Origin of the sequence: Variovorax sp. S12S4 (assembly GCF_023195515.1) — a bacterium.
In the GTDB taxonomy this organism is placed as follows: Bacteria; Pseudomonadota; Gammaproteobacteria; order Burkholderiales; family Burkholderiaceae_C; genus Variovorax.
On the sequence record NZ_JALPKR020000002.1, the window covers coordinates 3238110 to 3293814 of the forward strand.

Below are 55705 nucleotides of genomic sequence, written 5' to 3' on the forward strand. Positions count from 1 at the left end.
GTGGTCGACGAAATCCGTGCCGCCGGCGGCCAGGCCGTACCCAACACCGACAGCGTGGCCGAAGCGGCCAGCGCGGCGCGCATCGTCGAATGCGCGGTCGAGAGCTTCGGCCGCGTCGACGCCGTGGTCAACAACGCCGGCATCCTGCGCGACCGCTTCTTCCACAAGATGTCGGTCGACGAATGGGACGCCGTGATCAAGGTGCACCTCTACGGCGCCTACTACGTGAGCCGCGCGGCGGCCACGCACTTCAAGGAGCAGAACTCCGGCGCCATGGTGCACATGACCTCGACCTCGGGCCTCATCGGCAACTACGGCCAGGCCAACTACGCGGCGGCCAAGCTCGGGATCGCGGCGCTGTCGAAGTCGATTGCACTCGACATGCTCAAGTTCAACGTGCGTTCCAACTGCATCGCGCCGTTCGCATGGAGCCGAATGATCGGCGCCATTCCCACCGACACCGACGAGCAGCGCGCCCGCGTCGACAAGATCAAGCAGATGACGCCCGCCAAGGTGGCGCCGCTCGCGGTGTACCTTGCGAGCGATGCGGCCGGCGCGGTCAACGGCCAGATATTTGCGGTGCGCAACAACGAGATCTCGCTCATCAGCCAGCCACGGCCGGTGCGCTCCATTCACCGCTCCGAAGGCTGGACGCCCGAGAGCATTGCCGAGCACGCCATGCCCGCCATGCGCGCGAGCTTCTATCCGCTGGATCGGTCGGCGGACGTGTTCAGCTGGGACCCGGTCTGAGGTCAAACCCCGAGAAGGGCGCATACAGCGCCATTCGCCCGACAATGCACGCTTCTTTCCTTCTTGGCGCGCTTGTCCGGTGAACCTGCATTTCGACCTGTTCGACCTGAAACTGTTCGTCTACGTGGCGGACGCGCGCAGCCTCACCCGCGGCGCCGAGAAAGCCTGCATCTCGCTCGCGGCGGCCTCCACGCGCATCAAGCAGATGGAAGAGGCCGTGGGCGGCAAGCTGCTGCACCGCAGCGCCCAGGGCGTGAGCCTGACGGCCGCGGGGCAGGCGGTGCTCTATCACGCCAAGCGCGTGATGCAGCAGATGGAGCACCTGCGCTGCGACATGCAGGACTTCGGCAAGGGCATCAAGGGCCACGTGCGCGTGTTTGCCAACACCACGTCGATCACCGAATACCTGCCGCAGAAGCTCGCGGGTTTTCTCACGCAGCATCCGGCGGTGCAGGTCGATCTGCGTGAATACCTGAGCGAAGAGATCGTGCGCGCGGTGGCCGACGGCGAGGCAGACATCGGCATTCTGGCGGGCGATGTGCACACCGGCGAATTCGATGCGCGCCCCTTCGGCAGCAACCAGCTCGTGCTGGTGGTCCCCAAGACGCATCACCTTGCAGGGGCGCCTTCGGTGGCTTTTGCCGACACGCTCGACGAGCAGCACGTGGGCCTGCACCACGGCAGTGCCATCCACCGCTTTCTGCAGCGCCGCGCCGAACTGGCCGGCCGCGGCTTCAACCCGCGCATCCAGGTCAGCAGCTTCGAAGCCATCTGCCTGATGATCGAAGCGGGCGTGGGCGTCGGCGTGCTGCCGGCTTCATCGGCGCAGCGGCTGTCGATGGCGATGCAGATCTCTACCGTCGCGCTCAGCGATGCATGGGCGGAGCGTGAACTCAAGCTGATTGCACGCGACCGCGAGCAGTTGCCCGCTTCGGCGCGCGAGCTGTTCGATCACCTCGTCATGTCCTGAAAAAAAGGCGTGCAGTCATGTCCGCCGACCTGAAGTCGCTGCGCCTGTTCGTGGCCGTGGCCGATCATGGCAGCATCAGCGAAGGGGCCAAGCGCTGCCATATTGCGCTGGCAGCCGCGAGCAAGCGCATCTCCGATCTCGAGGCCCGCGCGCGGCTGCCCCTGCTGGTGCGCCATGCGCGCGGCGTCACGCTCACCTCAGCCGGCCACGGTCTGCTGCTGCACGCGCGTGCCGTGCTGTCGGCCATGGACCGGCTGGGCGCGGAGCTCGACGACTTTCAGAATGGCGTGGCGGGCGTGGTGAGCATCACGGCCAACGCGTCCACCATTGCGCAGTTCCTGCCTGCGCAGATCGGCTCGTTCCTGCGGCTTCATCCCGTGCTCAAGATCGACCTGCAGGAGCGCGCCAGCACCGAGGTTGTGAAGGCGGTGCAGGCCGGCCTGGCCGACATCGGGGTCATCGAAGGCCACACGCCCGCCGAAACGCTCGAATGCCTGCCCTACCGCAGCGATGAACTCGCCGTGGTGGTGGCGCGCGACCATCCGCTGGCCAGGCGCAAGCGTATCGGCGTCGATGAGGTGCTGAGGCACGACCATATCGTGGTGCGCGAAGGCACGGCGCTGCACCGCGTGCTGCTGAACGCGGCGCTGGAGGCGCAGATGCCGCTCAAGGTGCGCATGCAGGTGGGCAGCTTCGACATGGTCTGCCGCATGGTGGAGCAGGGCGTGGGCATCGGCGTGCTGCCCTATGCGGCCATCCTCCCGCAGCTGCAGATATTGAAGCTGCGCTGCCTGAAGCTCGATGCCCCGTGGGCGGTGCGGCGCCATCTTCTGTGCGTGCGGCGGCAGCAAGACCTGACCGCGGCAGCACGCTCGGTGCTGGAGCATCTGGGCCGGCCCGACTGAGCCCGGGCCTTCGCGCGGCGCGAAGGCTCGTGTCCGCCAAAAACGAATTGTTCCCCGCAGCCTGCGCGCCAAGAATGGTGGTGCAACCGCAAGCCAAAGGAGACATTCTTGAAGATCACCCGCGTCAGCGCCACGCCGCTGAACATTCCTGTCACTATCGACGTGCTGGGGCTGAACAAGCAGACCTCGCTCTCCCTGTGCCTGACCGAGATCGAGACCGACACCGGCCTTGTCGGCCACGGCATGACCGCCATCACCGAAGAAGAGATCATTGCCGCCGCCGTGCGCGAGGTGGCCGGCCCGGCGCTCGTCGGCGAAGACCCGATGGCCACCGAGCGGCTGTGGGAGAAGCTCTACTGGCTGCTCTCCCCCGCGGCCAGACCGGCTATGCAAGCCACACCATCGCCGCGCTCGACATCGCGCTGTGGGACCTGAAGGGCAAGGCGCTCGGCCAGCCGCTATGGCGCCTGCTGGGCGGTGCCCGTTCGAAAGTGCCGGTCTATGCGACCTTCGGCTTCGGCTTCTTCGAGCGCGACCAGCTCGCCGCCGCCGCCAAGCTCTGGGTTTCGCAAGGCTTCCAGCGGCTGAAGATGACTGTCGGCGGCCATGCGCTCGCGCGGCGCGACGAGCCGCGGCCCATCGACGAGGTCATTGCGGAAGACGTGCGCCGCGTGGCCGCCGTGCGCGAGGCGGTCGGCCCCGAGGTCAAGCTGTATGTCGATGCCAACTGCGGCCTCGACCTGTTCCACGCGACCGAGTTCGCGCGCCGTATCGAGCCCTACGGCATCAGCTTCTTCGAGGAGCCGCTCACGCAGAACGACGTGCGCCAGATGGCCCAGCTGCGCTCGCGCACCAGCATTCCGCTGGCCTGCGGGCAGAACGAGGGCCTGGCCTTCCGCTTTCGCGACCTGCTGGTGAACCAGGCGGCCGACGTGCTGCAGCCCAACGTGACCATCTCGGGCGGCTATTCGCAGTGCCTGAAAATCGCGGGCATGGCGCAGGCCTTCAACGTGCCGATCGACAACGGCGGCGCCTGGCCCTTTCACAACATGCACCTGCATGCGGGTGTTTCGAACGGCGGCATGGCCGAATACCACTACGTGGCGGTGCAGATGCTCAAGCAGATCTTCGACGGCCTGCCGGTACCGCAAGACGGCTGGCTGCATCTGCCAGAGACCCCGGGCCTGGGCTTCGCGCCCAATGCGGAGCGGGTGCGCGAACTCGCGAAGCTGCCCACTTCTCACGGCAAGGGCAAAGCCTAGAAACGAACGCCCCTCGGGGTGCGCTTGAATGAGCCGCGCAGACGGCCACCGACCAATGACTATTGGAGACACGATGAAAGCCAGAGATATTGTTCGCCCTGCACGCCGCGAGGCGCTGCGTGCTGCCATGGCACTGGGCCTGGCGGGCCTGTTTGCCGCGCCCGCCGCGTGGGCCCAAAGCTACCCTGACAAGCCGATTCGCCTCGTGGTCGGCTACTCGGCCGGCGGCGGCGTCGATGCGGTCGCGCGCCTGCTTGGAACGCGGCTTTCAGCGGTCCTGGGTCAGCAAGTGATGATCGACAACCGCACCGGCGCCACCGGGCTGATTGCAGCCGAGTTCGTCGCCAAGGCGCCGCCCGACGGCTACACACTCATGATGGGCGACAGCGCCTTGCTCATCGCCAAGCTGCTGCAGCCGAAGATCGGGCTCGATCCGCTCACCAGCTTCAAGCCGGTGGCGGGCGCTTTCGTCTCGCCGCTGATGATCGTCACGGGCAACGACTTTCCGGCCAAGACGCCGGTCGAGCTGGTGAAGGAGCTCAAGGCCAACCCCGGGCGCTATTCGTTCGCCACCTCGGGCGTCGGCACGGTGCAGCACCTGGGCTTCGAGATGCTGAAGCAATCGAGCGGGAGCAACGTGGTGCACGTGCCTTACCGCGGCGCCGCGCAGATCGTGCCCGACGTGGTCGGCGGGCAGGTGCCCATTGGCGTGGTCAGCGCCACGGCCGGCATGGCGCAAGCCAGGGCCGGCAAGCTGCGCGCCATTGCGCTCATGAACACCGCGCGGCTCGAAGGAGCCGAGAGCGTGCCGCCGCTGGCCGATGCGCTACCGGGCTTCGACGTGGCACCGCGGATCTTTGTGCTTGCGCCCTCCGGCACGCCCGACGAGATCGTCGACAAGCTCTCGGCCGCCGTAAAGACGGTACTCGGCACGCCCGAGGCGGGCGCCGCCGCCGCTGCGCAAGGCACGCTGCGCGCCTACGCCACACCGGCGCAGCTCGGCAAGGACATGGCCGAAGAAACCAGGCGCTGGCAGCGCATCATTGCCGAGCAGAACATCGTGGCGGAGGGCAAGTAGATGGCACCGCTGCCGCACCTTGGCCTGATCGTGCCGCCAGCGGCCGGCGCCGTGCCGGTCGATGGCCCGCTGCTGTACGGCGAGCGCATCCGCTTCAGCGCGCTCGGCCTGGGCCTGGGCGAAATCTCGACGCGCGGATACACCGAGGTGATCGATTCGGTGGTGGAGAAGGCGGTGGCGCTCAAGGCAGAGGGCGTTTCCGCGGTCTCGCTCATGGGTACCTCGTTGAGTTTTTTTCGTGGGGCAGATTTCAATGCACAACTGCAGGCCGAGATGGCACGGGCGACCGGGTTGCCCTGCACCACCATGAGCAACGCCATCGTCGGCGCGCTGCGCCAGCTGGGCGTGCGGCGCGTGGCGGTAGCCACCGCCTACATCGACGAGGTCAACGCACATCTGCGGCGCTACCTCGAGCAGAGCGGCTTCGAGCTGCTGGCGCTCCAGGGCCTGGCCATTTCGGACGTGCAGGCGGTGGGCCAGGTGCCCACGCAGGTGCTGGTCGACCTGTGCCTGCGGGTGTTCGATGCACAGCCCGGGGCGGACGGCATTCTCATCTCATGCGGCGGGCTGGTCACGCTCGATGCGGTGCGCGAAGTGGAAGCGCGGTTGCAGGTGCCGGTGGTGTCGAGTTCGCCCGCCGGCTTCTGGGACCTGGTGCGCACCGCGGGCCTCGATGCGCGCTCGGCCGGGCAGGGCCGGCTCTTCGCCGAGGCCTGAGGGCCAAACAAAGATACGGAGGGGGCCCTCAGCCGAGCCAGCGACCGATGCGCGACGCGGTTTCGAGCTGCCAGATGCGCTCGCACAGCGCCTTGGCTTCTTCCGCCGTGGCACCCTCGCCGTAGTGCACCAGGCGCTGCATCTTGTCTTCGATCTCGGCGCGGCTCAGCGTGTTGCCGGGGTCGCCCTTGGGCTCGTCCACTCGGCCCTGCAGCGTGCGGCCGTCGCGGGTCTGCACGCTCACCTTGCCGATCCAGCGCGCGGGGTAGGCGGTATCGACTTCGGCATCGAGCTCCATTGCCACCTTCTCGCGGAACGCGGCCACCTCGGGCGCGAGAAAGTCGCGGTCGAATTCGCTCAACCCGGCGCGGCCATGCACCGCAATAAGGCCAAGCACCGTGCCCATCGAGAACTTGCCCTGGTGCACCGTGGCCGGCACCGTGACGCGGCCCAGCACGTCGATGGCGCCCTGGTGTACATGCGTGGTCACACGAATCACGTCGTCGGGCTTGAGAGCGTGTTGCGTCATCACCTGCAGCAGCGCATCGGCCGCGGGATGGGTGTGGCGGCACGAGGCGTGGTACTTGAACGAGGTTTCGGCCAGCGCCCAGCGCGTGCCGAGGCGATCCGTAAGGCGGGCCGGATCGGCATCGCTCGACATGCCCACGCCAAGGCCCTGCGCCCCTTCGAGCACCTTGGCGGCGCCCGTGAAGTCGTCCTGCGCAAGGTAGGCCGACATGAGCCCGCTGGCTGCCGCATGCGCGCAGTGCAACTGCTTGGAGTCGGCCGCATCGCGCAGAAACTCCCACACTCCCGCCGATTGCGTGCCGGCCGAGCCGAAGGCATGCAGCATCTGCTGCGGCGTGAGCTTCAGCAGGCTGCCCACCGCGGCGGCCGCCGCCAGCGTGCCCGCCGTTGCCGTGGTGTGAAAGGTCTTGTAGTGCGAGCGGCCCAGGAATTCGCCCACGCGGATGCCGACCTCGTAGCCCGCGACCACGGCCGCCAGCAACTGCGCGCCGGTCGCGCCGATGCTCTGCGCCACGGCCAGCGCCGGTGCAATGACGACCGCGGCCGGGTGGAACACCGAGCCGTTGTGCACGTCGTCCTGTTCCACGTAGTGCGAGGCCGCGGCGTTGACCAGCGCCGCAAACACCGGCGAGCTGGTGCGGCGCGAGGTGAGTATTTCGCTCGGCCCTTCGGCGGGGCCCATCATCTGCGCGAAGCGTTCGATGGAGCGCACCGGCCGCGCGGTGCGGGCCGCGAGCACTGAACCGAGCCAGTCGAGCATCAGGTCTTCGGTGCGGCGCAGCACGGGCGCGGGAATGTCCGCGAACTTCAGCTCGGCGGCGAAGGTGGCGAGCACCTTGCTCGGGTGGTTCGAATCGGTCATGGATCAGTCCCTTCAGAACGAGCGCGGCAGGCCGAGCATGTGCTCCGCCACGTAACTCAGGATGAGATTGGTCGAGATCGGCGCGACCTGGTAGAGCCGCGTCTCGCGGAACTTGCGCTCGATGTCGTATTCGCAGGCAAAGCCGAAGCCGCCATGGAACTGCAGGCAGGCGTTGGCGGCCTCCCAGCTTGCCTTGGCCGCCAGGTACTTCGCCATGTTGGCCTGCGCGCCGCAGGGCTCGCGCGCATCGAACAGGCGGCAGGCTTCATAGCGCATGAGGTTGGCGGCTTCGATTTCGATGAAGGCCTCGGCAATTGGGAACTGCACGCCCTGGTTCTGGCCGATGGGTCGCCCGAACACCACGCGCTCTTTCGTGTATGCCGTGACCTTGTCGATGAACCAATAGCCGTCGCCGATGCATTCCGCCGCAATCAGCGTGCGCTCGGCATTGAGGCCGTCGAGGATGTACTTGAAGCCTTGGCCCTCTTCGCCGATCAGGTTCTCGGTCGGAATCTCGAGGTTCTCGAAGAAGAGTTCGTTGGTCTCGTGGTTCACCATGTTCAGGATGGGCCGCACCGTCATGCCGTTGCCGATGGCCTCGCGCAGGTCGACGATGAAGATCGACATGCCTTCGGACTTTTTCTTCACGTCCGCCAGCGGCGTGGTGCGCGCCAGCAGGATCATCAGGTCCGAGTGCTGGATGCGCGAGATCCACACCTTCTGGCCGTTGATCACGTACCGGTCGCCCTTCTTCACGGCCGTGGTCTTGATCTTGGTGGTGTCGGTGCCCGTGCTGGGCTCGGTCACGCCCATCGACTGCAGCCGCAGCTCGCCGGTGGCAATGCGCGGCAGGTAGTTGCGCTTTTGCGCCTCGCTGCCGTGCCGCAGCAGCGTGCCCATGTTGTACATCTGGCCGTGGCAGGCGCCCGAATTGCCGCCGCAGCGGTTGATTTCTTCCATGATCACCGAGGCTTCGGTGAGCCCCAGGCCCGAGCCGCCGTACTCCTGCGGAATGAGCGCGGCCATCCAGCCGGCCTTGGTGAGCGCATCGACGAATTCGGCGGGATAGCCGCGCGCCTCGTCGACCTTGCGGAAATACTCGTTGGGAAACTGCGCGCACAGGTCGCGCACGGCGTCGCGGATGTCGGAAAAACGGGTGTCGTTGCTGCTGTTCATCCACCGAATCTATGCCTCTCCCGCGCGAGGCGGTTCTGTGATTGCGAAACCCTCCCTTCGGCAAATGCAAATGCCGCGCGAGGGGGTGTTCTGTCACGCTGCGGCGATGGACACCGAATCACTCTCCGCAATACGCGAAGCCGCGCTCGACTACTTCGTTCGCAGCCGTTCCATCCAGCGCCGGCGCGAGCGCATGGAACACCTCGATGCCGACGAGGCGCAAGGCTGGAGCGCGCTCGCCGAGCTGGGTTGGACCGGCATGCTCGCGCCTGAATCGGCCGGCGGCCTGGCCCTGGGCCTCACCGGTGCCGCGCAAATATTGCGGGCGGCCGGCGAGCACGTCGCGCCCGAACCGCTGCTGGCGGTGGCGGGTCTCAGCGCGCTGCTGCTGGCGCGGCTCGAATCGCAGAACGCGCAAACGCTGCTTGCCGAGCTGGCGGCCGGCCGCACCCTGCCTGCGCTGGCTTGGCAGGAGAGCGCGGGCGACCTGAGCGCCGTGCCGCTCGCCTGCGGCTGCGAACCGCGTGCGGGCCATGCGGGCGGCGTGCTGCTGCAGGGCGAGAAACTCATGGTGCTGCCCGGCGCGGCGGCCAGCGGCTGGCTGGTGTCGGCGCGGGGCAGCGACGACGCGGTGCTGCTGTGGGTGCCGCGCGGCACGGCCGGCGTGAGCGAAACCCTGATGCCGCTGGTGGACGGAAGCCAGGCCGCGAGCCTGCGCTTCGAGCAGGTGGAGCTGCCGCCCGAAGCAGTGCTGGCGGAAGGCCCCGCCGCGCAAGATGCGCTGCGCCATGCGCTGGCTGCCGGCCAGATCCTGCAGGCCGCCGAACTGCTGGGCGTGGGGCAGGCCATGCTCACGCAGACGCTGGCGTACCTGCGCACCCGCTCGCAGTTCGGCAAGCCCATCGGCAGCTTTCAGGCGCTGCAGCACCGCTGCGTGGACATGTTCATTCACCTCGAAGTGGCGCAAGCCACCCTGGCGGAAGTGCTGTCGCTCGCCAGCCAGGGGCTCGCGGCCGACCGGCTCGAAGCCGAGGCCAGCCGCGTGAACGCCCGCTGTACCGCCGCGGCGCTGCAGGTCTCGCGCGCGGCGGTGCAATTGCATGGCGCCATCGGTTACACGCAGGAGTGCGACCTAAGCCTCTACTACAAGCGCACGCTGTGCCTTTCGGCATGGCTCGGCAATGCCGCTGCGCACCAGCGCCGCCATGCCATGCTGGCCGAAGGCGGAGAGGCGCGAACCGGCGCGGCCGAATGGAAAGGCGAGTTTCCGCGCACGGCCGACTGGAGCGCAATGCCCGAAGCGGATTTCCGCCGCATGGTGCGCGGCTTTCTGCAGCAGCGTTACCCGCAGCAGCTGCGCTACCTTTCGCACCGGGCCCGCTGGAGCGAGATACGCGATTGGTATCTCACCCTCTCCGAACAAGGCTGGATCGCACCGGCGTGGCCGCAGGCGCATGGCGGCATGGGCCTGCCCGCCGACAAGCTCATTGCATGGATCGAGGAGCTGGAGCAGTACGGCGTCGCGCGCACGCCCGACCAGGGGATCGTGATGATCGGACCGCTGTTGATCCAGCACGGCACGCCCGAACAGCAGAGCCGCTTTCTGCCGCGCATATTGAGCGGCGAGCATGTGTGGTGCCAAGGCTACTCGGAGCCCAATGCCGGCTCCGACCTGGCCGGGCTGCGCACCGAGGCCGTGGCGGGGCGCGATGCAGAGGGCGGCCACTTCATCGTCAACGGCCAGAAGATCTGGACCACGCTCGCCCAGGACGCCAACCACATCTTCATGCTCGTGCGCACCGACAAGGCGGCGCGCAAGCAGGAGGGCATCAGCTTTCTGCTGTGCGACCTGCGCACGCCGGGCGTCACGGTGCGGCCGATTCACACGCTTTCGGGCGAGCCCGAGTTCTGCGAGGTGTTTTTCGACAACGTGCGCGTGCCGGCCGAAAACCTGGTCGGCAAGCTGCACGGCGGCTGGACCATTGCCAAGGCGCTGCTGAGCTTCGAGCGCATTTTTCTCGGCAGCCCCAAGCAGTCGCAGTACGCGCTCGGCCAATTGGCGCGGCTTGCACAGGCCCGGCGTCTTTTTGCAGACCCGGTGTTCGCGCAGCGCTTCGCGGCGCTGCGGCTCGACGTGCTCGACCTGTCGGCCGCGTACACGGGCTTTGCCGACATCGTGCGCGCGGGCAAGCCGCTGCCTGCATCGGTGTCGCTGCTGAAGATATGGGCCAGCGAAACCTATCACCGCATCGGCGCATTGCTGATCGAGGCCGGCGAAGAGCAGGGCGCGGTGGCCGGCGACCAGGTGCTCGACGGACAGACCTTCAACGTGCTGTCGCCGTTAATCGGCTCGACGGCCGCAATGATCTACGGTGGCACCAACGAGATCCAGCGAAACATCCTCGCGCGGCAGGTGCTCGACCTGCCTGTTTGAGCCGGTTGCGTTCGCCCAAGAAATAAACAACAGGAGACAAGCCAATGGAAACCACGGACATCACACGGCGGCAAGCCGCCACCGCGCTGGCAGGCAGCGCACTGCTGGTCGCACTGCCTTCGCGCGCCTTCGCACAGCCACAGCAGCTGCCGCCGCTCATCAAGCTGGTGGTTGGCTACTCCGCGGGCGGGCCGGTGGACGGCGCGGCGCGCCTGCTTGCGCCCGCGCTCGGCCAGGAGCTCGGCACACAGGTCATCGTGGAAAACCGGCCGGGTGCCAGCGGCTCAGTAGGCGGCGATGCGGTCGCCAAGTCTGCGCCCGATGCGGCGATGCTGTTCTTCGGTGCGAGCCCGACGATCACCATCAACCCGAACATCCAGCGCAAGATGCCCTTCGACCCGATGAAGGACCTGACGCCCATCGCACCGCTGGTGGACTACACCAATGTGCTCGTGGTCAACAAGGACCTGCCGGTGCACAGCGTGGCCGAGCTGCTGGCCTACGCGAAGGCGCGGCCGGGCAAGGTGTTCTACGGCTCGGCCGGCATCGGCGCGTCGAACCACCTGAGCGGCGCGCTGCTCGAGAAGATGACCGGTGTGCAGCTGACGCATGTGCCGTACAAAGGCAGCGCGCCCGCGCTGGCCGACGTGATGGGCGGCACCGTGACGATGATGTTCGACATCATCGCCACCTCGCGGCCGTTCATCCAGTCGGGCAAGCTGCGCGCGCTGGCGGTCACATCGCGCCAGCGCAACCGCATGCTGCCCGAGGTGCCGACCATGATCGAATCCGGCGTGGCCGGGTATGACGTGGGCGGCTGGTTCGGCCTCTATGGCCCCGCGCGCATGGACCCGGCGCTGGTCGCCCGCCTGAATGCAGCCGCGCACAAGGCCATGGCGCGCGAGGACATCGCCAATCGCTTGCGCGAGCAGGGCTACGAAGTGTGGACCGGCGCCGCGGAACTGCTGGCCTCCAAGGGCCAGGCCGACCGAAAGCTCTGGGCCACCGCGTCCAAGGGCATCGAAGCGGAATAGCCGATGGTGCCCACGCGAATTCACGAACTGCTCGAAGCGCGCGCATCGCGCTCGCCCGAAGCGGTTTTTCTTTTCGAGCCCTCGGGCACCGTGTCGTATGCGGCGTTGCAGGCCATGGCCGAGGCTGCCGCCCAAGACTTGCTGGCAGCGGGCGTGCGGCCGACCGACCGCGTGCTGCTGGTGACCGAGAACTGCGCCGCGCACATCGCGCTGATCATGGCGTGCAGCCGTGTCGGAGCCTGGTCGTGCGGCGTCAATGCGCGCATGTCGCCGGGCGAAATTGCGGCCATTGCCGAGCGCGCGGATGCACGGCTGTGCTACTTCACCACCGGCGCTTCGGAGGCCGCGCGCCAGCACGCGATTCGCGCCGGCGCCACATCGTCGGCATTGCCCGGCGTGTTGCGCTCGGCCGCGCGCGCCGAAGCCCGCCCGGAGGCCGACCCTGCGCTGGCGGATGCGGCCGCCATCATCTTCACATCAGGCACCTCGGGTACACCCAAGGGCGTGATGGTGTCGCACCGCGGGCTGCTGCATTTCGGCCGCGTGTCGGCCCGCGTGCGCTCACTGAGCCAGCGCGATCGGGTCTACGCCTTCTTGCCGATGACGCACATCTTCGGCATTGGCACGGTGCTGATGGCCGCGCTCACGGGCGGCGCTGCGCTGGTGCTGCGCGCCAGCTTTTCGCCCGCCGACATGCTGCAGGCGCTCGCGCATGAGCAGGTGTCGAACCTGCTCGGCCCTCCCACCATGTATGCGCGCCTGCTGGCGCACGTCGAGGCGGAGCGCGTTGCGATTCGCTTTCCGGCGTTGCGCTACGTCTATACGGGTTCCGCGCCGCTCGACCTGGGGCTCAAGCAGCGCATCGAGGCGCTGTTCGGCCAGCCGCTGCACTATGGCTACGGCCTATCGGAATACGCGGGCTCGGTGTTCCTGACGCGCGTCGAGGCTCCGCGCGCGGACACGGCCGCGGGCTACGTGGTGGAAGGCGGCGAGGCACGCATCGTCGACTCGGGCGGCAACGATGTCGCGCCGGGAGAAACAGGCGAAATCTGGCTGCGCGGCCCTGGCCTCATGCTGGGCTACTTTCGCGATGCGGCGGCCACGGCGCAGGTCATGCGTCCGGGCGGCTGGTACGCGAGCGGCGACCTCGGCCGCTTCGATGCGGACGGCGCGCTGTTCGTGGTCGGCCGGCTCAAGGAAATGATCATCCGCTCGGGTTTCAACGTGTACCCCGCCGAGATCGAAACGGTGATCGGCCGTTTCGACGGCGTGCACCTTTGCGCGGTGGTGGGCGTGCCCGAGTCGGACGGCAACGAGCAGATCGTCGCCTTCGTCGAAATGAAGCCAGGCGCGTTTCTCGATGAACCCGCATTGCGCGGCTACCTGGCGGAGCATCTGTCGCCCTACAAGCGGCCGGCGCGCATCGAGGCAATCGCCCCAATGCCGACCACAGCCAACGGCAAGGTGCTCAAGCGCGAACTGCAGGCGCGCTGCAGATAGCGGCCTTGTGCGCTGCATGCATCAGCCGAAGATGCAGGCATGGCCTTTCTGCGTGTCCATGTACTCGCGCATGCGGGCGATGCGTCCGTCTCGGAGTTCGAAGATGAAGCAGTAGTCGTTGTCGTACTTTCTGCCGTTCGCAAGCATGGCCTGCATGCGCAGTTCGACGATCACGGTGTCGCCTTCGCAGTATCTGCTGCGGAAATCGACGGTGACATCGGAGACGAAAAGCTTCGGGAACATGTCCGCTAGAAAGTGCACGATGGCCTTCTGTCCGATCATGTGGTCGGGAATGTCCAGCGCCAGCGCGGTGGCGTTGCGCTGCGGCGCGAGCCACTCGGCGTCTTCCGTGAACCAGGCGGCGATGCGTGCTGCATCGTGGCTTGCGAAGGCCTTCCATGCGTCGGAAATGGTTCGCTTGTTCTGCTCGGGGGTCATGCGGTATTCAGTGCGGAAGTGATCGAGCGCTGAAGATAGGCGCGAGGCCATCGCCGCGCGCGCCGCTTCCGGACATCTCCAACACCGACGGCGCCCTGCGGTACTGCGCTGCTGCTCGGACTTTTCCTGCATCGAGCCGCGCCGCCGTCCTCCAGTGCCGTGCAGAAAAAGGGCGCATCGTGTATGCATCGATCAAGGAGCATCCAACCACCATGGCAGACGATCCCAGCAAGCGCGGCCCGCAAGACCGGAGCCGCATCAACGTGAACGAGCCGCACGAGGTGCGCTACTGGACCCAGACCCTGGGCGTGACCGAGGCGCAGCTGCGCTCAGCCGTCGCAGCCGCGGGCGTGGAGGTGAAGGACGTGCGGGTCTACCTCGGCAAACCGTAGCCTTGCGTCCACCCCGAAAGCTCGGTTTCTCCGAGGCCCAAAGCGTAGGCACGCTCCTACACCCGCCGAGGAAGGCGGGGCCGATACTTGTTGACTTTCCTTCGCTCAGGAAGCGCAAAGTGAACGTGCCCATTGCCGTCCCCCGACCTGCAGGCCGCTGCCGTCTGCCGGCCTGTCCACAAAACGAGGCGAAGCCTTCGGGCGCCGCCGTGCAATGAAGGCCTCGCCAGGAGCCCGCAGCTGGATCGCCGCCGGCGTCCGCCATGAATTGCTCACTCGCGCCTTGCCGGCATTGCGGCACGACATGGCGGCGCCGGTCTCGGTCATTCGCATGGCATTGCTCATGCTCAAGCGCCAGGTCGGCGCGACGCCCATCGACCCCGCAGCCTGCGAAGAGCGCGTGGCGCTCATCGACAACCAGGTGTCCGAGCTCGTGGAGGGGATCCGCTCGCTGCGCGACTGGGAACTGGCCACGGCGGACGACGGCATCACGCGCAGCGCGCTGGTGGCGCAATGCGTGGGCCTGATGCGCGCGGCCTTCGACATGCACGGCGTGACGCTGGACGTCGACCCCGCACTCGATCCTCTTGAAGGCGAACCCCGCAGGCCGCAGGGAGCCGCATTGCGCTATCTGCTTCTCGGCGGGCTCGGCTATCTGCACGACAGCGTGCCGGAGGCCGGTGCCATACGCATCGATGCCGACGGGGAAGATGCGCTTCGCCTGAGCGCCTTGCCGCGCGAATCCGGCGGTGTGAGCCCGGTGCTCGGCGCGCATCGTGCGCCGCGCGCATTGGCCATCGACGCCATTGCGCTGCAAAGCCTGGCCGAAGACCTGGGCTACACAGCGGCGCTGGAACGCGACAGCGTTCGCTTCTCGCTCGCCGCGGGCTGAGCAGGCCTTCGCCGCGGCGCGGGGCGCCGGGTGGGCCGGGGCGCCGCCGTCGGGCTGCCTTTGCCGTTCGCCTTCCGTGCTTTCGAGGCCTCGCGCAGTTCGCGCGCCAGCCGTTGCCGGTGCGCCCGCAGAAAGGCGAGCAGCCGCTCCTCCGCGGCGTGGAGACCGCGCGTGCGCCGGGCCGCGGTGCGGGCCGACATCTTTCGCAGCACCTCCGCGGATTCGTCTTCGGCATCGCCCGCAAGCGCACTGCCCAGCGCCAGCACCGCGGGGTGCACATAGGCCTTCTTGCACACCGCGGGCGTGTTGCCCAACTGCTTGGCCACTGCGGCCAGGATCTCCTTGGCGCTGTAGCGGCTGCCGTCGGCGGCGGTGCGGCCCGGTTCGCAGGCCAGCCGCGTGAGCTCCAGCGCCTGCACGGTGCCGTGCCAGGTCCGAAAGTCCTTGGCGGTAAAGCGCTCGCCCGGCGAGGCTTCGGCCAGGTAGTCGTTCACGTCGGTGGACGACACGCTGCGCAGCTCGCCGTCTTCGTCCTGGTACTGAAAGAGCGCCTGGCCGGGCAGCTGCTGGCATTGGCGCACCACCTTCGCCACGCGCGGATCGTCCAGCAGGGCTTCGTGCATGACGCCGCTCTTGCCCCGAAAGCGCAGCCGGAGCGCCGCACCCTGCACGGCGGCATGCCGGTTGCGCAGCGTGGTGAGGCCGTAGGAGCCGTTGCTGCTCGCGTACTCTTCATTGCCCACGCGCAGCAGCGTGGTGTCGAGCAGGCGCACCAGCGCAGCCAGCACCAGCTGGCGCCCCGGCGCGGCAGCCTTGCCGCCCTCTCGCAGGTCGCGCCCCACGCGTGCGCGGATGCGCGGCAGCGCAAGCCCGAAGGCTTCGAGCCGCTCGAACTTGGTTTCGTCCTTGAAGAGCCGCCAGTCGGGGTGGTAGCGGTACTGCTTGCGGCCCCGTGCATCGATGCCGGTGGCCTGCAGATGGCCGTTGGCCAGCGGACAGATCCACACCTGCGTATAGGCCGGCGGAATCGCCAGCATGCGGATGCGCGAGAGCTCGTCCGGGTCGCGCACCCATTGCCCCTTTGCATCGCGGTAGCGAAAGTGGTCCCCGTGCTTCAGGCGCCGGATGCCCGGCATGTCGGGGTTCACATAGACCAGGCCGTTGGCGGTCGGCGTCGGCTTGGAAGGCGGCGAGGGCTGAGGAGGCGATGTGGAGCGTGCCGGCATGTGGTTCGGGTTGTAGCGATTCCCGTCGCTTGTGCCTGTGCCGGCAACCGTCGCCTGTAGGACGCCGCACGCGCCGCTGGTGCGATGGAGGCTCTTTGTTCCTGTGCGTCAGGGGCGCACCGGCTGCAGATGCCACGTCACATTGAAATCGAAGGGCGTCCAGCGGCTCACCGTGACCCCCGCCTGCCGCAGGCCCCGGCCGGTCCAGGTATTGCAGGTCTCGAAGAGGTGGTAGCCGCCTTCGGCTTCGTAGAAGGCATCGTCGTTGCCGTAGTGGGCGCCGGCAATCGGCGTTGCGCGGCCTGCCGGCAGGGCGGCACGCACGTAGTCCGTGAGCTGTGCGTATTGCGCTTCGGAGAGAGGCAGGAGGAAGGCGTTGTACCGCAGTTGCGCGCGGCGCAGGTAGGTGACGTGAAGCAGGGCACGGTTGCCGCCGAGCATGGCACCGAATGCGCGGGACACGGTCAGGTCGCCCCAGGTCGGCGTGTTCAGGTAGAACTCGCGATCTCCCCAGCCGATGGCGATGAACTCGGCGTCGGGCGGCACGGCTTTGAAATGCGCGACCGGGAAGAGCTGCCGCCAGTCGATGGTTGCCGAGCGGATCGGAAACACCAGGTCGGTGTGTACGCCGTTGCTCAAGACCCAGGCCTGCACTCCGGGCGTGTTTGCGGTGGTGGTGTCCTGAGGCGTTGCGTTGGCTGGCCAGAACATCAACGCGCAGGCCGTGCCCATATAAAGCCCAGCCAGCAGCGGCAGCGCCAGCAGTGCAATGGCAATGCGCCTGGGCCAGCGGTTCGGCATCGAGCCTAGAACCTAGAAGAGCGATGCGGTGGTCGCCGCGTCCGCTGGCGCACGCGGGGCACCCGCGCCTGCGGGTGACATCGCCTCGGGGCTGCCCGCCTTCGCAAGCGCACCCACACGCACGCCCAACAGGCGCAGCGGCCGCTCGAGCGGCACGCGCTTCAGGCACAGCCCGCCAACCTGGCGGATGGTCTTGCCGTCGGCGGTGTAGCGGTCGATGGTCTGGTCGCGCGTGGCAATCTTGAAGTCGTCATAGCGCAGCTTGATGCCGATGGTCTTGCCCACGTAGCCCTTGCGCTGCAGGTCTTCGGCCAGCTTCTCGCACAGGTGGGTGAAGATGGCGCCCAGCTCTGCGCGGTCGCGCACCGCATGCAGGTCGCGGTCGAACGTGGTTTCGCGGCTCATCGACACAGGCTCGCTTTCGGTCACCACCGGCCGGTTGTCGCGCCCCCAGGCCACCTCGTGCATCCACGCGCCGGTGGACTTGCCGAAATTCTGAATGAGCCAATCCCTGTCGCGGGCCGCAAGCTGGCCGACCGTCTCGATGCCGAAGCGCTTGAGCTTTTCATCGGCCTTGGGCCCGATGCCGTTCACCTTGCGGCAAGGCAGCGGCCAGATGAGGGTTTGCAAGTCGTCCTCGTAGACCACCGAGATGCCGTTGGGCTTGTTGAACTCGCTCGCCATCTTGGCAATGAGCTTGTTGGGCGCCACGCCAATGGAGCAGGTGAGGCCGGTGGCGTCGAGAATCGCTTTCTGGATCAGCCGCGCGAGCGAGCGCCCGCCGTCGCGCTGCCCGCCCGGCACGTCGGTGAAGTCGATGTACACCTCGTCCACGCCGCGGTCTTCCATCAGCGGCGCGACCTCCCTGATGACCTGCTTGAAGGTGCGCGAGTACTTGCGGATCTCGTCGAAGTCCACCGGCAGGATGATCGCCTGCGGGCACAGCTTGGCCGCCTTCATGAGCCCCATGGCCGAACCCACGCCGAACTGCCGCGCGGGGTAGGTGGCGGTGGTGATCACGCCGCGGCCCACGTAGTCCTTCAGGCGCGGGAAGGCGTCGACCGGAATGTCGGCCAGCGTGCCGCCTTCGGGCAGGCGCCGAATCGCCTCGTCCACGCTGCGCCGCCCGCCGCCAATCACCACCGGCAATCCCTTGAGCTGCGGATAGCGAAGCAGCTCGACGGACGCGAAGAAGGCGTCCATGTCGAGGTGGGCGATGCGGCGTATCGGCGGCTTTGGCAAAGGCTGGGAACTCACGGGCCGATTGTCTCGCGGCCGGGCCGTGTCTGCCTGCGGCGGGTGCATGCCAGAATGCGGCGGACCGCGGTTTCGGCCGTCCGATGGCATCGAAAAGCATGGCAAGGAAAGGGATCTGGCATGAGTGACGAAGTCGAGGGCATGACCATTGCACTGACACCGGTGCAGATGGCCGGCGTTCTGGGCGGGCAGGACGTGCCCGAATCCGCGAGCCTGAGCAACCGGCTCTGGGGTACCGTCGGGCTGGTGGGCGGCGTCGTCGAACTGGTGGGCGCCGGCGTACTTTGCCTCGCGCCCGAGCCCACCATGGTGACCAAGGCGGGCTGCGTGGTGCTGGGCGTGCACGGCTTCGACACCCTCGCCACCTCGGGCCGCCAGGTCTGGACGGGCACTCCGCAGCGCACCGCCACCGCAGTCACCGCCAGCTCGGCGGCGGAGGCCCTGGGCGCCTCGCGTGAAACGGCTGACGGTATCGGGCTTGCGGTCGATGTGGCGGTTCCCTTGGTCGTGGCCGCGGGGCTCGGAGCCGCCCGCATCATTGCCGTGACGCGCGGCGGCCGCATTCGCCTGGCCGAGCATGAAGCCGCCGCGGGATCGAGGCTCGGCGGGCACACCATGGCGCGGCACGTCGGCCAGACCGACGCGCAACTGCTGGCCAGGGTGCGAACCGCCACCCGGCCGGGCCCGAAGGCGGTGTCTACCTTTGCCGACCTGGCCACGGCGGAACGCGCGATCACCGAAACCCTGCGCGCCAATGCAGCCGCCGTGCAAGCCTGGTCACGCAGTGCGGCCGCGGGCAGCAAGTCGCCGGAGCTGGAGCACGTGCTGGGCTACGTGGTGGGGCGGGGCGTGCAGTTCGGCAGCACGGCCGTCAACGACCTCTCCGGCGTGCGCATCATCCTGAAGATGGAAAGCTACAACGGCAAGCCGTTCTACATCCTGACGGCGTATCCGATCTGAGCTCCGAGGCCCTGCGCTAAGGAAACGAAGGCGCCTCGCCCGTGGTCCACACGTCGGCCCCGAATTCCTTTGCAAGCTGGGCCACGATCTTCGCGGTGCGCTCGCGCAGCGGTGCGATGCGGGCCTGCAGGCCCGCCCTGGGCAGCGTCACGGCCATGCCGGGGTCATCGTCGGCCTCGGGATCGCTTTGGCGGATGTAGAGCGTGCCGTTGCGGGCCCAGACCTCCACGGCCCAGCCCTGGTCCTGGTCGTCGTAGATCATGCCTTGGTCGTTGCCGGCTATTGCGGCAAGAAAATGGTCCATCGTGGCAAAGGTGTCATACCAGGGGAACGACAGCTCAACGCCGGCTTCTTCATTGTCCAGCTGCAGATCCATCCAGAAGTAGTGCCGCACCTGGCTGAGCGTGAGCGCGTGGCGCCGGGCGGCCGCAACCACCTGTGCGTAGTACGCGGCAAGCTCCGTCTCGTGCCCGATCACCTCGCGGGTGCGCGCCAGCAAACGCTCGGCGCGCGGAAACCCGGGCAAGGCGAGCGGTTCGGCCGGGCCCCCGACACGGGACGGAACTCGTCCTGCAAATGAAAAGCGATCTCGGGCTCCAGCGAGTCGATCGGCTTGGCATGGGCGAACCAGGATTCCAATTGCGCGCTCCTCTGAATGGTCGGTCGTACGATGTTAGCTCGCCATGCATCGATGCGAACGGCGCCTCAAGCGAGACCGTCCGGCGCTCAGCGCGCCTCCACCGTCGTGAGCAGCGGCGATTCGAACATCGCCACCGGAGAGATCACCGGCTCGTCCATCGGCACCTTGTCGCCATAGCGCTCGCGCATCTTGGCGCGCACCGCGGGGTCGCCCAGGTTGAAGCTGCGGATCTTCTGCAGCTCGCCGATGCGCACGCCCAGCGCGCGCTGGTAGAGCTTCCACACGAGTTCGGAGCAGTAGATGCGCTGGTCCGACCATTCGAAGGTCAGGTCGTAGGGGCGGCCTTCGTAGTCGGCGGAGCCCGCGTGCAGCCGGGTCACGGCGGCAGGCGTCAGCAGTGCATCGGCATTGCGCAGCCGCTTGGCCACGTAGTGACCGCCGTCGCCGCGCGCCGTCCACTGGGCGAGCGGCGTGTAGCGCACGGTCGACACCGCCTCGAACACATAGGGCTTGCCGCCGCGCAGCAGCACGATGCCCATGTGGCTGTAGCGCGAGCCGGTGGCACGCTGCACTGTCAGGCTCTGGGCGGAGCGCGAGGTGTGAAAGACGATGTCGCCGTCTTTCAGCGCGGCATCGGCCGGCGCGGCAGCCAGGCAGAGCAGGGCGGACAACAGCAGGGCTGCGGCGGGGAGTCGGGTCTTCTTCTTGTTCATGTGCGGGGCATTGTGACAAGGCTTGCCTGTTGCGCCCGCACGCGCCATCATCCGCGGCATGCAAACCGTCGCTTCCATCCTGTGGCGCAGGCTCGATGCACCGGGCCATGACGCCTGCCGCCTCGAACGCAACGCCACCGCATGGCAGCTCGACGGCGCCGCCGTGTTCCGTCTTGAAGACCGCCGCATTGCGCAATTGCACTACCGTGTGCGCTGCGACCTGCACTGGCACGCGCAATGGGGCACCGTGCGCGGGTGGCTCGGCGCAGACGCGGTCGATCTGTCGATTGCCCGCGACGCGCGCGGGCACTGGAAACTCAACGACGAAGCGGTGCCGGACCTTTCGCATTGCGTGGACCTCGACCTTGGCTTTACGCCAGCCACCAACCTGCTGCAATTGCGCCGGCTCAATCTCGCACAGGGCGAAGGGGCCGATGCGCCGGCGGCCTGGGTCGACCTGGAGGGCGGCGTGCTGAGCGAGCTGATGCAGCGCTACGAACGCACCGCGAGCGATGAATACGCCTACGACGCGAAGCGCTTCGACTACGCGGCAACGCTGAGCGTCACCTCCGATTGCTTCGTGCGCGACTACCCCGGTCTCTGGATCGCCGAAGAGTAGCGCCGCGCGCGGGGCGGCGGGTCAGTGGTCGTGGTGCAGGTAGGCCGCCTGCCGCGGCAGGCGCAGGCTCACCAGAAATGCGATCACCATCATCGCGCTCACGTACCAGAAGAACGCCGATTCGTGCCCCAGCGACTTGAGGCCCAGCGCCACGTATTCGGCCGAGCCGCCGAAGATGGCGTTGGCGACCGCATAGGCCAGCCCCACGCCCAGCGCGCGCACTTCGGGCGGAAACATCTCCGCCTTCACGATGCCGCTGATCGAGGTGTAGAAGCTCACGATCGCCAGCGCGATGATGATCAGCACGAAGGCCACCACCGGGTTGGTGGTGTGCTGCAGCGCCGTGAGAATCGGCACCGTGGCCAGCGCGCCGAGCCCGCCGAACAGCAGCATGTTGTTGCGCCGCCCGATGCGGTCCGACAGCGCGCCGAACACCGGCTGCATGCACATGTAGACGAAGAGCGCGCCGGTCATCACGTAGCTCGCCGTCTTGATCGGCAGGTGCACCGTGTTCACCAGGTACTTCTGCATGTAGGTGGTAAAGGTATAGAAGATGAGCGAGCCGCCGGCCGTGTACCCCAGCACCGTGAGGAAAGCCGGCGTGTGGTGCTTGAACAGCCCGGCGATGCTGCCGGCCTCCTTGTTGGCCTTGGCCTCGGCGCTCTGGGTTTCGTGCAGCGTGCGGCGCAGCAGCAGCGCCACCACGGCGGCCACAGCGCCCACCACGAACGGAATGCGCCAGCCCCAAGCCTTGAGCTCGGCCTCGGTGAGCAGCTGTTCGAGCACCACGATCACCAGCACCGCGAGCAGCTGCCCGCCGATTAGCGTGACGTACTGGAACGACGAGAAGAAGCCGCGCTGCCCGCGCAGCGCCACCTCGCTCATGTAGGTGGCGGTGGTGCCGTATTCGCCGCCCACCGAAAGGCCCTGGAACAGCCGGCACACCAGCAGCAGGAAGGGCGCCCAAGCGCCGATCTGCGCATAGGTCGGCAAGAAGGCGATGACCAGCGAGCCGCCGCACATCATCGTGACGGAGATCAGCATCGAGGTCTTGCGCCCGATCTTGTCGGCAATGCGGCCGAAGAGCCAGCCGCCGATGGGCCGCATCAGGAAGCCGGCCGCGAACACGCCCGCGGTGTTCAGCAGCTGCACCGTCGGGTCCGACTTGGGAAAGAAGGCCGACGCGAAGTACAGCGCCGAAAAGGCGTACACGTAGAAGTCGAACCACTCGACCAGGTTGCCCGACGAGGCCGCCATGATCGAGAAGACGCGGTGGCGCTTTTCTTCGGCCGTGTAGTGGTGGGGCGGGGATGCGGAGGCCGAATGGCCGTCCGTGACAGGCGTGACTGCGCTCATGATGGGTTTTGCCGCCCGTGCGGGGCGATGTTGTTGGAAGCAACAATTTTCCGCACGCACGCATTTGCGCGCTGTCAGCCAGCGCCGCAAGCCTGCCGCCCGAGGGGGCTTAGAAGGTGCCCGGCAGCAGGATCCCCGAATCCACGTTCTCGATATTGGTGTGGCCGCAAAAGGCCATGGTGATGTCGAGTTCCTTGTGAATGATCTGCAGCGCGCGCGTCACGCCGGCTTGCCCGTAGGCGCCCAGGCCGTAGAGAAAGCTGCGGCCGATGAGCGTGCCGCGGGCGCCGAGCGCGCGGGCCTTGAGCACGTCCTGTCCGCTGCGGATGCCGCCGTCCATCCACACCTCGATGTTGCTGCCCACTGCATCGACGATGGCGGGCAGCGCCGAGATGGAAGAGGGCGCGCCGTCGAGCTGGCGCCCGCCGTGGTTGGAGACGATGAGCGCATCGGCGCCGCTGTTGGCGGCCAGGCGCGCGTCTTCCTCGTCCATGATGCCTTTCAGAATCAGCTTGCCGCCCCAGCGCTTCTTGATCCACTCCACATCGGCCCAGCTCAGCGCGGGGTCGAACTGCTCGGCCGTCCACGACGACAGCGACGACAGGTCCTCCACGCCCTTGGCGTGGCCCGCGATGTTGCCGAAGGTCCGGCGCTTGGTGCCCAGCATGCCCAGGCACCAGTGTGGCTTGGTCGCCAGGTTGATCATGTTGGCGATGGTCGGCTTGGGCGGCGTCGAGAGGCCGTTCTTGATGTCCTTGTGGCGCTGGCCGAGGATCTGCAGGTCGAGTGTGAGCTGCAGTGCCGACACGTTCGCCGCGCGGGCGCGCTCGATCAGTCGCTCGATGAAGTCTCGGTCCTTCATTACGTAGAGCTGAAACCAGAATGGGTGCCGGCCGGTGTTTTCCGCAATGTCCTCCAGCGAGCAGATGCTCATGGTCGACAGCGTGAACGGAATGCCGAAAGCCTTGGCCGCGCGCGCACCGAGGATCTCGCCGTCGGCGTGCTGCATGCCGGTGAGGCCGGTGGGCGCAATTGCCACGGGCATGGCCACCTCCTGGCCGATCATGGTGGAGCGCGTGGAGCGGCCCTCCATGTTCACCGCCACGCGCTGGCGCAGCTTGATCTTCTGGAAGTCGCTCTCGTTGGCGCGGTAGGTGCCCTCGGTCCATGCGCCGGAGTCGGCGTAGTCATAGAACATTTTCGGCACGCGCCGCTTGGCGACCACCCGCAGGTCTTCGATGCAGGTGATCTTGGAAAGGTCGGGCACGGGGGAGTCTCCTGGGTGGTCTCTGTTTTTCGATCGCGCGAGCGGGGATTATGGGCAAGCTCCGCCGCGGGCCGAGTGTGGCGTCCAAAACGGACTCGGACCTGAAAAATACCCAGGCCGGACCTGAAAAGAATTCAGTCAGTCGCGCAGCGCCTGCCGCAACCATTCGACGAAAGTTGCGCACTCCCAGCGTTCCATCGCCCCCGGCCGCCAGCACAGGAAGTAGGCGTTGGGCGAGGGCACGCTCTCTGCCGAAAGCCGCACGAGGCGCCCGTTCTCCAGCCACGCGCTGCCGAGCTTCAGGTGCATCAGCACCACGCCGAAGTCTTCGGCCGCCGCATCGAGCGCCAGGCCCAGGTCGTTGAACTGGTGGCCTGTGGCCGGCTCCGGCAAGCCGATGCCGCGGGCCTTGAACCAGGTGCGCCACGACTCGAGCGGCGTGCGCAGCAGCTGCACGCGCAAGACCTCGGCATCGGTTGCAAAGCCGTCGAATGGCCCGTGGCGCTGCAGGTACGCCGGGCTGCAGGCAGGCGCGACGTCGTCGGCCAGCAATTGGCAGAACTCGCGATCGTGAAAAGGCCCGGTGCCGAAGCGCAGTTCCAGGTCGGCCTCTTCGGCCGTCATGTTGCGCACCGGCATGGTCACCTGCAGCATCAGCTCGATGTTCGGATAGGCATCGCGAAACCGCGCGAGCCGGGGCAGCAGCATCTGGCGGGAGAACGTGGGCGTCACCGCCACCCGCAGCCGTCGCACTTGCGATGCGGGCTCGCGGCCGGGCACCTGCTGCAGCGCCGCGATGGCCTCGCGCACGCGGGCCAGGTAGGCCACGCCGTCGGCGCTCAGACCGAAGTCGTTGCCTGAAAAAAGCTTGAGATCGAGCAGCGCTTCGAGTTGGCGGATGCGGTGGCTCACTGCGCTGGGGGTGACGCTGAGCTCTTCCGCCGCGAGGTTCACGCTGCGCAGGCGCGCCACGGCCTCGAAAGCCTGCAGGCCCTGCGTCGAGGGAAGTCGCGTCGAAGCCATGTGTGTTGTCGTGTCCGGAACGGATGTTATCGAGTCGTGGACGGTGCGGACGCGACAACCAGCGCCTCGAGCAGCCGGCGCAGATCGTCCACGGCTTCGCGCGCCAGGGCCGGGCCGCCCATCTGCGCCTTGACGATGGCGCCGTCCACCCCCAGTGCGGCAGCCTGCGCGAGCGCCATGCGCGACGCAGCGCCGGCAGGCAGCAGGCCCGCGATGACCTCGGCCATCTCGCGCTTGTGTTCGCGCGCGCGCTCGGCGGCGCCTTGCACGCTGCCGCCCACCTCGGCCACCGAGTTGATGAACGCGCAGCCCCTGAAGACCGGGTCGGCGAACCATTCGGCCATGACCTCGGGCAGCAGCAGCAAGGCCCCCGCATTGCCTGCACGTTCATGCGCGCCGCGCCGGCCGAGCGCATCGACGAACCATGCCATCCACCGCGCATGGCGGTGATCGAGAAACTCGCGCACCAGGTCGTCCTTGGATGGAAAGTGCCGGTAGAAGGTGACCTTGGTCACGTCCGATGCCGCAATGACGCGGTCGATGCCCGTGGCACGAATGCCGTCGGCATAGAAGAGGTCGTGCGCGGTGTGCAGGATGCGCTCGCGCGCGGGCAGTCCGGAGATGTCCATGGCCGTATTGTAGGCATGTAGACAGGTCTGTCTACGTGTGGCACATTGCGGGCCTTCGCAATCCCTTCTTCCCTTTTTCATTCACCGAAAGACCGCCATGGAATCCCGCCCCCGCTGCCGCCCTTCACCCTTGAAACCGCAACCAGGAAAGTGCAGGCCGCCGAAGACGCCTGGAACACACGCGACCCGGTCCGTGTGAGCCTGGCCTACACGCCCGACACCGAATGGCGCAACCGCGCCGACTTCGTCAACGGCCGCGAACAGGTGGTGCAATTTCTCACCCGCAAGTGGGAGCGCGAGCACGACTATCGCCTGAAGAAAACGCTCTGGGCCTTCATGGACAATCGCATTGCCGTGCGCTTCGAGTACGAGTGGCACGACGCGGCGGGGCAGTGGTTTCGCAGCCACGGCAACGAGAACTGGGAGTTCGCCGAGAACGGCCTGATGCAGCGGCGCTACGCGAGCATCAACGACCAGCCGATTTCCGAATCGGAGCGCAAGTTCCGCTGGGAACGCTGAGCGCCCAACTGCCGCCGCACCCTCACCCCAACCCTCTCCCCCAGGGGAGAGGGAGCAAGTAAGCAGGAACGTTTGTTGCTTGCTTTTGGTGCATGGAAACGCCCGTACTCAACCCCACCGCCAGCCACCCGCTGTGGCAGCACCAATTGGGGTTGCTGCTCGAGTCGACAGGCGAGGGCATCTTCGGCATCGACCTGGACGGCCATTGCATGTTCATCAACCGGGCCGGCGCACAGATGCTGGGCCACGAGGCGCGCGACGTGATCGGCAGCAACATGCACGAGCTCACGCACCACTCGCATCTAGACGGCTCGCATTACGCCGACACGGACTGCCCCATCTTCAACGCCTTTCGCCGGGGCCTGCCGTGCCGCATCGACACCGAAGTGTTCTGGCGCCGCGATGGCAGCGCCTTTGCGGTGGAGTATTCGAGCCACCCCATCATGGACGGCGCGCAGGTGCGCGGCGCCGTCATTACCTTTGTCGACATCACCGAGCGCCGCCGGCAGGCCGAGGCGCTGCAGCAGGCGAAGGACGAACTCGGCCTGCGCGTGCAGGAGCGAACGCGCGAGCTGAGCGATGCGCTGGCGCAGTTGCGGGAGCTCTCGGCCTGGCTCGACAAGGTGCGTGAGGACGAACGCACCCGCATCGCGCGCGAAGTGCACGACGAGCTGGGCAGCCTTTTGGTGGCGCTGAAGATGGACGTCAACTGGATCGGCAAGCGCCTGGGCGAACAGCAGGAGCGCGCACCCGACGCAGCGCAGGCGATGCGCGAGCAGATGCGCGGCAAGTGCGGCAACATGAGCCAGCTGATCGAGCGCGCGGTCGACAACGTGGGCCGCATCATCACCGACCTGCGCCCGAGCATCCTCGACCACCAAGGCCTGTGGGCGGCGCTCGAATGGCAGGCGCATGAGTTCGTTCAATCGGCCGAGCTGGCGCTGCAGTGGCACCTCGACGTGCCGGCGGGCGTGGAGCTTCCCGAGCCCGCGGCCATGGCGGTGTTCCGCATCTTCCAGGAAATGCTCAGCAACGTCGGGCGCCATGCCAAGGCGCGCAGCCTCGACATTCGCATCGATGTTCAACAGCAGCACTTGAGCATCAGCGTGCGCGACGACGGCATCGGCGCGCCGGCGCAGGCCTTCGAGGCGGCCACCGCCTATGGCGTGCTCGGCATGCGGGAGCGCGCACGCCACTTCGGCGGGCGCATCGATATCGAAAGCCATGTGGGCGAGGGCAGCACCTTCCGCCTGCATCTGCCGTTGCCGGTGTAGGCTCCGACGAATGAACGACATCCGCGTACTCATCGGAGACGACCACCGCATCGTGCGCGAGGGCCTGAAGCAGATGCTCGGCGACCTCTCCAACGGACTGCCCTCGATGACAGTGCGCGCCGAAGCGCAAACAGGCCCCGAGGTGCTGGCCGCCGTGCAGGAACTCGGTGGCTCCGAAGGCCTGGACGTGGTGCTGCTCGACATCGCAATGCCGGGCCGCGACGGCCTCGACGTGTTGCAGGCCCTTCGCAAGGACTGGCCCACGCTCCCGGTGCTGATGCTCAGCACCTACCCCGAAAAGCAGTACGCGGTGCGCTGCATCAAGCTGGGCGCTTCGGGCTACTTGAACAAGAGCGCAGACGCCGACGACATGGTGGGTGCGGTGCGCAAGGTGGCGGCAGGCGGCCTTTATGTATCGGCCGCCACGGCCGAAGCGCTGGCTGCGGCTGTGGGCCGCAACGCGGGCAACGGCACGGAACAGCTCTCGCACCGCGAGCACCAGGTGTACCGCCTGCTCAGCGCCGGGCGCAGCGTGAGCGAAATTGGTGCGCAGCTTGGCCTGGCGCCCAACACCGTGAGCACTTACCGTGCGCGCATTCTCGAAAAGACCGGCACCAAGAACGACGTGGAGCTTGCGCTGTATGCCGAGCGCCACGGCAAAGCGGCTCCGGCTGCCTGAAAACGAAGCCGGTGGGCACCGGCGTGTAGTGCTGCCCCTACAAAGCCTCGACAACACCTGCACGATCTGCGGTCCATAGGCCTTTCGGCCTCGCGTCGGCCCGCGCCTTGCATCGTGGCATGCATCTTTTCACCGAGGTGCACCACCATGTCCAGCCCATCCGATTCGACCGCCTGCGATCTCTATGACGCCGACCGGCCACTGAACATGCGCTGCGCCTGCGGCCGCAATCATGGCCGCGGGGCGGAGATCGACGTCAGCCCCGACGACAAGCTCGAGGCCAGCCTCATGAAGGCGCTGTTCCCCATCGACAGCGTGCGCCGTAACATCTTGCGGGCCGTGGGCGCCAACACCGCGCGCGCCGCCATCGCGTCGGTGCTGCCATTGGGTGCGCTGCAGGCCATGGCGCAAGACAAGGCGTCGCTCGAGAAGACCAATCTCAAGATCGGCTTCATTCCCATTACCTGCGCCACGCCGCTCATCATGGCGCACCCGCTGGGCTTCTATCAGAAGCAGGGGCTCAACGTGGAAGTGGTCAAGACGGCCGGCTGGGCGCTCATTCGAGACAAGATGCTCAACAAGGAATACGACGCCACGCATTTCCTGTCGCCCATGCCGCTGGCCATTTCGATGGGCGCGGGCTCCAACCAGGTGGCGATGAATGTCGCCACCATCCAGAACACCAACGGCCAGGCCATCACGCTGGCCAACAAGCACAAGGACAAGCGCGACCCGAGGATGTGGAAGGGCATGAAGTTTGCCGTGCCCTTCGAGTACAGCATGCACAACTTCCTGTTGCGCTACTACGTGGCCGAGGCCGGCCTGAACCCCGACACCGACATCCAGATCCGCGTGGTGCCGCCGCCCGAGATGGTGGCCAACCTGCGCGCCGGCAACATCGACGGCTACCTGGGCCCCGACCCTTTCAACCAGCGCGCCGTGTTCGAGGAAATCGGCTTCCTGCACCTGCTGACCAAGGACCTTTGGAACGGCCACCCGTGCTGCGCCTTCGGCACCTCGACCGAGTTCATCGAGAAGAACCCCAACACCTTTGCCGCGCTGGTACGCTCGGTGCTCACCGCATCGGCCATGGCGCGCGACCCGAAGAACCGCGAACTCATCGCCAAGGTGATAGCGCCCGCGCAGTACCTGAACCAGCCGGAGACGGTGATCAACCAGGTGCTCACCGGCAAGTTTGCCGACGGCCTGGGCAACATCCGCACCGTGCCCGACCGCGCCGACTTCGACCCGATTCCGTGGCAGTCGATGGCGGTGTGGATGCTCACGCAAATGAAGCGCTGGGGCTATGTGAAGGGCGACGTCAACTACAGGCAGATTGCGGAAAAAGTGTTCCTGCTGACCGACGCCAAGAAGCGCATGAAGGAACTCGGCCAGAGCGCGCCCGATGGCGCCTACCCCAAGTTCACCATCATGGGCAAGGTGTTCGACCCCGCCAAGCCCGACGACTACGTCAAGAGCTTTGCCATCAGCAAGATGGCCTGAACCATGAACGGCAAGAAGAACCTGTCGCTCAAGGCGGCGCTGGTGTCGCTCCTGATGTTCCTGTTGCTCGTGGGCGCGTGGCAGCTGGCCACCATGCCGGCCGCCGGCAACGGCGCCCCGCCGGCATGACTGCCGAGCAGATCGAATACCAGAAGATGCTCGGCAAGGACCCGGGCGGCCAGGTCAAGAGCTCGGGCTTTCCGGCTCCGGCGGAAATGGCCGCGACCGCGTGGAAGCACTTGTCGAACCCGTTCTACGACAACGGGCCGAACGACAAGGGCATTGCCGTCCAGCTGGCGTATTCGCTCGGGCGCGTGGGCCTGGGCTTTCTGCTGGCCTGCGCGGTCGCGGTGCCGCTGGGCTTTGTCATCGGCATGTCGCCGCTGCTGCACAAGGCCTTCGATCCGTTCATCCAGGTGCTCAAGCCCATCTCGCCGCTCGCGTGGATGCCGCTGGCGCTCTACACCATCAAGGACTCGTCGGTCAGCGGCATCTTCGTGATCTTCATCTGCTCGGTGTGGCCGATGCTGCTGAACACCGCGTTCGGCGTGGCATCGGTCAAGCGCGAATGGCTCAACGTGGCCAGTACGCTCGAAGTGAAGCCGCTGCGCCGTGCGTTCCGCGTGATATTGCCTGCCGCGGCGCCCACCATTCTCACGGGCATGCGCATCAGCATGAGCATTGCGTGGCTTGTCATCGTGGCGGCCGAAATGCTGGTGGGCGGCACGGGCATTGGCTACTTCGTATGGAACGAGTGGAACAACCTCTCGCTCACCAACGTGATCTTCGCGATCCTGGTGATCGGCGTCGTCGGCATGCTGCTGGACCAGGCCTTTGCCGGGCTGCAGCGAAAGGTGACCTATGTGGAGTGATCGATCGGCACAAGGCGCCCTCATGACAGCTGTTCCCAACCCATCGTCCGCTACCAGCGGCTTCCTGCGCATCGAGGAGCTTGCCAAAGCCTTCGCGCCCGCGCGCCCGGTGTTCGCCGACGTGTCGTTCACGCTCGACCGGGGCGAGTTCGTCTGCATCATCGGCCACTCGGGCTGCGGCAAGACCACCATCCTCAACGTGCTGGCCGGGCTCGACCAGGCCAGCGCCGGCCACGTGTTCATGGACGGCCGCGAAGTGGCCGGCCCGAGTTTGGAGCGCGGCGTGGTGTTCCAGAGCCACGCGCTCATGCCGTGGCTTACCGTGCGCAAGAACATCGCATTCGCCGTGAGCTCGCGCTGGCCCGACTGGTCGGCCGCGCAGGTCGACATACAGGTGCGGCGCTTCGTGGCCATGGTGGGCCTGGAGGCCGCCATCGACAAGAAGCCGTCGCAGCTTTCGGGCGGCATGAAGCAGCGCGTGGGCATTGCGCGCGCCTTTGCCATCCAGCCGAAGATGCTGCTGCTCGACGAACCCTTCGGCGCGCTCGATGCGCTCACGCGCGGCACCATTCAAGACGAGCTGATGGCCATCGTGCGCCAGACGCAGCAAACCGTCTTCATGATCACGCACGACGTGGACGAAGCCATTTTGCTGGCCGACCGCATCCTGCTGATGACCAACGGCGCCGACCAGCCCGGCGGTGGCTGGCGGCCCGGCAACATCGCCGAGACCGTGGTCAACCCGCTGCCGCGCGAACGCACGCGTGCCTCGCTGCACCACCTGGACGGCTACTACGCGCTGCGCAACCACATCGTCGATTTTCTCGTCACGCGGGCCAAGGCCGCGTGACCCATATTTTTCCCAGCCACCCATTCAATTCAATCAGGAGCAAACCCGCATGAACCGCAACGACGTTACCGAGAAGATCATCACCGTGAAGGTGTCCAAGGGCATTCAATGGGCCGACGTGGCCAAGAAGGTGGGCCTTTCCAAGGAGTGGACCACTGCCGCGTGCCTGGGACAGATGACGCTCGACGACAAGCAGGCGAAGATCATCGGCAAGATCTTCGGCCTGACCGTGGAGGAGCAGAAGTGGCTCAAGGTCGTGCCCTACAAGGGCTCGCTGCCCACGCCCGTGCCGACCGATCCGCTCATCTACCGCTGGTACGAGGTGGTGAGCGTGTATGGAACCACCATCAAGGAACTGATCCATGAAGAGTTCGGCGACGGCATCATGAGCGCCATCGACTTCAGCATGGACATCCAGCGCCAGGCCGACCCGAAGGGGGACCGCGTCAACGTGGTGCTGTCGGGCAAGTTCCTGCCCTACAAGACCTACTGACCCGCGGCCGTTCGGAAGTTCGGAAGACGCGGCCCCTCAGAAGGCCGCGTGCTCGGCCGGCTTCGGCCGCCACGCCGGGCGTCGGGGCGCCGAGATGCTGCCGCCTTCGATGGCGCCTGCAATCGAGCGGGCCACGGCTTCCACTGGCACCGCGATGCGCCGCCGGGTGACCATGCGCTCGAAGGTGCTGCAGGCGGCAATGCGGTCGGCCAGCGTCTTGTCGGCCTCATTCACGTCGGGGCGCACCACCGTCACGCGCACCCGCCCGGCATGCTCTTGCCGCAGCCCTTCGGAGATGGCGTCCACCGCGTATTGCGTGCCGCAATACACCGCCGAGTTGGGCGACACGCCGTCCGCGGGCACCGGCGCCACGTTCACGATGTGGCCCCAGCCTTGTTCCTGCATGGTCGGCAGCACCGCCGCAATGCCCAGCAGCACCCCGCGCAGGTTCACGTCGATCATCAGTTCCCATTCGTCGATCTTGCGCGTCCACAGCGGCGAGACCGGCATCACGCCCGCGGCGTTCACCAGCACGTCGATGCGGTCGTGCTGCTCGAGGGCGAACTCGGCAAACGCTTCCACGTCGGGCCGGTAGGTCACGTCGAGCCGCTGGAAGCTCGCCGTTCCACCGGCCGCCGTGATTTCTTCGGCCAGAGCCTCGAGCTTGTGGGTGCGCCGCGCGCCGAGCACCACCTTGGCGCCGCGCCGCGCCAAGAGCCGTGCAGCCGCTGCGCCAATGCCACCGCTTGCGCCCGTGATGAGGACGACTTTTTCCTGGATTGCGCTCATAAGAAACTCCTCGTGCTGGTCTGTTTGAACCATGGCGCAACGCTGCGCCGGCATGGTGACAAGTCTCGCGCGGATGGCGCCTCGGGCGTTAGACGAATCGAACGGCGTTCTTGCCTGATTCTGCAAAACGCGCGTCTTGGGGCTCAGCGCCGCGGTGTACTTTCGCGGTAGAGCACCATGCCGGCGTGGTACAGCACGCCGTCGCGAAAGTCGCCATCGGCCGTAAAGCCTGTGTCGTCGACGTAGTCGATGTGATCGCCGCGCAGCGTGTAGCGGCCCTGGTAGGCGCTGCGGCGGTTGCCGCGCGCCTCGTCGTAGCGGCCGCCCGGCAGCAGTTCATGGCGGATGTAGCCGTCCTTGGTGACCCACATGCCGACATAGCGGTTCTGATCGGTCGGCGCGCGGGCCGGTTCTGTTTGCGAATGCGATGGCGCCGAAGCCATCGCCAGGGAGAGCGAGAGTGCGGCCAGGGTGCTGCCGCCGCGGTGCGTGGTGGTGCCGGTGGACATGGTGTGCGCCTTTCTTTCGATGGTGTGGATCGATCGGCCGGTTTGGCTTTTCGTGCCAGTCCATTGTGAAAAGAGCACCCCTGCGAGCGTTATCCGCTTCGTGTCGATTTTTTGCCCAATTCTGCGGAAGTCTGCGGAAGAATAGAGCGCCCCGAGGCTCACCCTTGAAAACCTCCAGACGCCGAACCATGCACATCGCTTTGGGAGTCGCCGCATTCGCAGCGTTGCTCGTGCTGGCGGGCATCGTCTACGAGCGCCTGGGCCAGTACCGGGCCGCACGGGACTTTCCTCCGCCCGGAACAATGGTCGACATCGGCGGCCGGAAGATCCAGCTGGATTGCCGGGGCTCGGGCTCTCCCACGGTCGTGTTCGAGGCGGGGCTGAGCGTCGAAGGTTCGCTGAGCTGGACCGACGTGCAGCCGAAGATCGCCGCCCACACGCGCGCCTGCGCGTACAGCCGCGCGGGCCTGATGTGGAGCGATTTCTCGAGCGCCCCCCACAGCGCCAGGCAGGTGGCGCAAGACCTTCATGCGGCGTTGACCAAAGCCGGCGAGCGCGGTCCCTTCGTGCTGGTCGGCCAGTCCATCGGAGCGCTTTACGCGATGGGTTTCACGAGGCACTTCGGCCCGGAGGTCGCGGGACTTGTCTTCGTCGATCCCTCGCATCCGGAGCAGGTCGAGCGCGTGGCGGGCTTCATGACCGAATCGCGTTCCATGTTGTCCCGGGTCGGCGTGGCGCTGGCCTGGACCGGTCTGCTGCGCGCGGCGGCCCCGGTGCTTCTGCCTCGGCCGCCGCACCGGACTGCACGCGATGCAGAGGCCATATGGGCTTACGCGCCCAAGTCATTGACTACGCAGCTCGCGGAGAGCGATTCGACCGACAGTACGCTTGCCGAGACCCGGGACTTTCAGGATCTGGGTAACCGCCCGCTGGTGGTGCTCACGGCAATGGCTCCCTACACCGCGGCCGAACTCCGGGGAATGAAGATCACGCCGGAGCAAGGAAGGCAGGTCCAGGCCATCTGGAAGCAGCTGCATGAAGAGCAGGCGACCTGGTCGTCTCGAAGCACCCACCGGGTGCTGCCGAATTCAGGGCACAACATCCAGCTCGAAGATCCGGATGCCGTGGTCGATGCGGTGCTGTCGGTGGTGCGTGCGGTGCGCGCGGGCGGAACTGCCGAGGCCCCGTAACGACCCCGCTGCAGCGGACCGATTCACGACGATGTTGTTACTCCCCGCTGCGCTCCGGGGTGAATAGAGTTGCCTTGCGGCGCCGCCCGAAGTGCGCCTCAAGGACTGGCGATGACCCGCAAGAGAAGCGAAGACCTCATGAGCTGCGCACAGCAAGCTCCCGGCCGAGTTGCAATGGCGCTCGAAATCCATGAAAGCATTGCGGCATGCAATGAACACCTTGCGCGGGGCAACGACGTCCATGCGCTCACGGCGGCGCTGATGTTGCCTTGCTACCTGGCCGAGTTCAGGAACCTGGTGTTGGGGCTGACCGAGGTGGAGGAGAACGAACTCAGGTCCGTTCTCGCAAGCTATTCCTTGGCTTCCTCGATGGAGTCGTCCCACTCGGCGCCCAGCGCAACCCGAATGTGCGATGCCACGGCCGAGAGGCGTGCATCGGACACGGCCACAGGCGGCGCGTCGTCCAGGTGATTGGCAATGATTTGAAGCTCGGCAGCCGCCTGCGGCGAGTATTTCAGTACCGAAGCCAGGCATGTGGTCAACGCGAATATGCGGCTTTCCGCGGCTTCCAGGCGCCGGGTGACTGCGTCGAGGTCCATTTTTTCTTCTCTGCCTCGCGCAGAGGCCGTAATGGGAAACCTCTACGTTACGTCCTGCCGGTGGCCAAATATGTCGGCGAACATCCGGAGCGTGTGTCGGGCATCCCCCTGCCGGCGTCCCAGGATTGGTGCGCTCATCAATAGCGCGAGCCGATCTTCTCTGCGGCCCGTTCAGCCCGATCAGCCCGATCAGCCCGTATATCCCGCCAACCTCGGCAGCAACAGCACCATGTCCGGCCACACCGTCACCAGCGCCAGCGCGGCCAGCATCACCATGAGAAAGGGGAAGGTCTCGCGGATCAGCACCATCAGGGACACATTCGCGATCTTGGCCATCATGAACAGCAGCAGGCCGTAAGGCGGCGTCACCAGGCCGATCATGATGTTCAGCACCGCCATCACGCCGAAGTGCACGGGGTCGATGCCCAGCGCAGTGGCGGTCGGCAGCAGCACGGGCAGCATGATCAGGATGATGGTCGAGCCCTCGAGGAAAGCGCCCAGCACCAGCAGCAGAACATTCACCAGCAGCAGGAATCCGAGCGGCGACAGCTCGAGTCCCTTCATTGCGGTGCTGAGCGTCGCTGGAATGTTCTCTGACGTGATGACGTAGTTGAACACCATCGCGCCGGCGATGAGCATGCCGATGGAAATGCTCATTCGCGCACTGGAGAGCAGCGACTGGTACAGGTCGGCCCAGCGCATGCTGCGATAAAGCCCCACCGAAATGAGCAGCGCGTACGCGGCCGCAATGCCCGCCGCCTCGGTGGGCGTGGTCACGCCGCTGTACAGGCAGCCCAGCAGGATGACCGGCAACATGAGGGCCGGCAGCGCCTCGCGCGTGATGCGGGGCATTTCGCGCAGCGGCACCCTCGGCTCGACCGGAAAGCGGCGCCGGCGCGCCAGCACGTAGATGAGGCCCATCTGCACCACGCCCAGCAGCAGGCCCGGCAGCACGCCGGCAATGAACAGGTAGCCGATCGAAGTTCCCGACACCAGCGCATACAGCACCAGGGGAATGGAAGGCGGCAGGATCGGCCCGATCACGGACGACACGGCGCTCAACGCCGCGGCAAAGCCCGGCGTGTACTTGCCGTCCTTGGTCATCATCTCCTGCATCAGCTTGCCCGAGCCGGCCGCGTCGGCCAGCGCCGAGCCCGACATGGTGGCGAACACGATGCTCTGCAGCACGTTCACCTGCGCCAGGCCGCCCGGAAAGCGGCCCACGATGGCGTTGCAGAAGCGCAGCAGCCGGTCCAGGATGCTGCCCGAGCTCATGATGGTGGCCGCAAGGATGAACAGAGGAATGGCCAGCATCAGAAAGCTGGAGTAGGTGCCGTTGAGCAACTGCTCCGCCGCGGCGCCCATGTCCATGCCCTTGAGGTACAGGTAGAGCACGGAGCCGCCGATCATCGCGTGGCCGATGGGCACGCCAAGAAGACTGAGCGCCACGATGACGTAGAGCGCCAGCGAAAAAGGACTGGTGAAATTCACAATGCGGATGAGGAAGAAGAGGGTGGTTGGTCCGTCAGTGGCGCGGGCCCGCGAACGAGTTGGCGCAGGCTCCGGGCAATCACGGCCACGACGAAGACCAGGTAGATGGCATACATCACATCCATGCGAATGCCCAGGTACGAGCTCTTCTCGACCTTCATGAAGCTCACGTAGGCGTACGAGGCCGGCAGCGACATGCCGAACAGCACGATCACGCCCAGCGCGGCAATGGCGCCGACGGCACGGCGCATGCGCGGGCCGGCATTCGCGGCGACGAAGTCCATGCGGATCTCGTCGGAATCCTTCAGTACGAAGGCCGCGCCCCAGAGCACCAGCCACAGCCACGCCGCCAGCGAAACCTCCGAGGTCCAGCCCACCGGCCAGTTGAACAAATAGCGCAATGCGATCTGCACGATGAACGCGACGAAGATCACTCCCAGGAACAGCGCGGCAACCGCTTCGGCGAAGCGGTGCAGCAACGACAGCGCACGGTCGAACATGGCTTTGGGGTTATTTCATGGCGTTGATCTTGTCGAGCATGCCGGGCGGCCAGTTCTTCGCATCGTCCGAGGCCAGGTAGGCCTTCTGCGCGTGGTCGCGAAAGGCGTTGATGTTGGGCACATACACCTCCAGGCCCAGCTTGCGAAAGCTCTCGGCCAGCTCGGCCTCGCGCTTCTGGTGCTCGGCCGTGCTCCAGGCAATGGCCTTGTCCGCGGCAGCCTGAAAGCTGCGCTGCTTTGCGGGCGGCATGGCCTGCCAGGTCTTCATGTTCACCGTGAGCAGGTCGAAGGCCACCAGGTGCGAAGTCAGCACGATCTGCGACATCACCTCATTGAACTTCATGTTCTGAACATTGGGCAGCGGGTTGTCCTGCCCGTCGATGGCGCCCGTCTGCAGGCCGGTGTAGGTTTCCGCGTAGGCCATGGGAGTGGGGTTGGCGCCGAGCGAGCGCCCCAGCATCTGCCAGGTGTCGCCGGGCGGCATGCGCAGCTTCACGCCGGCCAGGTCGGCGGGCGTGCTGATGCGCTTCTTCGTCTTCAGGCCCACATGGCGCGTGCCGAAGAAGGTCGGCCCGAGGATCTTCACCTTCACCTGGTCTTCCACCATCTTCTTCATCTGCGCACCCAGGTCGCTCGCGAAGAACTTGCTCAGGTGATCGGGGTCGCGGAACAGGTAGGCCGAGGTCAGCAGCGACCAGGCCGGCACCTGCTTGGAAATATCCTGCGGCGCGATGTTGCCCATCTCCAGGTTGTCGCGCTGCAGGGCGACGAGTTCCGTGCCCTGGCGGAACAGCGTGGAGTTCAGGAACAGCTCGACCTTGTAGTCGGCCTCGATGTCCTTGGCGAACATCTTCATCATGTCGGCGCGGATGTCCTTGTCCGAAAACACCGCGGCAAACCGCAGCGTGGGCGGTGTGGTCTGGGCCCGGGCGGGCAGCACGGCGCCTGCGGCCAGCGCGGCTCCAGTGCCCAGCAGCGTACGGCGATCGATGGAAAAGGTCATGGTGTCTGTCTCCTGTTGTGTTGTGATGATGAACGCTGAAACTCAGGCTGCCGGCGCAGATGCGGCCGCGAGCCGCTGCGCCAGCGCCCGGATCGCCAGCTCGTAGCCGAACGGGCCAAAGCCGCAGATCACGCCCGTGGCGGCCAGCGAGACCAGCGAATGCTGATAGAGCGCGTCGCGGCGGTGAATGTTGGTGATGTGCACTTCGGCGATGGGCTGATCCAGCGTCTTGAGCGCGTCGAGCAGCGGAATCGATCGGAACGACAGCCCCGCGGGGTTGATGACGACGGCCGCGGCGCGCTCGCGCGCTTCTTGCACCCAGTCCACCATCACGCCTTCGTGGTTGGTCTGGCGAAACTCGCAGTCCAGGCCCAGCTCACCGGTGACGCCGCGGCACAACTGCTCCACCTGGGCCAGCGTGGTGCTGCCATACAGGTGCGGCTCGCGCACCCCCAGCAGGTTGAGATTGGGGCCGTTAAGGATGTAGACGATGGAACTCATGCGGCCGATTCTTCGGCGCGGCCACGAAAGACTTTCCAAACTGGAAACTGCTTTCATAATGCAGAATATGAGCATCTCACTCGACCGCGGCCTTTCCATGGTGGAGCACCTTGCACGCCATCCGCAGGGGCTGCCGCTCACGCTGCTCGCCTCCGAGCTCGACATTCCGCTTGGCGCCTGCCACCGCTTGCTGGCCGACCTGCAGCGCTGCGGCTACGTTCGCCAGACGCGCAAGCAGGGCGACTATGTGCTGACGACCAAGGTGGTGTCGCTGGGCCTCGGCTTCCTGAGCGGCGCCGGCATCGTGAACATTGCCGAGCCGCTGCTGGAGCGGCTCGCGCAGGCATCGGGCGAACTGGTGCGCCTTTCGATCGTGGATGAAGACCGCCTCACCTGGGTCGCCAAGTCGCAGGGCACGCGACAGGCGGGGCTGCGCTACGACCCGGACATGGGCATGGATGCGCGCCTGTCGTGCACGTCTTCCGGCCACGCGTGGCTGATGACGCTGAGCGACGAACGCGCACTGGAGCTGGTCTCGCGCCAAGGCTTCGGCACGCCGGCGGAATACGGTCCGAAGGCGCCGACCACCATTCGCGCGCTGCTGGGCTTTCTGCATGCGGCGCGGGTGCGCGGCTACGCCATGATCGACGAAGTCTTCGCGCCCGGCATGGCCGCCATGGCGGCGCCGGTGTTCCGCCGCAAGGAAGTGATCGGCGTCATCAGCATTGCCGGGCCGCGCACGCGCCTTGGCAGCGAGCGCATGCATGAGCTGGCGCCCGCGCTGCTGGCCGCAACGGCCGAGCTCGGGCCGATCAGCAACGCGTCGAGCCTGTTCGGCCGCCCTTCGCTGGGCAAGGGCTGAGCGGCGCGACCCGGCTTGCCAGACCCGGCTTCTCAGTAAGGCGGCGCCTTGCGCGCCCGCTGCTCGCGCGCGGCGTCGGTCCACCACGCGAGGTCGTCGGCAAAGCGGCCGAATGAGCGCTGGAGAGATTCGCCCGCACTGCCCGTGGGCTTGCCGTCCGCGTCGAGCGTTTGCGAGATCGGCCCGACGGCGAGCGTGCTCGAGACGACGACCATGCCCATCTCCGACAGGATCGAATGCCACACGGTGCCCGAGCGCACGCCTGAAAACCGGCCGGCCGAATAGCTGGCAACGGCAGCAGGCCGCCAGAACCATTCTTCTAGGAAGTGGTCGGTGAGGTTCTTCAGGCCGGGCTGCGGGCCCCAGTTGTATTCGCCCGTCACGAAGACGAAGGCGTCCGCGCCGCGGATCTTCTGCGCCAGCGCTTCCATGGGGGCGGGCGCGGTGCCCTTGGGGTACTCCTTGTACATGCGGTCGAGCATGGGCAGGCCCACCGCCTGCGCGTCGATCAGTTCGGCCTCGGCACCTCGCGCGCCGAGGCCCGCCACCAGGTAGTCGGCCAGGCGAATGCCCATGCGGTCCGACCTGTAGGAACCGTAGAACACCAGGATCTTGTCAGCCATTCGTCGCTCCGTTGTCGAGGCCGGGCGGCCACGGGGCGAAGGCTACAACATTGGCATGTCGGCGCATTTGGTAGCAGCATCTTTCGAATCCTCTGGCTACCATTCCGGCATGAACAAGCCGCCTGCTTTTTGCACTGCCGCCATGGTGCTTGCCGCATCGGCCGGCCATGTGTTCGCCGCTCCCTCGGCGCAGGTGCTCGATGCGGTCAAGAAGCCGCAGTCGGTCGATCCGGACTGGCGCGCCCGCCTGTGCGCATTGCTGCCGCAGCCTTGCGACCCGCATGCGCTGGGCTTGTACCGGCTGCGCGGCGCCGCGGCAAACAGCTTTGCAGTGCTCTCGGCCGAGCCGCTGGCCATGGCGCGCATCAGGCGCGACAAGGACGCGAAGACCTGGCAGATCGAGCGCCTGCACGACTTCAGCGCCTATGTGGCCGGCATGAAGAAAGACGCCGCAGCCGGCATGTCCGACACGCGCCTTTCGCTTGCGCCGGCACTCTATCCGCTGGCCGAAGGGCAATGGGCCATGGCCGTGCTGCAGACCGTGTCCGAGATGTATTCGGGCGGCGGCGCCTCGTTCAGCAAGGCCGACTTCGTGCCGCTGGACGACACCCGGGCCGTCCACGAGGGCATTCCTTTTTCTTGCTCGAAGATGATCCGCGCCTGCTTCAGCGAAAAGGAATACAAGAGTTCGAAGCATTGCCACGACGAGAGCAACGGCAGCCTTCGCATTGCCTACGAAGAACCCAACAAGCCGCGCGGACCCTACAGCTGGCAATACACGTGGCTGCAGAGCGAGTGGCCCGCCAACACACCCGCCAGCGGCACCACCACCACGCGTCTTCACTTCACCGCCAAGACCACCGAAAGGGTGAGCTTCTGCGGCGGACCGCAGTAGCTTCGGTGCGCGTTTCCATCCGCGTGCGCCCCTGTGCGCACGCGCCCGAGTGGCACGCATTCTGCTTAGAAGAAACCATCCAGGAGAAATGCCGGCTCGGTGCTTCGAGTTAGTGCATTACCGAAGGCGACAGCCCGTAACGCTCAGGTCCCCAGACTGGATGAATGACTAACGCTGGAGAGCGCTGCCCGGCGTCCTGAACAAAAGGACTCCGAGGGCGGCCGCCGAAGGGGCAAGCCATGCGCGATGAGCGTGCATGGTGAATCTCTCAGGCCAAAGGACAGCAGGGGCATCTCGCGCAGTGCGCGGGGTGGCCTTGCGCGCTTCCGGAGCCTTCTTCTTCATGACCTTTGCCAGAGCGCACCGCGCATCGTTCCCTTCTTCATCGGGTGTGCCGAGGCCTGCGCACGCACGCAGGCGCCTGCCCGAATCGCCCCCGTTTTTCGCTGACTTTCCTCACGATTTTTTCAACCGGAGAACCGAAGATGCTGTCGAAACGAAACCTGAAAGCCGTTGTCGTGGGCGCCATGCTCGCTATTGGCGTTGCAAGCGCGTTCGCACAAGAAGCGGGCAAGGTGCTGCGGGTGGTGCCCCAGTCCGATCTGAAGATTCTCGATCCGATCTGGACCACCGCGTTCATTACGCGCAACCATGGCTATGCCGTGTACGACACGCTGTTCGGTGTGGACGAGCAGGGCAAGGTCAAGCCGCAGATGGTCGACAAGTACACCACCAGCGCCGACGGCAAGACCTGGACGTTCACGCTGCGCAAGGGCCTGGAATTTCATGACGGCAAGCCGGTGACCTCGGAAGACGTGCTGGCGTCGCTCAAGCGATGGGGCCAGCGCGACGGGCTGGGGCAGAAGATGTATGCGGCGCTCGACAAGGCCGAGGCCGTCGACGCCAACTCATTCAAGCTGGTTTTCAAGGACACCTTCGGCATGGTGCTGGACGCGCTGAGCAAGCCTTCGTCGAATCCGCCTTTCATCATGCCGGCGCGCGTGGCCGCCACGCCGCCCGACAAGCAGATCGACGACGCCACGGGATCGGGCCCCTACATCTTCAAGAAGGACGAGTACCGCCCCGGCGAGAAGATCGTGTACCTGAAGAACGCCAAATACGTGCCCCGCGCCGAAGCGCCCTCGGGCACGGCGGGCGGCAAGAACGTGTATGTGGACCGCATGGAATGGATCATCCTGAAGGATGCGCAAACGCAGGCCAATGCGCTTGCCAACGGCGAGGTCGACATGATCGAGTGGCTGCCGCCCGAGCAGTACACGGCGCTGAAGGGCAACACGTCCATCACGGTCGACAACCCGATTCCGAAGGGCTCGTTCGCGCTGCACCTGAACCACGTCATTCCGCCCTTCGACAACCCGAAGATCGCGCAGGCCGCCATCATGGCCATCAACCAGGAGGCGCTCATGCGCGCCCAGATGGTGCATAAGGAGCTCTACAACAGCTGCGCATCGGTGTACCCGTGCGGCACGATCTTCGCCAGCGACAAGACCGGCTACTTCACCGGCAAGCCGCAGTTCGAGAAAGCCAAGGCCCTGCTGAAGGATGCCGGCTACGACGGCAAGCCCGTGGTGCTGATGTACCCGGCCGACTTTGCACTGCTCAACAAGTTTCCGCCCGTGATGGCGCAGCTGCTGAAGCAGGCCGGCTTCAATGTCGACATGCAGTCGATGGACTGGCCCACGCTGGTGACGCGCCGCGCCAAGAAAGACCCGGTCGACAAGGGCGGCTGGAATCTCTTCATCACCGGCTGGGGCATTGCCGACAACATGAACCCGATGTTCTATGCGCCGCTCACGGGCAACGGCGAGAAGGGCTGGTTCGGCTGGGCCACCGACGAGAAGCTGGAGCAGCTGAAATCCGACTTCCTCGCGACGGCCGACGAACCCCGGCGCAAGGAGCTGGCCACGGCCATCCAGCAGCGCGTGTACGACACCGGCATCTACGCGCCCATCGGCGAATACAAGCCGCTCACCGCCTACCGCAAGGCTGCGGTGAGCGGCGTGGTGCGCTCGCCCGTTGCCGTGTTCTGGAACATCAAGAAGAACTGACGGGCGCTCTTTTCTGGAAACCCCATGCTGATCTTCCTTGCGCGCCGAATCCTGTCGACCGTGCCGGTGCTCGTCATCGTTGCGCTGATCGTGTTTCTCATGCTCCGGCTGGCGCCCGGCGATCCGGCGGCCGCCATCGTGGGCGACAGCGGCACCAGCGAGAACATCGCCAAGGTGCGCGAGCAACTGGGGTTGAACGAATCGCTCCCCGTGCAGTTCGTGCGCTGGAGCGGCCGCTTGCTGCAAGGCAACCTGGGCGAATCCTACTTCATGAAGAAGACGGTGGTGGAGCTCATCGGCCAGCGCATCGAGCCGACGGTGTCTCTCGCGGCGGTGACGCTGGTGGTCACCATCCTCGTCGCGGTGCCGCTCGGGGTTGTTGCCGCCTGGCGGCACGGCGGCTGGCTGGACCGCATGCTGATGGGCTTTTCGGTCATGGGCTTTTCCATACCGGCGTTCGTGATCGGCTATGTGCTCATCTGGATCTTTGCGCTGCACCTGCAGTGGCTGCCGGTGCAGGGCTACCAGCGGCTGAGCCAGGGGCCGCTGCCCTGGATCAAGCACCTCATCCTGCCGTCGATCACGCTGTCGATCATCTATGTAGCGCTGATTGCGCGCGTCACGCGTGCGGCCGTGGCCGAGGCCATGACCGAAGACTACATCCGCACTGCGCGCGCCAAGGGCATCTCAGAAAAACGTGTGCTCATGCGGCATGCGCTCGCCAATGCGGCAATCCCCATCGTCACGGTGATCGGGATCGGCATTGCACTCCTGATCGGCGGCGTGGTGGTTACCGAAACCGTGTTCGCCATTCCGGGCCTTGGCCAGCTCACGGTGGATGCGGTGCTGTCGCGCGACTTTCCGCTGATACAGGGCATCACGCTGTTCTTTTCAGTCGTCTATGTGCTGGTCAACCTGCTGATCGACCTGAGCTACCTGGTGTTCGATCCGCGCATTCGCTATTGAGGCGCAAGAAGAAGCAAACACATGACCGATTCACTTGCCACTCCCATGCCTGCAGGCGAAGCCATCGTCGAACCGTTGCCGCCGCCCAGGCGCCGGTCGCTGCTCAAGCGCATCCTGGCCGACTGGTCGGTGCGCGCCGGCGGCGGCGTGCTGATGCTGCTGGTGCTCATCTCGCTTGCCGCGCCATGGCTCGGCACCATCGACCCGACCGCCATCGACCCCGGCAGCGGCAACCTGTTGCCCGGCACGCGCGGCGAGTTCAACAGCCTGGCGGGCGACACCTTCGAGCACCTGTTCGTCATGGGCACCGACAGCCTGGGCCGCGACATCTGGAGCCGCACGCTCTACGGTGCACGCGTGTCGCTTACCGTGGGTGTGTCGGTCGCCGTTCTGGCGGTGGTGTTCGGCATGCTCGTCGGCTTGCTGGGCGGCTACTTCCGGCGGCTCGACAGCGCGATCATGCGGCTGATGGACGGCGTCATGGCCATCCCCGGCATTCTGTTTGCGATCAGCCTGGTGGCGCTGTTCGGCGGCAAGCTGCTGACAGTGGTGGTGGCCATTGCAGTGCCCGAGATTCCGCGCGTGGCGCGCCTCGTGCGCTCGGTGGTGCTCACCGTGCGTGAAGAACCCTATGTGGAAGCAGCCATTGCGCTGGACACGCCGACGTGGAAGATCCTTGTGCGCCACATCCTGCCGAACGCCGTTGCGCCGCTCATCATTCAGGCGACCTATGTGTGCGCCTCGGCGATTCTTGTCGAAGCCATCCTGTCGTTTCTCGGCGTCGGGCTGCCGGCCGACATGGCCACCTGGGGCAACATCATGGCCGAGGGCAGGGCGCAGTTCAACCAGTTCCCGCACAACGTGCTGTTCCCCGGCATCTTCCTGGCGCTCACGGTGCTGGCGGTCAACATCCTCGGCGACGGGCTGCGCGACACGCTCGATCCCAAGTTCAACAAGCGCGGGGGCTGAACATGGCGCAAGCACCTGTTCTTTCCGTTCGCGACCTTGCCATTTCTCTTCCGCGCGGCGGCGATCGGCCGCATGCGGTCGACAAGATTTCCTTCGACGTACCGCCCGGAAAGATCGTCTGCCTGCTCGGCGAGTCCGGCTCGGGCAAGTCGGTCATTGCCAACGCGGTAATGGGGCTGCTGCCTTCCGGCCTTGTACCGGTGCGCGGCACCGTCGAGCTGCAGGGCGAAAACCTGCTGGCCGCAACCCCCGCGCGCCTGCGCCAGCTGCGCGGGCCGTCGATGGCCATGGTGTTCCAGGAGCCCATGACCGCGCTCAACCCGGTAATGACCTGCGGTGCGCAGATCGACGAAATGCTGGCGCAGCACGTGCAGATGGGCTCGGCCGAGCGGCGGAAAAAGATCATGGCCATCATGGCGCGCGTCCGGTTGCCCGAGCCCGAACGCATCTACGCTTCGTATCCGCACCAGCTTTCGGGTGGGCAGCGCCAGCGCATCGTGATTGCGATGGCGCTCATCCTGAAGCCCGTGCTGCTGATCTGCGACGAGCCGACCACCGCACTCGACGTGACCACGCAGGCCGAGATCTTGCGGCTCATTCTCGAGCTGCAAACCGAGAACGGCACGGCCGTGCTTTTCATCACGCACGACTTCGGCGTGGTTGCGGAAATTGCCGACGAGGTGGTGGTGCTGGAACTGGGCGCCATGATCGAGAAGGGCGACAAGATGGCGGTGCTCACGGCTCCGCGCGAGCCCTACACGCGGATGCTGCTCGATGCCGTGCCCGAGCTTTCGCCGCCGCGCCGGCCGCCGGTGGTGGACACCTATCCCCTGCTCAACGCGGTGAACATCTGCAAGACTTACATCACGGGCAGCTGGCCCGGCAAGCGCCGCACGGTGAATGCGGCGCGCAATGTGTCGCTCGAAGTGAGGCCCGGCGAAACCGTGGGCATCGTGGGTGAATCGGGCTCGGGCAAGTCGACGGTGGCGCGTTGCATCGCGCGGTTGATCGACCCGAGCTCGGGCGACATCTTTGCCGACGGCCGCTCGGTGGCGCATGTCAAAGGGCGCGCGCTGTCGCCGTTCCGGCGCACGGTGCAGGTGATTTTCCAGGACCCGTACCGTTCGCTGAATCCGCGGCAGACCGTGGGTGCCTCGATCGTCGAAGGCCCGGTCAACTTCGGCATGCCTCACGAGCAGGCGTGGGCGCGCGCCGAAGAGCTGATGCGCCTTGTGCGCCTTTCACCCGATGCGCTGCGCCGCTACCCCAGCGAGTTTTCGGGCGGCCAGCGCCAGCGCATCTCGATTGCGCGCGCGCTGGCCTGCGATCCCAAGGTGCTGATTGCCGACGAGGCCGCGTCGGCGCTCGACGTCTCGGTGCAGGCGCAGATCCTTCGGCTGCTCGACGAGATCCAGCAGCGGCTGAAGATCGGCATTCTCTTCATTACCCACGACCTGCGCGTGGCCAGCCAGATCTGCGACAGCGTGCTTGTCATGAGCCAGGGCGAGATCGTGGAGCGCGGTTCGGTGCGCGACGTGTTCTTCGCGCCCAGCCACGACTACACGCGCAAACTGCTGGCGGCGGCGCCGGGCCGCGACTTTGCCTTTGCACGCAGCTGAAATTCTTCGTTCATCCGTTCGAGAAAAGTTCGAGAAAAAAAGGATCCCATGAAAGTCTTCATCGCCGGTTTCCAGCACGAGACCAACACCTTCGCACCCAGCAAGGCGGACTGGGCCGCATTCAACGCCGGCTCGAGTTTTCCTCCGTACCGGCGCGGCGCAGAAATCATTGCCGCTTACGCGGCCAAGAACATTCCCATCGGCGGCTTCATCGATGCGGCGCGCGAGAACGGCTGGTCGCTCGTGCCGTCGGCATGGGCAGGTGCCACGCCCTCGGCCCACGTGACCGAAGACGCGTTCGAACGCATTGCGGGGGCCATCGCCGAAGACCTGGCGGCCGCACTCGCGCAGGGCGGCATCGACGCGGTGTATCTCGACCTGCACGGCGCGGCCGTCACCGAGCACCTTGAAGACCCCGAAGGCGAACTGATTGCGCGCATCCGCAAACTCGTCGGGCCCGACATCCCCATCGTTGCGAGCCTCGATCTGCACGGCAACATCACCGCGCAGATGCTGGCCGAGGCCGATGCGCTCGCTACCTACCGCACCTATCCGCACGTCGACATGGCAGACACCGGGAAGCTGGCCGCCCGGCTGCTCGCGCGTCGCATTGCACGCGGCACGCGAGAACCGCTGCATGCGCGGCGGCTTTCCTTCCTGCTGCCGCTCAACGTGCAATCGACCATGATCGAGCCGGCCGCCTCGGTGTACCGGCTGCTCAAGGAGCTGGACGAAAAGCACGATGCGGTGCTGAGCTTTGCCACCGGCTTTCCGGCTGCCGACATTGCCGAATGCGGCCCGGTGGTGTGGGGCTATGGCGACGACGCGGGCGCCGCCGTTGCCACGCTGTTCGAGCGCATCGACCAGCCACGCTCTCAATGGCGGCTCGAAGTGCTGGAGCCCCGCGCCGCGGTGGCCCGTGCGCTTTCGCTGGCCGAAGGCGCCGGCAAGCCGGTGGTCATTGCCGACACGCAGGACAACCCCGGCGCGGGCGCGGACAGCAACACTTCGGGCATGCTGCACGCGCTGCTGGCCGAAGGCGCGGGCAAGCGCTACCCGGGCAAGATCGCGCTCGGCCTGATGTTCGATCCCGCCGCCGCGGCGGCCGCCCACGAGGCCGGCGTGGGCGCGCAGATCCGCATCGGCGTGGGCACCTCGGTGCCGACCTGGGGCGGCAGGTTCAGCGACAAGCCGGTGGAAGGGCTGTTCACCGTGCGGGCGCTGAGCGACGGCGTGGTGACCTTCAAGGGCCCGATGTTCCGGGGCGGCGCGGTGCAGCTGGGCCCGAGCGCCTGCCTCGAGATCGATGGCGTGCTGATTGCCGTGGGCAGCGGCAAGAGCCAGATGCTCGACCGCGAGCTGTTCCGCTTCGTCGGCATCGAGCCGGAGGCGATGAAGGTGCTGGTCAACAAGAGCTCGGTGCACTTTCGCGCCGACTTCGCGCCCATTGCGAGCCACATCCTCGTGGCCAAGGCGCCTGGGCCGATGGCCGCCGACCCGGCCGACCTGCCGTGGACCCGGCTGCCCGCCACGATGGCGCTGCAGCCCTGAGCAGACCTTCCGTCATCCATCCACCCACCCATTCGCAACGCGAGACCACGATGCCTCAAAGCGCCCAGCACTACCTCGAGTACATGAGAAAGAATGCCGCCGAATTCGTCACGGTGCGCCAGCAGATCCACCAGAACCCAGAACTCGGCTTCGAGGAGTTCGGCACCAGCGACCTGGTGGCCGAGCGCCTCACCGCCTGGGGCTACGAGGTGGAGCGCGGCCTGGGCGTGACGGGGCTCGTGGGCCGCCTGAAGCGCGGCAGCGGAACGCGAGCCATCGGCATTCGCGCCGACATGGACGCATTGCCCATCGAGGAGAAGACAGGCCTTGCCTACCGCAGCGGCCGCCCCGGAATCATGCACGCGTGCGGGCATGACGGCCACACCGCCATGCTGCTCGGCGCAGCCAAGTACCTCGCGCAGCACGGCGAGTTTTCGGGCACGCTCAACCTTATCTTCCAGCCGGCCGAAGAGGGCATGGGCGGCGCCGTGAAGATGATGGAAGACGGCCTGTTCGACAAGTACCCGTGCGATGCGGTCTATGCCATGCACAACTCGCCAGGGCGCCGGCAGGGCGACCTGGTGTTTCGCGAGGGCGCGGCCATGGCCTCGTCGGACTACGCCACCGTCACGCTCACCGGCGTGGGCGGCCACGGCGCCATGCCGCACCGCACGGCCGACCCGATCGTTGCCGCGTCAAGCATCGTGATGGCGCTGCAGACCATCGTCTCGCGCAATGCCGATCCGCAAGAGATGGCCATCGTGACCGTGGGCGCCATTCACTCGGGCAAGGCCAACAACGTGATTCCCGAAACGGCGGTGCTCGAGATCAGCGTGCGTTCGCTCAACCGCGAAGTGCGTGAGCTGCTCGAAAAGCGCCTGAAGGCCATCGTCACGGCCCAGGCCGAAAGCTTTGGCGTGAAGGCCCAGGTCGACTACCGCAAGGGCTACGCGGTGCTGGTGAACACACCCGAAGAAACCGAGTTCGCACGCCGCATCGGCTACGAGCTCGTGGGCGCCGAACACGTCGAGCCGCAAGGCCCGGCGGTTACCGGCAGCGAAGACTTCGCGTTCATGCTCGAGAAGAAACCCGGCTGCTATCTCTTCATCGGCAACGGCGCGACGGGCGAGCACGGCGGCTGCATGGTGCACAACCCGGGCTACGACTTCAACGACAGCAACCTGCCGATCGGCGCGGCCTACTGGGCGATGCTTGCCGAGAGCTACCTGCGATAGCGGGTAAACAAATGCGGTGCGCCGGCCTCAGCGCCGGGGAACCGTCACCGCGCCCACATGCATCGTGCGCCCCGCGCCGAGGCCCGCAATCACCAGCGCAATGCCCAGCCCGATGAAGAGCCACGACGATGCGCGGAAGCTCCCGGTCCAGCCATGCAGCAGGCCCGCAAGCAGCGGGCCGCACGCGGCCACCATATAGCCCACGCCCTGCGCCATGCCCGAGAGGTGCGCCGCCACATGCGAATCGGGCGAGCGCAGCACCATGAACGTGAGCGCGAGTGCAAAGGTGCCGCCTTGCGCAATGCCCAGCAGCACGGCCCAGAACCACACGCCAGAGAGCGGCGCGAACAGCATCGCCAGCATGGCGGCCAGGGTGAGCAGGGCCAGCCCCACGGCCAGGCCGCGCTGGTTGCGCAGCCTTACCGCCACGGCGGGAACGACGAGGCAGGTCACCACCTGCGTCATCACGGCGAGCGACACCACGTAGCCGGCGGTTTCGCCGCCCAACCCACGCTCGCGCAGGATGGGCGCGAGCCAGCCCATCACGATGTACGCAAGGGCCGACTGCAGACCCATGAAGAACGTGACCTGCCAAGCGAGGCGGTCGCGCCAGAGCCCGCGAACGGTAAAGCCCGATTCGCTTGCCACCGGCTTCAGCGGCAGGGCCTGCGGCGCCCAGATCAGCGTGACCAGCAGGGCCGGCAGCGCCCACATGGCCAGCGCGGAAGTCCAGCCGCCGCCCAATGCATGTTCGAGCGGCACCGTGAGCCCGGCCGCGCTGGCCGCGCCGCCGCAAACCGCCATGGTGTAGAGGCCCATCATCAGCGCCGCCTGCCCGGCGAAGTCGCGCTTCACCAGGCCCGAGAGCAGCACGTTCGACACCGCGATGCCGCTGCCCGCAACGGCCGAGGCCAGGAACAGCAGCGGAATGTTGCCGGTGCCGCGCAGCGCGGTGCCCACCAGGATGAGCACCATGCAGCCGAGCAGCGTGCGCTCGGTGCCGAAGCGCCGGCCCAGGCCCGGCGCCAGCGGCGCGAACACGCCCAGGCAGACGATCGGCAGGGTGGTCAGCAGGCTCGCGGCGGTGGCCGAAAGGCCGGTGGCCGCCATGATTTCGGGCAGCATCACCGAAAGGCTGGCAAACACCGGCCGCAGGTTGAATGCAATCAGCACCACGCTCGCGCCCAGCAGGATGCGGCGGGCCAGGCTCGGCGCCGGCGTAGGGTGCGGCGCGGGCATGCTGTCCGCCTCGGCGTCGATCAGCAGTTCACCGGCGGCCCGGTTGGTGGAAAAAGGCACCGCGCTCATCGAATGCCCTTCATGGCTCGGCTTTCGACAGTGCGTCGAGCATGGGCGCCATGAAAGCGCGAACCGCTTCCGCGGCACGGTCGGGGTCGCGGCTGGCAATGGCTTCGACGATGGATTCGTGCGCCGCCTGGTCAGGTTCCGGCAGGCTGGTGCCGATTGAACTGCCGATGGTGTCCTTGATGTAGCCGGTAATGAAGCGGCAGGTTTCTGCCAGCGCCAGGTTGCCCGAAACGTCGACGATGGCCAGGTGGAAATCCAGGTCGCGCTGGATGAAGCTCGCGCCGCCGTCGCTTGCGTCCGGCGAGCCGCGCTGGTCGAGCAGGGCCCTCAGGTTGCGCAGGTCCGTGGCGGTGTGGCGCACGGCGGCAAGCCGGGCGGCTTCTACCTCGAGCGCGCGGCGCACCTCGAACTGGTCGCGCAGGCTCGCGCGCCGCATTTTCTGCAAGTTGGCCGAAGGATCGAACCCGGAGCGCACATAGGTGCCGGAGCCCTGCCGCACTTCTAGCAGCCCGCGCGAGACCAGCGTTTTCACGGCTTCGCGCACGGTGCCGCGGCTTACGCCCAGGAGCAGTGCGAGTTGCGGCTCGACGGGAATGCGCGAACCGACGGCCCAGCGGCCGGCCGAGATTTCGGCGCGAATGCTGTTGGCCGCGCTGTCGGCAAGGGAGGTTCGGGGTGCTTGGGCCAGCATATGTATCAGAAAGGCCTATTCATTGAATCATTGGATGAATTGTCCGCCGGCTTCAATACCGCAGTCGCAAGCAGGGGATTGCAGCTACCAGCTGCCGGATGCCCCGCCGCCGCTGCTGGAGCCGCCGCCGCCCGATGAAGATGACGAAGACGACGACGAGGAAGAAGAGCTGCTGGAGGAGCTGCCGCTCCAGCCCCTGTCGCCCGAGCTGTAGCGAACGCGGCCCGCGCCGTTCCCATTGCCGAAGGCGAGCGGAAGAAAGGCGAATGCCGATGTCACCACAGCCACCAACGTGAGCGGCATCCACATCGTGTCCTCTGCAATGCTCTGGAAGGCCGTCGCGCCCATCACGGCCATGGCACCGAGCACGAAAAGAAGGCGCAACCCGAAGCTGGCGAAGCTTGCGCGCCAGGCATTGCGCATGCCGAACGCCACGCCCGAGGCGAACGCAAGGCCGATCGTGGCGGCGAACAGATACATGGCACCCTGCAGCAGCACGTCCGCTCCCACCCTGCGGGCCGCCACGACGAGCAGCACGATCAGCAGCACCGCGGCGGCGGTAACGCGCCGCGCCGTGCGCGAGCGGGCGCAGGCCATTCCCAGCCCGAAGCCGAGCGGGGCGGGCATCGTCGCAAGCATGAAAAGCATCACAGGTTCGCGCAGGATGACGGCGGCCGCCAGCGCAGGGGCCATGAGCATGCCGAACGACAGCTTCCAGTGGGAATGGGCGCGCAAGAAAGAATCCGGGGCCGGGGCGGCCGCGCGCCTGCGCTTCGGCTTGCCGGACCGCCGGCTGTGCCAGATGCCCACGCCAACGCTCCAGAGCAGAACGCCGAAGAGGGCCCAGCCCGCAGGCGTCACGCGGCCCATGCCGGTGGGGCCGCTTTCTTCCGGCTCTTCCTGTGCTTGCAGCGTGTGCTGTTCGTCCTCCGGCGTGTCCGGCTCGGCGATCATCATGGAGGGCTGCGTGCCGGCCCGCTGCGACAGCACCTGCAGCGTCGCCTCGATGCCCTCCGCGAACTCGCCCTTGCGAAAGGCCGGCGTCATCTGCTCGTCGATGGCGCGGGCGGCCTGTATGTCGGTGATGGCGCCTTCCAGGCCCGTGCCCACCTCAATGCGCATGCGGCGGTCTTTCAGCGCCACCAGCAGCAGCACGCCGTCGTCTTCTTGCTCGCGGCCCAGCTTCCAGGCGGCGAAGACACGCGTGGCGTACTGCTCGATCGAGTCTTCCCCGGTGGTCGGCACGATCAGTACCGCAAACTGCGCCTGGGTTTCGTTCTCGATGGATGCAATCTGCTGCCGCAAAGCCTCGGCTTGGGAGGGCTTCAGCGTCTTCGTCAGATCGACCACGCGCGACTGCATCGGTGGCACGGGCACAGGCTTGGCTTGCGCCGGCAAGGGCCACGCGAGCAGCGCAGCCACATGCAGGCTCAACCACCACCAGAGCCGCAGAGCTCGCATCCCGCCGAAGGCTGCCTTCATCGGCGGGCGCTTTTCGCGACCACGCCCGCGCCGCGTACTTCGAGCCTGCGCTGGTCGACCACCTTGCCCGTCGCGTCGACGAGTTCGATCACGTGGCGCCCCGGCCAGGGCAGCCATTGCGCGCTGTTGCCGCGCGCAAAGTGCTTGCCGTCGATGCGCCATTGCACGCCGCGGCCTTCGGACTCGAAGCGCACGCGCTGGTGCAGGGGCGGAATGTCCGGGTCGAGCGCGATGATGGTGCCGTCGACCGGCGCGATGATGCGCGCCGCCGCGTTGTTTGCCGCCGGCGTGCCCGCGCCGGTATCGAGCGCAAAGAGCGGCTGCTCCGTACCTTGCAGGAACCACTCGCTGCGCGCGGCCTCCAGCGGGTTGCCGTCGGCGCCGGGTCCGAAGGCCACGGGTGCTTCGACCAGGCCCGCGGGCGGCCTCGGCGCACGGCTCGGCTCGCGTGCGTGCAAAAAGCGCATCACCTCGGCCCACACCGGGGCCGCGCCGCTGGTGCCGCTCACGTCCCACATCGACGCGCCGCTCGCGTTGCCGACCCACACGCCCACCGTGTAGCGCTGCGACCAGCCCACGGCCCAGTTGTCGCGCATGTCCTTGCTGGTGCCGGTTTTCACGGCGGTCCAGAAGCGCGTCGAAAGAATGCTGTCGGGCCCGAAGGTGCGCGTGCGTGCGTTCGCGTCGGACAGGATGTCGCCGACGATGAAGGCCGCGGCCGGGTCGAGCATGGGCGCTGCGGCAGCGGATGCGTTGTCGGCGGCCCTGGGTTTGGCCGATGAGGCCGGCGGCGGCGCGGCCGTGCGCGCCGTGAGCGTGGTGGGCCCGTGGCGCCCGCCGTTCGCCAGCATGCGATAGGCATTGGTGAGCGACAGCAGCGACACCTCGGCGCTGCCGAGCGCGAGGCTGTAGCCGTAGTAGTCGCCGCTTTCGCGCAGCGGCAGCCCGGCCGCGCGCAGTTGCCGCGCGAACGATTCGGGCGACACCATCGCCAGCGTGCGCACGGCCGGCACGTTGAGCGATGCGGCAAGCGCCGTGCGCGCCGACACCGGCCCCTTGAACTGGCGGTCGTAGTTCTGCGGAATGTAGAGGCCGCTGGCGGTGTTGATCTGCGCCGACGAATCGTCGATGAGCGATGCCGCGGTGAGCCGCCGTTCGGCAATGGCCTGTGCATAGAGCAGCGGCTTGAGCGTGGAGCCCGGCTGGCGCAGCGCGGTGACGGCATCGACCTCGGCCGCCTGGCTCAGCGCGCCCGACGAGCCGACCCATGCCAGCACCTCGCCGCTCGCGTTGTCGAGCACCACCAGCGCGCCGTCTTCCACATGGCGGCCGCGCAGTTCCTTCAGGTGGCGCTGCAGCGCATCGAGCGCAAAGCGCTGCAGCGGCGCGCGCAGGGTGGTGCGCACGGCAGTTTCCTTTGGGGCTCGCTTGCCGCGCGGGCGCCGCGGACTTTGCGGTCGCTTCGGCCTCGCCCAATTCCTTCAGCACGCGACGAGCCGCGTGCGGCGCAATGCCTTCGTTCGCATCGAACGCCCGCCGCTGCACCGCCGCACTGGTGAACATGTCGAGCGCATCGCAGTCGATCTTCTGGCCCGGCTCCATTGCGCGCATGACCTCGCACGCGCGCTGCGCCACCTGCGCGGGCTTGGCGTTGGGTGCGCGCACCAGCGCCGCGGCCACGGCCGCCTCGCGCGCGTCCAGCCCGCTCGGTGCCTTGCCGAACAGCGTGCGCGAAAGCGCATCGATGCCTACGATCTCGCCGCGGAACGGCACGGTGTTGAGGTAGGCCTCCAGGATCTGGTCCTTGCGCCAGTTGCGCTCCAGCTGAGTGGCCGCCACCGTCTGGCCGATCTTCTGCGTGAAAGTGCGCCCGCTGTTGGCACGGCGCAGGTCTTCGTCGAGCAGGCCCGAGAGCTGCATCGTGATGGTCGAGGCGCCGCGCGTGCGGGTGTTCCACAGGTTGGCCCACGCCGCCGACGACACCGCGCGCCAGTCGATGCCACTGTGCTCGTAGAAGCGCCTGTCCTCGCTCAGCACCATGGCCATGCGCAGCGCCGGCGACACATCGGCCAGCGCAATCCATTGGCCGCGCCGCACCGTGGCGTCGGTGCGCACGCGCTGCAGCAGTTCGCCGCTGCGGTCGAGCACCGCGGTGTCCGACGAGCGGAACCCGCGCTTCACTTCGTCGAAGCTCACCGCACCGGCCGCAAAGGCAGCGGCCGGCTGCATGCAGGCAGCCACGATCAATGCAGCGGCAAGATGGCTGGCGGTAAATGACGGGCGATGCATGAAGGGCGTGAACTGGAGGCGGGCAAATCGATGGCGAAGCCGCGCCATTCTCGGCGATGCGCCCACGGGAACTGCACCTACTCCGACTCAGGCGTGCCGCCGCCTCCCGTGCTCAGAAATTACAGCCAAAGTTCGCAGCAAGGTTCCACATCCGGTAACGAACTTCACGCCCGAGCGTCATTCGGGATACGCAGCCGAGACGGAGGTGGCCTTCAATGCAGACGACGGCTTGCGGAGGCAGGCCGCGTTTGAAAACTCCAAGGAGAAATCATGAAAAAGACATTGGCCATTCTGCTTGCCGCATCGGCTGTTCTGGCCGGCTGCGTGGTTGCACCTTACGACCGTCCGCCTCCGCCGCGCGGCCAGTACTACGGCGGCGATCGAGACCGCGACGGCGTGCCCAACCGCTATGACCGCGACCGCGATGGCGACGGGGTGCCCAACCGCTACGACCGCAGGCCGAACAACCCGTATCGCTGATCCAGGCTGCAGCGCGCCTCAGGCGGGCCGGCGCGGGAGCAGCGCCCACACGCCCGCCGCGCTCAGCAGCGAGCCGCCCGCAAGGTTGAAGCGCCGTTGTGCGCGCGGCGACGAAAGCAGCTTGCGGGCCGATCCCGCAAACACGGCATAGAGCGTGGCATTGAGCGCGGCCATGGCCACGAAGGTGACCGCCAGCACCCACAGCTGGCGCGTCATGTTGGCTGCGGGGCTCAGAAACTGCGGCAAGAACGCCACGAAGAACACGATGCCCTTGGGGTTGAGCGCCGTCACCAGGTAGGTGTTCGCGAACAGCCGCCAGCGCGAATCGGGCGCGGCAGGCGCCGCGACTTCGGACGACGTGATGCCCGCGCGCAGCAGCTTGATGCCGAGGTACAGCAGGTACAGGCCGCCCGCCCACTTCACCACCGTGAACCAGAACGCCGAAGCGGCCAGCAGCGCACCCAG

At 66.7% G+C, this 55705-nt stretch carries 52 protein-coding genes, 3 pseudogenes and 1 riboswitch (2 of these 56 only partly in view); of the genes and pseudogenes, 30 read left to right on the top strand and 25 right to left on the bottom strand.

The window, feature by feature from the left end:
- The 6 genes and pseudogenes from M0765_RS15960 to M0765_RS15990 all read left to right on the top strand — a co-directional run.
- Nucleotides 1–750, top strand: the 3' portion of a protein-coding gene (locus M0765_RS15960; RefSeq protein ID WP_258504597.1) for an SDR family NAD(P)-dependent oxidoreductase. It extends 156 nt beyond the left edge of the window; 750 of the gene's 906 nt are visible here — the last part of the coding sequence; the start codon falls outside the window, past its left edge; the stop codon is at nt 748–750.
- A 79-nt stretch (nt 751–829) separates the two neighbouring features.
- A complete protein-coding gene (locus M0765_RS15965) occupies nt 830–1720 on the top strand; it encodes a LysR substrate-binding domain-containing protein (RefSeq protein ID WP_258504598.1) in 891 nt (296 codons plus the stop codon).
- A 17-nt stretch (nt 1721–1737) separates the two neighbouring features.
- On the top strand, nt 1738–2625 hold the full coding sequence (locus M0765_RS15970) for a LysR family transcriptional regulator (protein WP_258504600.1): 888 nt from the start codon (nt 1738–1740) through the stop codon (nt 2623–2625).
- A 108-nt stretch (nt 2626–2733) separates the two neighbouring features.
- Nucleotides 2734–3887 (top strand): annotated as a pseudogene (locus M0765_RS15980) (mandelate racemase/muconate lactonizing enzyme family protein).
- A gap of 73 nt (nt 3888–3960) precedes the next feature.
- Nucleotides 3961–4965 carry a Bug family tripartite tricarboxylate transporter substrate binding protein gene (locus M0765_RS15985; RefSeq protein ID WP_258504605.1) on the top strand — a complete coding sequence of 335 codons (1005 nt, stop codon included), beginning with the start codon at nt 3961–3963 and terminating at the stop codon, nt 4963–4965.
- The gene (locus M0765_RS15990; protein WP_258504607.1) at nt 4966–5682 is read left to right on the top strand and encodes an arylmalonate decarboxylase; all 717 of its coding nucleotides are present in this window, start codon (nt 4966–4968) and stop codon (nt 5680–5682) included.
- Nucleotides 5683–5710: 28 nt separating this feature from the next.
- Here the strand turns inward: M0765_RS15990 and M0765_RS15995 are convergent, their stop codons facing one another.
- Nucleotides 5711–7072, bottom strand: coding sequence for an MmgE/PrpD family protein (locus M0765_RS15995; protein ID WP_258504609.1), 1362 nt, complete (start codon nt 7070–7072; stop codon nt 5711–5713).
- A gap of 12 nt (nt 7073–7084) precedes the next feature.
- Complete coding sequence (locus M0765_RS16000) at nt 7085–8248, bottom strand: acyl-CoA dehydrogenase family protein (protein WP_258504610.1); 1164 nt, start codon at nt 8246–8248, stop codon at nt 7085–7087.
- 106 nt (nt 8249–8354) lie between these two features.
- On the opposite strand from M0765_RS16000, the gene M0765_RS16005 reads away from it, so the two are divergent.
- Genes M0765_RS16005 through M0765_RS16015 form a run of 3 tightly spaced genes read left to right on the top strand, consistent with a single transcriptional unit; the run spans nt 8355 to nt 13216 of the window.
- Nucleotides 8355–10682 (top strand): acyl-CoA dehydrogenase, encoded by a 2328-nt coding sequence (locus tag M0765_RS16005; RefSeq protein ID WP_258504612.1) that lies wholly within the window; start codon nt 8355–8357, stop codon nt 10680–10682.
- A 44-nt stretch (nt 10683–10726) separates the two neighbouring features.
- Nucleotides 10727–11716: a Bug family tripartite tricarboxylate transporter substrate binding protein gene (locus M0765_RS16010; RefSeq protein ID WP_258504613.1), complete on the top strand. Its 990-nt coding sequence runs from the start codon at nt 10727–10729 to the stop codon at nt 11714–11716.
- Nucleotides 11717–11719: 3 nt separating this feature from the next.
- The gene (locus M0765_RS16015) at nt 11720–13216 is read left to right on the top strand and encodes a class I adenylate-forming enzyme family protein (protein ID WP_258504615.1); all 1497 of its coding nucleotides are present in this window, start codon (nt 11720–11722) and stop codon (nt 13214–13216) included.
- A 21-nt stretch (nt 13217–13237) separates the two neighbouring features.
- On the opposite strand, the gene M0765_RS16020 is transcribed toward M0765_RS16015, so the two are convergent.
- Entirely contained in the window at nt 13238–13654 is a 417-nt protein-coding gene (locus tag M0765_RS16020) for a nuclear transport factor 2 family protein (protein ID WP_258504616.1), read from the bottom strand.
- Nucleotides 13655–13866: 212 nt separating this feature from the next.
- Here M0765_RS16020 and M0765_RS16025 point away from each other — a divergent pair, with 212 nt between their 5' ends.
- Together M0765_RS16025 and M0765_RS16030 are read left to right on the top strand one after the other, a co-directional pair.
- Nucleotides 13867–14046 carry a DUF3606 domain-containing protein gene (locus M0765_RS16025; RefSeq protein WP_126745678.1) on the top strand — a complete coding sequence of 60 codons (180 nt, stop codon included), beginning with the start codon at nt 13867–13869 and terminating at the stop codon, nt 14044–14046.
- Nucleotides 14047–14260: 214 nt separating this feature from the next.
- Nucleotides 14261–14938 (top strand): hypothetical protein, encoded by a 678-nt coding sequence (locus tag M0765_RS16030; RefSeq protein WP_258504619.1) that lies wholly within the window; start codon nt 14261–14263, stop codon nt 14936–14938.
- Here M0765_RS16030 and M0765_RS16035 read toward each other — a convergent pair.
- The 3 genes from M0765_RS16035 to M0765_RS16045 all read right to left on the bottom strand — a co-directional run bounded on the left by M0765_RS16035 (nt 14884) and on the right by M0765_RS16045 (nt 18270).
- Nucleotides 14884–16164: a DNA topoisomerase IB gene (locus M0765_RS16035; protein WP_258504621.1), complete on the bottom strand. Its 1281-nt coding sequence runs from the start codon at nt 16162–16164 to the stop codon at nt 14884–14886. The two genes, M0765_RS16030 and M0765_RS16035, sit on opposite strands and share 55 nt — an antisense overlap.
- Nucleotides 16165–16272: 108 nt before the next feature.
- Complete coding sequence (locus tag M0765_RS16040) at nt 16273–16965, bottom strand: TIGR02117 family protein (protein ID WP_258504622.1); 693 nt, start codon at nt 16963–16965, stop codon at nt 16273–16275.
- 12 nt (nt 16966–16977) lie between these two features.
- Nucleotides 16978–18270 (bottom strand): Y-family DNA polymerase, encoded by a 1293-nt coding sequence (locus M0765_RS16045; RefSeq protein ID WP_446751560.1) that lies wholly within the window; start codon nt 18268–18270, stop codon nt 16978–16980.
- Nucleotides 18271–18342: 72 nt separating this feature from the next.
- Here M0765_RS16045 and M0765_RS16050 point away from each other — a divergent pair, with 72 nt between their 5' ends.
- The gene (locus M0765_RS16050) at nt 18343–19182 is read left to right on the top strand and encodes an RNase A-like domain-containing protein (RefSeq protein ID WP_258504624.1); all 840 of its coding nucleotides are present in this window, start codon (nt 18343–18345) and stop codon (nt 19180–19182) included.
- 16 nt (nt 19183–19198) lie between these two features.
- Here M0765_RS16050 and M0765_RS16055 read toward each other — a convergent pair whose 3' ends face one another.
- Entirely contained in the window at nt 19199–19708 is a 510-nt protein-coding gene (locus tag M0765_RS16055; protein ID WP_258504626.1) for a hypothetical protein, read from the bottom strand.
- A gap of 200 nt (nt 19709–19908) precedes the next feature.
- Nucleotides 19909–20535, bottom strand: coding sequence for a YiiX family permuted papain-like enzyme (locus M0765_RS16060; protein ID WP_258504628.1), 627 nt, complete (start codon nt 20533–20535; stop codon nt 19909–19911).
- Between the two features lie 58 nt (nt 20536–20593).
- Between M0765_RS16060 and M0765_RS16065 the strand changes: the two genes are divergently transcribed.
- Nucleotides 20594–21154, top strand: coding sequence for a putative glycolipid-binding domain-containing protein (locus tag M0765_RS16065; protein WP_126745686.1), 561 nt, complete (start codon nt 20594–20596; stop codon nt 21152–21154).
- A 21-nt stretch (nt 21155–21175) separates the two neighbouring features.
- Here M0765_RS16065 and M0765_RS16070 read toward each other — a convergent pair whose 3' ends face one another.
- The 4 genes from M0765_RS16070 to M0765_RS16085 form a co-directional block, all read right to left on the bottom strand.
- On the bottom strand, nt 21176–22510 hold the full coding sequence (locus M0765_RS16070) for an MFS family transporter (RefSeq protein WP_258504632.1): 1335 nt from the start codon (nt 22508–22510) through the stop codon (nt 21176–21178).
- Between the two features lie 109 nt (nt 22511–22619).
- Nucleotides 22620–23777, bottom strand: coding sequence for an alpha-hydroxy acid oxidase (locus M0765_RS16075; protein ID WP_258504634.1), 1158 nt, complete (start codon nt 23775–23777; stop codon nt 22620–22622).
- 138 nt (nt 23778–23915) lie between these two features.
- Nucleotides 23916–24800, bottom strand: a complete 885-nt coding sequence (locus M0765_RS16080; protein WP_258504635.1) for a LysR substrate-binding domain-containing protein — start codon at nt 24798–24800, stop codon at nt 23916–23918.
- A 26-nt stretch (nt 24801–24826) separates the two neighbouring features.
- Nucleotides 24827–25429 (bottom strand): TetR/AcrR family transcriptional regulator, encoded by a 603-nt coding sequence (locus tag M0765_RS16085; protein ID WP_258504636.1) that lies wholly within the window; start codon nt 25427–25429, stop codon nt 24827–24829.
- 102 nt (nt 25430–25531) lie between these two features.
- Between M0765_RS16085 and M0765_RS16090 the strand changes: the two genes are divergently transcribed.
- The 7 genes and pseudogenes from M0765_RS16090 to cynS all read left to right on the top strand — a co-directional run bounded on the left by M0765_RS16090 (nt 25532) and on the right by cynS (nt 31619).
- Nucleotides 25532–25948, top strand: coding sequence for a nuclear transport factor 2 family protein (locus M0765_RS16090; protein ID WP_258508305.1), 417 nt, complete (start codon nt 25532–25534; stop codon nt 25946–25948).
- 92 nt (nt 25949–26040) lie between these two features.
- On the top strand, nt 26041–27222 hold the full coding sequence (locus M0765_RS16095) for a sensor histidine kinase (RefSeq protein WP_258504638.1): 1182 nt from the start codon (nt 26041–26043) through the stop codon (nt 27220–27222).
- A 10-nt stretch (nt 27223–27232) separates the two neighbouring features.
- Nucleotides 27233–27901: a response regulator gene (locus M0765_RS16100; protein WP_258504639.1), complete on the top strand. Its 669-nt coding sequence runs from the start codon at nt 27233–27235 to the stop codon at nt 27899–27901.
- Nucleotides 27902–28048: 147 nt separating this feature from the next.
- Entirely contained in the window at nt 28049–29404 is a 1356-nt protein-coding gene (locus M0765_RS16105; protein ID WP_258504640.1) for a CmpA/NrtA family ABC transporter substrate-binding protein, read from the top strand.
- 3 nt (nt 29405–29407) lie between these two features.
- Nucleotides 29408–30276, top strand: a pseudogene (gene ntrB, locus M0765_RS16110) (nitrate ABC transporter permease).
- 22 nt (nt 30277–30298) lie between these two features.
- Nucleotides 30299–31126, top strand: a complete 828-nt coding sequence (locus tag M0765_RS16115) for an ABC transporter ATP-binding protein (protein WP_258504642.1) — start codon at nt 30299–30301, stop codon at nt 31124–31126.
- A 49-nt stretch (nt 31127–31175) separates the two neighbouring features.
- Nucleotides 31176–31619, top strand: a complete 444-nt coding sequence (gene cynS / locus M0765_RS16120) for a cyanase (protein ID WP_258504644.1) — start codon at nt 31176–31178, stop codon at nt 31617–31619.
- Between the two features lie 36 nt (nt 31620–31655).
- Here the strand turns inward: cynS and M0765_RS16125 are convergent, their stop codons facing one another.
- A complete protein-coding gene (locus tag M0765_RS16125; protein WP_258504646.1) occupies nt 31656–32408 on the bottom strand; it encodes an SDR family oxidoreductase in 753 nt (250 codons plus the stop codon).
- Nucleotides 32409–32551: 143 nt separating this feature from the next.
- Complete coding sequence (locus M0765_RS16130; RefSeq protein ID WP_258504649.1) at nt 32552–32917, bottom strand: Atu4866 domain-containing protein; 366 nt, start codon at nt 32915–32917, stop codon at nt 32552–32554.
- Between the two features lie 188 nt (nt 32918–33105).
- On the opposite strand from M0765_RS16130, the gene M0765_RS16135 reads away from it, so the two are divergent.
- A complete protein-coding gene (locus M0765_RS16135; protein ID WP_258504652.1) occupies nt 33106–34107 on the top strand; it encodes an alpha/beta fold hydrolase in 1002 nt (333 codons plus the stop codon).
- A 350-nt stretch (nt 34108–34457) separates the two neighbouring features.
- On the opposite strand, the gene M0765_RS16140 is transcribed toward M0765_RS16135, so the two are convergent.
- The 5 genes from M0765_RS16140 to M0765_RS16160 all read right to left on the bottom strand — a co-directional run bounded on the left by M0765_RS16140 (nt 34458) and on the right by M0765_RS16160 (nt 38201).
- Nucleotides 34458–34706, bottom strand: a complete 249-nt coding sequence (locus M0765_RS16140; RefSeq protein WP_258504654.1) for a hypothetical protein — start codon at nt 34704–34706, stop codon at nt 34458–34460.
- Between the two features lie 189 nt (nt 34707–34895).
- Nucleotides 34896–36197: a TRAP transporter large permease gene (locus M0765_RS16145; protein WP_258504656.1), complete on the bottom strand. Its 1302-nt coding sequence runs from the start codon at nt 36195–36197 to the stop codon at nt 34896–34898.
- Entirely contained in the window at nt 36194–36697 is a 504-nt protein-coding gene (locus M0765_RS16150) for a TRAP transporter small permease (protein WP_258504657.1), read from the bottom strand. Before M0765_RS16150 ends, M0765_RS16145 begins: the two co-directional genes overlap by 4 nt.
- Nucleotides 36698–36707: 10 nt before the next feature.
- Entirely contained in the window at nt 36708–37700 is a 993-nt protein-coding gene (dctP, locus tag M0765_RS16155) for a TRAP transporter substrate-binding protein DctP (protein ID WP_258504658.1), read from the bottom strand.
- 42 nt (nt 37701–37742) lie between these two features.
- On the bottom strand, nt 37743–38201 hold the full coding sequence (locus M0765_RS16160; protein WP_258504659.1) for a type II 3-dehydroquinate dehydratase: 459 nt from the start codon (nt 38199–38201) through the stop codon (nt 37743–37745).
- Between the two features lie 67 nt (nt 38202–38268).
- Between M0765_RS16160 and M0765_RS16165 the strand changes: the two genes are divergently transcribed.
- Nucleotides 38269–39063: an IclR family transcriptional regulator gene (locus M0765_RS16165; RefSeq protein ID WP_157612753.1), complete on the top strand. Its 795-nt coding sequence runs from the start codon at nt 38269–38271 to the stop codon at nt 39061–39063.
- Between the two features lie 32 nt (nt 39064–39095).
- Here M0765_RS16165 and M0765_RS16170 read toward each other — a convergent pair whose 3' ends face one another.
- Nucleotides 39096–39686 (bottom strand): NADPH-dependent FMN reductase, encoded by a 591-nt coding sequence (locus M0765_RS16170; protein ID WP_258504660.1) that lies wholly within the window; start codon nt 39684–39686, stop codon nt 39096–39098.
- A gap of 109 nt (nt 39687–39795) precedes the next feature.
- Here M0765_RS16170 and M0765_RS16175 point away from each other — a divergent pair, with 109 nt between their 5' ends.
- From M0765_RS16175 to M0765_RS16205, 7 genes are all read left to right on the top strand, one after another.
- On the top strand, nt 39796–40581 hold the full coding sequence (locus M0765_RS16175; protein ID WP_258504661.1) for a hypothetical protein: 786 nt from the start codon (nt 39796–39798) through the stop codon (nt 40579–40581).
- A 164-nt stretch (nt 40582–40745) separates the two neighbouring features.
- Nucleotides 40746–40875: riboswitch (glycine riboswitch) on the top strand.
- Nucleotides 40876–41066: 191 nt separating this feature from the next.
- Nucleotides 41067–42650, top strand: coding sequence for an ABC transporter substrate-binding protein (locus M0765_RS16180; protein ID WP_258504662.1), 1584 nt, complete (start codon nt 41067–41069; stop codon nt 42648–42650).
- 24 nt (nt 42651–42674) lie between these two features.
- Entirely contained in the window at nt 42675–43616 is a 942-nt protein-coding gene (locus M0765_RS16185) for an ABC transporter permease (protein ID WP_258504664.1), read from the top strand.
- Between the two features lie 21 nt (nt 43617–43637).
- Entirely contained in the window at nt 43638–44585 is a 948-nt protein-coding gene (locus M0765_RS16190) for an ABC transporter permease (RefSeq protein ID WP_443098538.1), read from the top strand.
- A gap of 2 nt (nt 44586–44587) precedes the next feature.
- Nucleotides 44588–46204 carry a dipeptide ABC transporter ATP-binding protein gene (locus M0765_RS16195; protein ID WP_258504666.1) on the top strand — a complete coding sequence of 539 codons (1617 nt, stop codon included), beginning with the start codon at nt 44588–44590 and terminating at the stop codon, nt 46202–46204.
- A gap of 48 nt (nt 46205–46252) precedes the next feature.
- Entirely contained in the window at nt 46253–47755 is a 1503-nt protein-coding gene (locus M0765_RS16200; RefSeq protein WP_258504668.1) for a M81 family metallopeptidase, read from the top strand.
- A 50-nt stretch (nt 47756–47805) separates the two neighbouring features.
- Complete coding sequence (locus tag M0765_RS16205) at nt 47806–48990, top strand: M20 aminoacylase family protein (protein ID WP_258504669.1); 1185 nt, start codon at nt 47806–47808, stop codon at nt 48988–48990.
- A gap of 27 nt (nt 48991–49017) precedes the next feature.
- Here the strand turns inward: M0765_RS16205 and M0765_RS16210 are convergent, their stop codons facing one another.
- From M0765_RS16210 to pbpC, 4 genes and pseudogenes are all read right to left on the bottom strand, one after another.
- Nucleotides 49018–50298 (bottom strand): CynX/NimT family MFS transporter, encoded by a 1281-nt coding sequence (locus M0765_RS16210; protein ID WP_258504670.1) that lies wholly within the window; start codon nt 50296–50298, stop codon nt 49018–49020.
- 10 nt (nt 50299–50308) lie between these two features.
- The gene (locus M0765_RS16215) at nt 50309–50989 is read right to left on the bottom strand and encodes a FadR/GntR family transcriptional regulator (protein ID WP_258504671.1); all 681 of its coding nucleotides are present in this window, start codon (nt 50987–50989) and stop codon (nt 50309–50311) included.
- A gap of 84 nt (nt 50990–51073) precedes the next feature.
- On the bottom strand, nt 51074–52471 hold the full coding sequence (locus M0765_RS16220) for a TPM domain-containing protein (protein ID WP_258504673.1): 1398 nt from the start codon (nt 52469–52471) through the stop codon (nt 51074–51076).
- Nucleotides 52468–54760 (bottom strand): annotated as a pseudogene (pbpC, locus tag M0765_RS16225) (penicillin-binding protein 1C). The gene M0765_RS16220 and the pseudogene pbpC overlap by 4 nt, the downstream one beginning before the upstream one ends.
- Before the next feature lie 270 nt (nt 54761–55030).
- Between pbpC and M0765_RS16230 the strand changes: the two are divergent.
- Nucleotides 55031–55240, top strand: coding sequence for a thrombospondin type 3 repeat-containing protein (locus M0765_RS16230; protein ID WP_258504674.1), 210 nt, complete (start codon nt 55031–55033; stop codon nt 55238–55240).
- Between the two features lie 18 nt (nt 55241–55258).
- On the opposite strand, the gene M0765_RS16235 is transcribed toward M0765_RS16230, so the two are convergent.
- Nucleotides 55259–55705, bottom strand: partial view of a LysE family translocator gene (locus tag M0765_RS16235; protein ID WP_258504675.1) — the 3' portion only. Its footprint extends 180 nt past the window's final position; the window shows 447 of its 627 coding nt (coding positions 181–627); the start codon falls outside the window, past its right edge; its stop codon occupies nt 55259–55261.

Coding starts and splice junctions, on each gene's coding strand:
- M0765_RS15970 (WP_258504600.1), top strand. CDS start 1,738: ATGTCCGCCGACCTGAAGTCGCTGCGCCTGTTCGTGGCCGTGGCCGAT.
- M0765_RS15985 (WP_258504605.1), top strand. CDS start 3,961: ATGAAAGCCAGAGATATTGTTCGCCCTGCACGCCGCGAGGCGCTGCGT.
- M0765_RS15990 (WP_258504607.1), top strand. CDS start 4,966: ATGGCACCGCTGCCGCACCTTGGCCTGATCGTGCCGCCAGCGGCCGGC.
- M0765_RS15995 (WP_258504609.1), bottom strand. CDS start 7,072: ATGACCGATTCGAACCACCCGAGCAAGGTGCTCGCCACCTTCGCCGCC.
- M0765_RS16000 (WP_258504610.1), bottom strand. CDS start 8,248: ATGAACAGCAGCAACGACACCCGTTTTTCCGACATCCGCGACGCCGTG.
- M0765_RS16005 (WP_258504612.1), top strand. CDS start 8,355: ATGGACACCGAATCACTCTCCGCAATACGCGAAGCCGCGCTCGACTAC.
- M0765_RS16010 (WP_258504613.1), top strand. CDS start 10,727: ATGGAAACCACGGACATCACACGGCGGCAAGCCGCCACCGCGCTGGCA.
- M0765_RS16015 (WP_258504615.1), top strand. CDS start 11,720: ATGGTGCCCACGCGAATTCACGAACTGCTCGAAGCGCGCGCATCGCGC.
- M0765_RS16020 (WP_258504616.1), bottom strand. CDS start 13,654: ATGACCCCCGAGCAGAACAAGCGAACCATTTCCGACGCATGGAAGGCC.
- M0765_RS16025 (WP_126745678.1), top strand. CDS start 13,867: ATGGCAGACGATCCCAGCAAGCGCGGCCCGCAAGACCGGAGCCGCATC.
- M0765_RS16030 (WP_258504619.1), top strand. CDS start 14,261: ATGAAGGCCTCGCCAGGAGCCCGCAGCTGGATCGCCGCCGGCGTCCGC.
- M0765_RS16035 (WP_258504621.1), bottom strand. CDS start 16,164: ATGCCGGCACGCTCCACATCGCCTCCTCAGCCCTCGCCGCCTTCCAAG.
- M0765_RS16040 (WP_258504622.1), bottom strand. CDS start 16,965: ATGCCGAACCGCTGGCCCAGGCGCATTGCCATTGCACTGCTGGCGCTG.
- M0765_RS16045 (WP_446751560.1), bottom strand. CDS start 18,270: ATGCACCCGCCGCAGGCAGACACGGCCCGGCCGCGAGACAATCGGCCC.
- M0765_RS16050 (WP_258504624.1), top strand. CDS start 18,343: ATGAGTGACGAAGTCGAGGGCATGACCATTGCACTGACACCGGTGCAG.
- M0765_RS16060 (WP_258504628.1), bottom strand. CDS start 20,535: ATGAACAAGAAGAAGACCCGACTCCCCGCCGCAGCCCTGCTGTTGTCC.
- M0765_RS16065 (WP_126745686.1), top strand. CDS start 20,594: ATGCAAACCGTCGCTTCCATCCTGTGGCGCAGGCTCGATGCACCGGGC.
- M0765_RS16070 (WP_258504632.1), bottom strand. CDS start 22,510: ATGAGCGCAGTCACGCCTGTCACGGACGGCCATTCGGCCTCCGCATCC.
- M0765_RS16080 (WP_258504635.1), bottom strand. CDS start 24,800: ATGGCTTCGACGCGACTTCCCTCGACGCAGGGCCTGCAGGCTTTCGAG.
- M0765_RS16085 (WP_258504636.1), bottom strand. CDS start 25,429: ATGGACATCTCCGGACTGCCCGCGCGCGAGCGCATCCTGCACACCGCG.
- M0765_RS16095 (WP_258504638.1), top strand. CDS start 26,041: ATGGAAACGCCCGTACTCAACCCCACCGCCAGCCACCCGCTGTGGCAG.
- M0765_RS16100 (WP_258504639.1), top strand. CDS start 27,233: ATGAACGACATCCGCGTACTCATCGGAGACGACCACCGCATCGTGCGC.
- M0765_RS16105 (WP_258504640.1), top strand. CDS start 28,049: ATGTCCAGCCCATCCGATTCGACCGCCTGCGATCTCTATGACGCCGAC.
- M0765_RS16115 (WP_258504642.1), top strand. CDS start 30,299: ATGACAGCTGTTCCCAACCCATCGTCCGCTACCAGCGGCTTCCTGCGC.
- cynS (WP_258504644.1), top strand. CDS start 31,176: ATGAACCGCAACGACGTTACCGAGAAGATCATCACCGTGAAGGTGTCC.
- M0765_RS16125 (WP_258504646.1), bottom strand. CDS start 32,408: ATGAGCGCAATCCAGGAAAAAGTCGTCCTCATCACGGGCGCAAGCGGT.
- M0765_RS16130 (WP_258504649.1), bottom strand. CDS start 32,917: ATGTCCACCGGCACCACCACGCACCGCGGCGGCAGCACCCTGGCCGCA.
- M0765_RS16135 (WP_258504652.1), top strand. CDS start 33,106: ATGCACATCGCTTTGGGAGTCGCCGCATTCGCAGCGTTGCTCGTGCTG.
- M0765_RS16140 (WP_258504654.1), bottom strand. CDS start 34,706: ATGGACCTCGACGCAGTCACCCGGCGCCTGGAAGCCGCGGAAAGCCGC.
- M0765_RS16150 (WP_258504657.1), bottom strand. CDS start 36,697: ATGTTCGACCGTGCGCTGTCGTTGCTGCACCGCTTCGCCGAAGCGGTT.
- dctP (WP_258504658.1), bottom strand. CDS start 37,700: ATGACCTTTTCCATCGATCGCCGTACGCTGCTGGGCACTGGAGCCGCG.
- M0765_RS16160 (WP_258504659.1), bottom strand. CDS start 38,201: ATGAGTTCCATCGTCTACATCCTTAACGGCCCCAATCTCAACCTGCTG.
- M0765_RS16165 (WP_157612753.1), top strand. CDS start 38,269: ATGAGCATCTCACTCGACCGCGGCCTTTCCATGGTGGAGCACCTTGCA.
- M0765_RS16170 (WP_258504660.1), bottom strand. CDS start 39,686: ATGGCTGACAAGATCCTGGTGTTCTACGGTTCCTACAGGTCGGACCGC.
- M0765_RS16175 (WP_258504661.1), top strand. CDS start 39,796: ATGAACAAGCCGCCTGCTTTTTGCACTGCCGCCATGGTGCTTGCCGCA.
- M0765_RS16180 (WP_258504662.1), top strand. CDS start 41,067: ATGCTGTCGAAACGAAACCTGAAAGCCGTTGTCGTGGGCGCCATGCTC.
- M0765_RS16185 (WP_258504664.1), top strand. CDS start 42,675: ATGCTGATCTTCCTTGCGCGCCGAATCCTGTCGACCGTGCCGGTGCTC.
- M0765_RS16190 (WP_443098538.1), top strand. CDS start 43,638: ATGACCGATTCACTTGCCACTCCCATGCCTGCAGGCGAAGCCATCGTC.
- M0765_RS16195 (WP_258504666.1), top strand. CDS start 44,588: ATGGCGCAAGCACCTGTTCTTTCCGTTCGCGACCTTGCCATTTCTCTT.
- M0765_RS16200 (WP_258504668.1), top strand. CDS start 46,253: ATGAAAGTCTTCATCGCCGGTTTCCAGCACGAGACCAACACCTTCGCA.
- M0765_RS16205 (WP_258504669.1), top strand. CDS start 47,806: ATGCCTCAAAGCGCCCAGCACTACCTCGAGTACATGAGAAAGAATGCC.
- M0765_RS16210 (WP_258504670.1), bottom strand. CDS start 50,298: ATGAGCGCGGTGCCTTTTTCCACCAACCGGGCCGCCGGTGAACTGCTG.
- M0765_RS16215 (WP_258504671.1), bottom strand. CDS start 50,989: ATGCTGGCCCAAGCACCCCGAACCTCCCTTGCCGACAGCGCGGCCAAC.
- M0765_RS16220 (WP_258504673.1), bottom strand. CDS start 52,471: ATGAAGGCAGCCTTCGGCGGGATGCGAGCTCTGCGGCTCTGGTGGTGG.
- M0765_RS16230 (WP_258504674.1), top strand. CDS start 55,031: ATGAAAAAGACATTGGCCATTCTGCTTGCCGCATCGGCTGTTCTGGCC.